General features: G+C 33.7%; 41 protein-coding genes (2 of these 41 cut by a window edge). 19 read left to right on the top strand and 22 right to left on the bottom strand.

Going from position 1 to position 57,671, the window contains the following annotated elements; translation table 11 throughout:
• Together E9099_RS05660 and E9099_RS05655 are read left to right on the top strand one after the other, a co-directional pair.
• Positions 1-316: the 3' portion of a hypothetical protein gene (locus E9099_RS05660; protein ID WP_136582725.1), read on the top strand. 410 nt of this gene lie to the left of the window's left edge; the window shows 316 of its 726 coding nt (coding positions 411-726); its start codon lies off the left edge, out of view; the stop codon is at positions 314-316.
• A 1-nt stretch (position 317) separates the two neighbouring features.
• On the top strand, positions 318-1,097 hold the full coding sequence (locus E9099_RS05655; RefSeq protein WP_136582724.1) for a nitrilase family protein: 780 nt from the start codon (positions 318-320) through the stop codon (positions 1,095-1,097).
• Here E9099_RS05655 and E9099_RS05650 read toward each other — a convergent pair.
• Positions 1,084-2,697, bottom strand: coding sequence for an Ig-like domain-containing protein (locus E9099_RS05650; RefSeq protein ID WP_136582723.1), 1,614 nt, complete (start codon positions 2,695-2,697; stop codon positions 1,084-1,086). The genes E9099_RS05655 and E9099_RS05650 overlap by 14 nt on opposite strands.
• 57 nt (positions 2,698-2,754) lie before the next feature.
• Positions 2,755-3,438, bottom strand: a complete 684-nt coding sequence (locus E9099_RS05645) for a ComF family protein (RefSeq protein ID WP_136582722.1) — start codon at positions 3,436-3,438, stop codon at positions 2,755-2,757.
• A gap of 160 nt (positions 3,439-3,598) precedes the next feature.
• Between E9099_RS05645 and E9099_RS05640 the strand changes: the two genes are divergently transcribed.
• From E9099_RS05640 to E9099_RS05625, 4 genes are all read left to right on the top strand, one after another.
• Positions 3,599-4,507: a hypothetical protein gene (locus E9099_RS05640; protein WP_136582721.1), complete on the top strand. Its 909-nt coding sequence runs from the start codon at positions 3,599-3,601 to the stop codon at positions 4,505-4,507.
• A gap of 157 nt (positions 4,508-4,664) precedes the next feature.
• Entirely contained in the window at positions 4,665-5,570 is a 906-nt protein-coding gene (locus tag E9099_RS05635) for a hypothetical protein (RefSeq protein ID WP_136582720.1), read from the top strand.
• Between the two features lie 113 nt (positions 5,571-5,683).
• A complete protein-coding gene (locus E9099_RS05630; RefSeq protein WP_136582719.1) occupies positions 5,684-6,241 on the top strand; it encodes a class I SAM-dependent methyltransferase in 558 nt (185 codons plus the stop codon).
• A gap of 48 nt (positions 6,242-6,289) precedes the next feature.
• A complete protein-coding gene (locus tag E9099_RS05625) occupies positions 6,290-7,831 on the top strand; it encodes a glycine--tRNA ligase (protein ID WP_136582718.1) in 1,542 nt (513 codons plus the stop codon).
• Between the two features lie 650 nt (positions 7,832-8,481).
• Here the strand turns inward: E9099_RS05625 and E9099_RS05620 are convergent.
• From E9099_RS05620 to E9099_RS05605, 4 genes are all read right to left on the bottom strand, one after another.
• Positions 8,482-9,627, bottom strand: a complete 1,146-nt coding sequence (locus tag E9099_RS05620) for an efflux RND transporter periplasmic adaptor subunit (protein WP_136582717.1) — start codon at positions 9,625-9,627, stop codon at positions 8,482-8,484.
• 4 nt (positions 9,628-9,631) lie between these two features.
• Positions 9,632-13,945 carry a CusA/CzcA family heavy metal efflux RND transporter gene (locus E9099_RS05615; RefSeq protein ID WP_136582716.1) on the bottom strand — a complete coding sequence of 1,438 codons (4,314 nt, stop codon included), beginning with the start codon at positions 13,943-13,945 and terminating at the stop codon, positions 9,632-9,634.
• A 66-nt stretch (positions 13,946-14,011) separates the two neighbouring features.
• Positions 14,012-14,401 (bottom strand): hypothetical protein, encoded by a 390-nt coding sequence (locus E9099_RS05610; protein ID WP_136582715.1) that lies wholly within the window; start codon positions 14,399-14,401, stop codon positions 14,012-14,014.
• 68 nt (positions 14,402-14,469) lie between these two features.
• Positions 14,470-17,913 (bottom strand): hypothetical protein, encoded by a 3,444-nt coding sequence (locus tag E9099_RS05605; RefSeq protein WP_136582714.1) that lies wholly within the window; start codon positions 17,911-17,913, stop codon positions 14,470-14,472.
• Positions 17,914-18,125: 212 nt separating this feature from the next.
• On the opposite strand from E9099_RS05605, the gene E9099_RS05600 reads away from it, so the two are divergent.
• From E9099_RS05600 to E9099_RS05575, 6 genes are all read left to right on the top strand, one after another.
• Positions 18,126-18,887, top strand: coding sequence for an exodeoxyribonuclease III (locus E9099_RS05600; RefSeq protein WP_136582713.1), 762 nt, complete (start codon positions 18,126-18,128; stop codon positions 18,885-18,887).
• Positions 18,888-18,908: 21 nt separating this feature from the next.
• Positions 18,909-19,862, top strand: coding sequence for a flagellar motor protein MotB (locus tag E9099_RS05595; protein WP_136582712.1), 954 nt, complete (start codon positions 18,909-18,911; stop codon positions 19,860-19,862).
• Positions 19,863-20,041: 179 nt separating this feature from the next.
• Positions 20,042-21,076, top strand: a complete 1,035-nt coding sequence (locus tag E9099_RS05590) for an aldo/keto reductase (RefSeq protein ID WP_136582711.1) — start codon at positions 20,042-20,044, stop codon at positions 21,074-21,076.
• 149 nt (positions 21,077-21,225) lie between these two features.
• Positions 21,226-25,245: a gliding motility-associated C-terminal domain-containing protein gene (locus E9099_RS05585; protein ID WP_136582710.1), complete on the top strand. Its 4,020-nt coding sequence runs from the start codon at positions 21,226-21,228 to the stop codon at positions 25,243-25,245.
• A 28-nt stretch (positions 25,246-25,273) separates the two neighbouring features.
• Positions 25,274-26,179, top strand: coding sequence for a type IX secretion system membrane protein PorP/SprF (locus tag E9099_RS05580; protein WP_136582709.1), 906 nt, complete (start codon positions 25,274-25,276; stop codon positions 26,177-26,179).
• Positions 26,180-26,200: 21 nt separating this feature from the next.
• Positions 26,201-28,105 (top strand): OmpA family protein, encoded by a 1,905-nt coding sequence (locus tag E9099_RS05575; protein ID WP_136582708.1) that lies wholly within the window; start codon positions 26,201-26,203, stop codon positions 28,103-28,105.
• A 401-nt stretch (positions 28,106-28,506) separates the two neighbouring features.
• On the opposite strand, the gene E9099_RS05570 is transcribed toward E9099_RS05575, so the two are convergent.
• Positions 28,507-30,054: an Rne/Rng family ribonuclease gene (locus E9099_RS05570; RefSeq protein WP_136582707.1), complete on the bottom strand. Its 1,548-nt coding sequence runs from the start codon at positions 30,052-30,054 to the stop codon at positions 28,507-28,509.
• Between the two features lie 344 nt (positions 30,055-30,398).
• Positions 30,399-30,689 carry an HU family DNA-binding protein gene (locus tag E9099_RS05565; RefSeq protein ID WP_055442767.1) on the bottom strand — a complete coding sequence of 97 codons (291 nt, stop codon included), beginning with the start codon at positions 30,687-30,689 and terminating at the stop codon, positions 30,399-30,401.
• Positions 30,690-30,826: 137 nt separating this feature from the next.
• On the opposite strand from E9099_RS05565, the gene mutY reads away from it, so the two are divergent.
• The 4 genes from mutY (at position 30,827) to gldD (ending at position 34,357) form a co-directional block, all read left to right on the top strand.
• A complete protein-coding gene (gene mutY / locus E9099_RS05560; RefSeq protein ID WP_136582706.1) occupies positions 30,827-31,867 on the top strand; it encodes an A/G-specific adenine glycosylase in 1,041 nt (346 codons plus the stop codon).
• Between the two features lie 92 nt (positions 31,868-31,959).
• A complete protein-coding gene (locus tag E9099_RS05555) occupies positions 31,960-32,409 on the top strand; it encodes a single-stranded DNA-binding protein (RefSeq protein WP_136582705.1) in 450 nt (149 codons plus the stop codon).
• Between the two features lie 9 nt (positions 32,410-32,418).
• Positions 32,419-33,723: a gliding motility-associated protein GldE gene (locus E9099_RS05550; protein WP_136582704.1), complete on the top strand. Its 1,305-nt coding sequence runs from the start codon at positions 32,419-32,421 to the stop codon at positions 33,721-33,723.
• Between the two features lie 46 nt (positions 33,724-33,769).
• The gene (gldD, locus tag E9099_RS05545) at positions 33,770-34,357 is read left to right on the top strand and encodes a gliding motility lipoprotein GldD (RefSeq protein ID WP_136582703.1); all 588 of its coding nucleotides are present in this window, start codon (positions 33,770-33,772) and stop codon (positions 34,355-34,357) included.
• A gap of 762 nt (positions 34,358-35,119) precedes the next feature.
• Here gldD and E9099_RS19610 read toward each other — a convergent pair.
• Positions 35,120-35,251, bottom strand: a complete 132-nt coding sequence (locus E9099_RS19610) for a hypothetical protein (protein ID WP_262710423.1) — start codon at positions 35,249-35,251, stop codon at positions 35,120-35,122.
• Between the two features lie 100 nt (positions 35,252-35,351).
• Positions 35,352-36,860, bottom strand: coding sequence for a right-handed parallel beta-helix repeat-containing protein (locus E9099_RS05540; protein ID WP_136582702.1), 1,509 nt, complete (start codon positions 36,858-36,860; stop codon positions 35,352-35,354).
• A 483-nt stretch (positions 36,861-37,343) separates the two neighbouring features.
• On the opposite strand from E9099_RS05540, the gene E9099_RS05535 reads away from it, so the two are divergent.
• The gene (locus tag E9099_RS05535) at positions 37,344-40,571 is read left to right on the top strand and encodes a two-component regulator propeller domain-containing protein (protein ID WP_136582701.1); all 3,228 of its coding nucleotides are present in this window, start codon (positions 37,344-37,346) and stop codon (positions 40,569-40,571) included.
• A gap of 783 nt (positions 40,572-41,354) precedes the next feature.
• On the opposite strand, the gene E9099_RS05530 is transcribed toward E9099_RS05535, so the two are convergent.
• The 5 genes from E9099_RS05530 to E9099_RS05510 form a co-directional block, all read right to left on the bottom strand.
• Complete coding sequence (locus E9099_RS05530; protein ID WP_136582700.1) at positions 41,355-42,455, bottom strand: PIN domain-containing protein; 1,101 nt, start codon at positions 42,453-42,455, stop codon at positions 41,355-41,357.
• A 758-nt stretch (positions 42,456-43,213) separates the two neighbouring features.
• Positions 43,214-43,645: a hypothetical protein gene (locus tag E9099_RS05525; RefSeq protein ID WP_136582699.1), complete on the bottom strand. Its 432-nt coding sequence runs from the start codon at positions 43,643-43,645 to the stop codon at positions 43,214-43,216.
• A 757-nt stretch (positions 43,646-44,402) separates the two neighbouring features.
• Complete coding sequence (locus tag E9099_RS05520) at positions 44,403-45,113, bottom strand: WG repeat-containing protein (protein ID WP_136582698.1); 711 nt, start codon at positions 45,111-45,113, stop codon at positions 44,403-44,405.
• Positions 45,114-45,860: 747 nt separating this feature from the next.
• Positions 45,861-46,268, bottom strand: a complete 408-nt coding sequence (locus E9099_RS05515; protein ID WP_136582697.1) for a hypothetical protein — start codon at positions 46,266-46,268, stop codon at positions 45,861-45,863.
• On the bottom strand, positions 46,268-47,131 hold the full coding sequence (locus tag E9099_RS05510) for a hypothetical protein (RefSeq protein WP_136582696.1): 864 nt from the start codon (positions 47,129-47,131) through the stop codon (positions 46,268-46,270). The genes E9099_RS05515 and E9099_RS05510 overlap by 1 nt, the downstream gene beginning before the upstream one ends.
• Positions 47,132-47,340: 209 nt before the next feature.
• On the opposite strand from E9099_RS05510, the gene E9099_RS05505 reads away from it, so the two are divergent.
• Positions 47,341-48,900 carry an IS1182 family transposase gene (locus E9099_RS05505; RefSeq protein WP_136581875.1) on the top strand — a complete coding sequence of 520 codons (1,560 nt, stop codon included), beginning with the start codon at positions 47,341-47,343 and terminating at the stop codon, positions 48,898-48,900.
• A 108-nt stretch (positions 48,901-49,008) separates the two neighbouring features.
• Here E9099_RS05505 and E9099_RS05500 read toward each other — a convergent pair whose 3' ends face one another.
• Both E9099_RS05500 and E9099_RS05495 read right to left on the bottom strand, forming a co-directional pair.
• Positions 49,009-49,740 (bottom strand): DUF6794 domain-containing protein, encoded by a 732-nt coding sequence (locus tag E9099_RS05500; protein ID WP_168800719.1) that lies wholly within the window; start codon positions 49,738-49,740, stop codon positions 49,009-49,011.
• A 221-nt stretch (positions 49,741-49,961) separates the two neighbouring features.
• A complete protein-coding gene (locus E9099_RS05495) occupies positions 49,962-50,960 on the bottom strand; it encodes a DUF2806 domain-containing protein (RefSeq protein ID WP_136582694.1) in 999 nt (332 codons plus the stop codon).
• A gap of 638 nt (positions 50,961-51,598) precedes the next feature.
• Between E9099_RS05495 and ltrA the strand changes: the two genes are divergently transcribed.
• Entirely contained in the window at positions 51,599-52,879 is a 1,281-nt protein-coding gene (ltrA, locus tag E9099_RS05490) for a group II intron reverse transcriptase/maturase (protein WP_136582693.1), read from the top strand.
• Positions 52,880-52,970: 91 nt separating this feature from the next.
• Here ltrA and E9099_RS05485 read toward each other — a convergent pair whose 3' ends face one another.
• The 5 genes from E9099_RS05485 to E9099_RS05465 form a co-directional block, all read right to left on the bottom strand.
• On the bottom strand, positions 52,971-53,966 hold the full coding sequence (locus tag E9099_RS05485; protein ID WP_136582692.1) for a hypothetical protein: 996 nt from the start codon (positions 53,964-53,966) through the stop codon (positions 52,971-52,973).
• A 198-nt stretch (positions 53,967-54,164) separates the two neighbouring features.
• A complete protein-coding gene (locus E9099_RS05480) occupies positions 54,165-55,568 on the bottom strand; it encodes a DNA cytosine methyltransferase (protein ID WP_136582691.1) in 1,404 nt (467 codons plus the stop codon).
• Positions 55,565-56,593: a restriction endonuclease gene (locus E9099_RS05475; RefSeq protein WP_136582690.1), complete on the bottom strand. Its 1,029-nt coding sequence runs from the start codon at positions 56,591-56,593 to the stop codon at positions 55,565-55,567. The genes E9099_RS05480 and E9099_RS05475 overlap by 4 nt, the downstream gene beginning before the upstream one ends.
• Positions 56,580-56,882 (bottom strand): helix-turn-helix domain-containing protein, encoded by a 303-nt coding sequence (locus E9099_RS05470; protein WP_136582689.1) that lies wholly within the window; start codon positions 56,880-56,882, stop codon positions 56,580-56,582. Before E9099_RS05470 ends, E9099_RS05475 begins: the two co-directional genes overlap by 14 nt.
• A gap of 207 nt (positions 56,883-57,089) precedes the next feature.
• Positions 57,090-57,671 carry the 3' end of a tyrosine-type recombinase/integrase gene (locus tag E9099_RS05465; RefSeq protein WP_136582688.1) on the bottom strand. 600 nt of this gene lie beyond the right edge of the window, so 582 of the gene's 1,182 nt are visible here — the last part of the coding sequence; its start codon lies off the right edge, out of view; it ends in the stop codon at positions 57,090-57,092.

The raw sequence follows: 57,671 nt of genomic DNA, 5'->3' as shown, positions 1-57,671 counted from the left end.
AAAGGAAGCAAAAGAGGCTGCTAAGCAAAAAGAAAAGGAAGCTAAGGAGAAAGAAAAAGAGGAGAAAGCTCAAGAAAAAGAACGTAAAGCCGAAGAAAAAGCTAAGGAGAAAGAAGAAAAAGCAATTGAGAAGAAGAAGAAGGCAACAAAGGATGTTGAAAAAGCGACTGAGAAACTAGAAAAAGACACTAAAAAGTTTGATAAGTTAAAAGGTAAAGGAGAACTGTCGCCTAATGACATCGAAGAATGGAATGAGAAACTTGAAAAATTAAAGGAAAAAGTGGTAGATTCTAAGGAAAAGTTAGGTAAGCTTTAATTTGAATACACTATTACATATTGCAATTATTCAGTCTAATTTGATTTGGGAAAATCCTGCTCAAAATAGGCTGAATTTTATGCAAAAAATCGAAGAACTAGATACTAATGTTGATCTTATCATATTACCAGAAATGTTTACTTCTGGTTTTACAATGTCTCCAGAGGTTGTGGCAGAAACAATGGATGGTATTACTATCCAATGGATGTTGTCATTGGCTAGTCGCAAAGCTACTGCAATTGTGGGTAGCTTGGTCATTAAAGAAAATGATAACTATTACAACCGTTTAGTTTTTGTACACCCCAATGGTGTTATAGATAGTTATAACAAACGTCATACATTTACCTTAGCAGGAGAAGATAAAGTTTATACAAAAGGCGAAGCGCAATTAATTGTAAATTATAAAGGGTTTAAAATTAAACCGCTTGTTTGTTACGATTTACGTTTTCCGGTTTGGTCTAGGTTAGCGGATAATTATGATATCTTGATATACGTTGCTAATTGGCCAACAAAACGTATTTTGGCTTGGGATACTTTGCTGCAAGCAAGAGCTATTGAAAATATGAGCTATTGCATTGGTGTAAACAGAGTAGGGTTAGATGCTAATAATTATCATTATCCCGGACACTCCACAGTGTATAGTGCTTTAGGTGAAAAACTAACAGATATAAAGCCTGATTTAGAAGGTGTTTTGTTAGTTACTCTAAGTAAATCACATATTGAAACGACTAGAAATAAGTTAAGATTTTTAGACGATAAAGACTTGTTTAGTCTAGAATAAAATCAATAATCACTTCCCATCCAGATCTTATCTCCTCAAGTTTTTTTGTATAACTTACACGTTCTGCTTGTGTTTGTTTAAGGAAGTTTCCAGGGTCATATTTTCCGTTTTTATTAGAGTCAAAAATAACTCTAACGTAATATTCTCCCGGTTTTAAATAATAAAAATCTATTGGTGCTGCTTTTGTAACATACTCTTCGTATTTGACATCTCCTGTTGTATTAACAAATTGCACAATTAAAGGGTATTCTGCATTCTTAATATTAACTCTAGCGTTACCAAGTCCTGATTCTTTTGCGGTTCTTAAATTATAGCTTAAAGTATCGTTGGCGGTGTTGAAAAAGTCAGTAACTGTATTTGGTAGTAACTGTACTTTATAAACATTGTCTTCTGTTTTATCAAAAACAACTTCTATAGTGTTCTGTAGTGTATCTAACTTAGTTGTAAACGCTACGCTTGTAGAGTCTTTGTCTAAGATATTCATTTTAGTTTTATCAAATGTAGTGATAGGAATATTTGCCGATATTTTTAAGGTTTCAAAGAAGTCAATAGTACTGCTTGGATTAGTCTTTAGTAATAACGAATCTCTCTTGTTGTCTTTGATTCTAACTGTAAACGTGTCAATAATAGTTTTATTTGTAACTTTAAATATTAACGAGTCTACCTCTAATTTTGGTTTGTAGTAATAATTTAAAGTATCTGTTTTTTCGTCCTTAAAATAACGGTAGTCATAATCTGAAGGGGCGTCAGATAATAAATCGATGGACATGCTTTTGTAATCGTCCCCCTGAAAACCAAAAGCTATTTTTTCTCCAGAAACTAACCTTGGTTTTTCTGCTTTGTAATCTACTGTTTCTTTAAATAATTTTAATTTGTAAAAAGCAGAAGTGTCGCTTGATACCGTTATAAAATCTTCGTAAAACCCTATTTTATCAGATTTTTGTTCAAACTTATTATTAGAGTTATTATCTTTTAAAGCAACAAGTTTATAAAGACCAGCTTTTAAATTTTCAATTTTAAAATTAGTGGTGCTATCTAAAGTGTTAGTAATGTATTTTGGATTTTCTTTATAGACAATAGAATCTGTATAAGTGGAGTCTGCTTCATATAAGTGCACCGAAATAAAAGGATCTGTTTGCCTTTTGATGGCATCCATTACGCTTCCTTTTACGGATAATGAATCGATATGGCTCCCTGTGGAAAAGACATATCTATAGTAAGGGTAAGGATTTTCTTCGTTGTTGTCTACAATGCTATTCCCAAAATTAATAGCGTAGGTCGTATTGGGTTGTAATGTGTCAGAAATTTTTATCGTCACATATTTGCTAGCTGTTCCTAAAGGTGTAATATCAGGAGTCTGCTTCATTGGCGGAGATATAACCAGCTGTTTGGTTAGGTCTTTGGTTTTAACATACTCATCAAAATAAATTCTAATCTCTTTACTATTAAAGTTTGTAGAATAGTTTTCTGGAATTGTTTTAAGAATAACAGGTGGCGTTATATCCTTCTCTCCCCCAGAAATATTTCCTCTATTTGCACAATTAATAAAAGTCAGTGCTAAAACACTATAAAAACAAAAATTTAAGAGACGGTTTTGCATATAATTTTGAATGAAGTTACAAATTAACAACATATTTATCTTTTAACGAAAAATGGGCTATGCTATTGCTATTGCGGCAACACTTATTTTTATATTTTTAGCTTTATTCAGTTCTAAAATACAGGCTTCTAATGTATTTCCAGTGGTGATAATATCATCGACCAAAAGGATATGTTTGTTTTCAAGCTTATGTAAGTGGGTTATAGAAAAGGTTTCGTTATTTAGTTGCCATCTTTCAAGTCTTGTTTTGCTGGCTTGAGACGAAGTACTAGTGGTTATTTTGGTAAGTAAATCTTCCGAGTATACAATATCTAAGGCTTTGGCTATATTTTGACCGAATTTAGTAACTTGATTGTAGCCTCTTTTTTTTAATTTTTTAGGATATAATGGCACAGGGATTACCAAGTCTACTGTTTTGTAGTCCTCGCAAGCGCTAAGTTCTTCGCCTAGCCATTGTCCGAAAAAGTCACTAACGGCTTCGTTTTGTCCGTATTTTAATTGGTGAAGCAAGTGTTGTACAATTCCTTTTTTTTCGAATCTTAATAACGCAGTAGCTGCTTCAATTTGTGCACGGCCATAAAAAATATTTTTTACGAACGGATCATTGTTTTTGTGAAAATTAGTTATTGGTAAAACATGTCTACAATCGGTACATAAAAAGACTTCGTTATCAGATAAGTGATTTTTACAAGCATTACAAACCTTGGGAAAAAATAGATTAATTAATGCTTCTAAGTTCATAAAAAAAAATAGTTTTACAGGTCTGTTTTGTTGGATTAGTAACCGATAATCCGTTTTAAAAGCATCATTATTAGCTTTGACCGAAATTTTAATCAAGTTATCGAAAATTTCTTACATATAGATTTATTAGTAATAGTTTTGTATCAAAATAATAAACTAAATGATTGTAAGATCCCAAGTCTATAGTCTAAGGTTCGTTATTGTTGTACTTTCAACATTAATATGTGCTTTAGGTTATTACAGTTACACTAATTATACTTCTTTAAACGAGTATCATGAATTCTTATTGAATGAGAATGCTTCAGTAGAAGCAGAGCTTAATCAAATGGTTTTGAATTATGACATGTTGCAAGTGGATAACAGGGATTTGCAGGCCAGGTTAGATGATTCTAAACTTAGAATTTCTCGTATTTTGGATTCTGTTAAATACTTAAAGCCAGATGTGTATCTTGTGGCGCATTATAAGAAACAATTAGAGGTTTTAAAGGACGAAAACAATAAAATATATCTTCTAGTAGAGGAGTTAAATGCAGAGAATGTGTTTTTGAAAGAGGAAGCTATTCGTGTTAATACAGAGCTAGATCAGACTATTTATGTTTCTAAATCTTTGAAGACCGAGAATTCTACATTGTCTAGAATTAATGATAAGTTTGAGCGTCAAATAAATAAGGCAAAAGCTTTAAGTGTTAAAAATGTGATGACGGAAGGTGTTAGACGTGTGACCAATAGTGGTAGAATTAAAAGTACACTAACGGCAAAACGCGCTAGAAAAATAAATGTGTGTTTTACAGTTCCAGAAAATAAATTTGCGGCTAAAGGAAAAAAAGAATTGTACATTCAAATTCTCGATCCATCTAATAATGTCGTGGGAGATAGAGGTGTTATTAATGTTGGAGAACAGTCTTTGATTTTTAGCGAGCAATTAGTCGTGGATTATGATAATGTTAGTTTGCAAGAATGTGTTTTTATAGAACCTTTGCCAGGTGAGCCTTTTCAAAAAGGAACCTATTTTGTGTCAATTTATCATGAAAACACGTTAATAGGTAAAACGACTATGGAACTTAAGTAAGGGTTTAGTCTCAGGGTTATATAACTAATTATAAGTGGATTGCTACAAGTGATTTTTTCTCTATTGTTTTAGTTAAACATTTTTTTTGCCTCTTTATCGATTATAAATACATTCTTAACTATTTATTCAATAGTTTTAGCATGAAATTAATTGAATAATGATTGTTATCCCGCATACTTACAACTATAGATTAATAATTGGTTCCTTGGTTGTCGCTTTTGTAGTCTTAGGCTCATATAGTTATATTAACTATGATAAGTTGGAAGATTATACGTCTTACGTTGCACAAGAAAAGAAACTTTTAGAGAATGAATTGTCAGAAATGATAACGCGTTATGATAAGGTTCAAGTTGATAGTGAATCGCTAAATATTAAGTTAGAGCAATCTAAATTTAAAATAGAACGCATTTTAGATTCGGTAAAAACATTACAACCAAGTACTGCTTTATTAGACTTGTATCGATCAAAAATCAAGCTTTTACAAAAAGAAAAGGAAGAGGTGTTAAGTCTGGTGTCTAAGCTTAAAAAAGAAAATGAACAGTTAGCTTTAAAAGCAAATAAAGTTGAACAAGATCTTGTAGGCGTTAAAAGTATTAGTAGCGCTTTAAAAGTAAAGAATAAAGGTTTAGCTTCTGTTAATAACACATTGTCTAAAAAAATAGAAGACGCTAGTCATCTAAAAATAGAAGCATTAAATGCAGAGGCAGTTAAGCGGATAACAAAAAAACGAATTGTAAGTACAAGTAAGTCGCATAAAGCAAACAAACTTCATGTAGAGTTTACTGTTTCTAAAAATAAGTTTGTAGAAGAAGGAGAAAAAGATATTTATATACAAATATTAAATCCCAATAATAATGTTATTGCAGATGAAGGAGTGGTTTCGTTTGGTAAACAATCTTTAATTTACAGTAAAAAAATTAAGTTAGACTATAAAAATGAGGATGTGGACCTTGACGCAATTATCATTACAGATGTAGACCAACCTTTAACTCAAGGTATTTATTTTGTAAATATTTTTTGTGACAACACTAGGCTCGGAACGACCTCAATAACACTTCAATAGCGTTATTTTTGTTGTAAATAATAACATTGTATGTGTATTGGTTTTATATTTGCTAATACGTGAATAAATAAATATCTTATATTCGTTTAAATTATCTCTAAAACGCTTTTTTTTTGAACAAAATTAATTTTTTAAAAGAATCACTAAAAACCTTAAAAACGTCTGGGACATTATTTCCTAGTTCTAGATTTTTAGCCTCAAAATTATTAAAAGAGATAGAATTTAGTACTGCTAAATTAATCGTTGAGTTTGGACCTGGAAATGGTGTAATTACAAAGGAAATCTTGAAAAGATTACAGCCAGATGCAACACTTATTACTTTCGAAATAAATGATGTTTTTTACAAAGCATTATTAAAAATAGAGGATTCTAGATTAATTGTTTCAAATCAATCTGCAGATAAGGTTCTGGACGTCATAAAGCAACATGGTTTTGAATCTACGGATTATATTGTTTCTAGCTTACCTTTAACTAATATTCCTAAACCAATTACAGAAGTTATACTGGATAGCGCCTTTAAATGTTTAAACTCCAAAGGTTATTTTTCTCAGTTTCAATATAGTTTAACCTACTATGCTGCTTTAAAAGAAAAGTTTAATGGTAATGTTGCTTTAGGATTCGAGCCTTTAAACGCTCCACCTGCTTTTGTTTATACTTGTCAAAAAGACTAATCGTTTTTTGGTTGTACACTTTTATTTATCGTTTATCTTTGTACTATTATGGCAAACAACGACGATCAATTTAAAAAAGTAATCTCTCACGCAAAGGAGTATGGTTACGTATTCCAAAGTAGCGAAATCTACGATGGACTTAGCGCAGTTTACGACTACGCTCAAAACGGAGCAGAATTAAAGAAAAACATACGCGACTACTGGTGGAAAGCAATGGTGCAAATGCATGATAATATTGTAGGTATTGATGCTGCAATATTTATGCATCCAACCACTTGGAAAGCCTCAGGACACGTCGATGCATTTAGTGATCCTTTAATTGATAATAAAGATTCTAAAAAGCGTTACAGAGCTGATGTTTTGGTGGAAGATTACTGCCTTAAAATAGAATCTAAAATAGATAAAGAGGTTGCTAAAGCTGCAAAACGTTTTGGTGAGTCTTTTAATAAAGAAGAATTTCTAGCAACTAACGGAAGGGTTTTAGGATATCAAGAAAAAATTGATACCATCTTAAAACGTTTAGGCAAATCTTTAGAAGCGGAAGATTTAGCGGATGTTAAAGCATTAATCGAAGAGTTAGAAATAGCTTGTCCTTTAAGCGGAAGCAGAAACTGGACGGATGTTAAGCAATTTAATCTAATGTTTGGTACCAAGCTTGGTGCGACAGCAGAGACTGCAATGGACTTGTATTTACGTCCAGAAACAGCACAAGGTATATTTGTAAACTTCTTGAATGTTCAAAAAACGGGAAGAATGAAAATTCCTTTCGGAATTGCACAAACAGGTAAAGCCTTTAGAAATGAAATTGTTGCAAGACAATTTATTTTTAGAATGCGTGAGTTTGAACAAATGGAAATGCAATTTTTTATCAAGCCAGGAACACAGCAAAAATGGTTCGAGCACTGGAAAGAAACAAGAATGAAATGGCATCTTTCTTTAGGAATGGGACAAGATAATTACCGTTTTCATGACCATGAAAAATTAGCGCATTATGCAGATGCAGCAACAGATATAGAATTTAAATTTCCTTTCGGATTTAAAGAATTAGAAGGAATACACTCACGTACAGATTTTGATTTAAAACAACATGAAGAGTTTTCTGGTAAAAAGCTTCAGTATTTTGATCACGAAGAAAATAAAAGTTACACACCGTATGTTTTAGAAACTTCTATTGGTTTAGATCGTATGTTTTTAGCAGTATTTTCTAATGCTTTAGTTGAAGAAGAATTAGATAACAATACAACAAGAACCGTTTTAAAATTACCCGCAGTTTTAGCTCCTGTAAAAGCAGCTGTTTTTCCTTTAGTGAAAAAGGATGGTTTACCAGAGGTGGCAAAAGAAATTGTTGAAGACTTGAAATGGGACTTTAATGTGTTTTATGACGAAAAAGATGCAGTTGGTAAGCGTTATAGACGTCAGGATGCTAATGGTACACCATTTTGTATTACAGTAGATCACCAAACGTTAGAAGATAAAACAGTTACTATTCGTCATAGAGATACAATGGATCAAAGACGTGTTGCTATTTCAGAGCTTAAAGAGATCATCAAAAAAGAAGTTGATGTTAAAGAGTGGTTAATGAAAATGTAACGACGCATTGCTTTTGAAGAAAAGGAATTAACAAATACCAAAAAGACCCAAACTTTCAAGTTTGGGTCTTTTTTTTTTCTTAGTATTAGTTGTGTTATCGGTAAAAAATGAACGTTAGATTAAACGTTCTTTATAAGTACAAAGCGTTCAAAATAAACACTGTGATTGAGGCTTCATGAGACAAGACGGCTATTCTAATATTAGTTAATCCAAGAATTGTAATAGTAACAACACTTAAGCTAATAAAAATATTGTCCTTTATAATACGTTTAGACGCTCTGCTTAATCCAATAGAAAAGGAGTTTTTCTATTTTATCAGACATTTACGCAACGTCTACAGTTTCTATAGCTGCTGCTCCATGAGGAAGTAAAGCCATTGCTGGAACCTTATGGACGTTATCTCCAATCATTGCAATTTTGCGTCCGCTGCTAATTAATTTTAAATAGCTTTGACTTTGTCTTCTGGTAATAAATGTCCTTTTGCCTCTGTTATACCTATTTATTTTGCAATAGTATCACCAACATTTTAATGCGCTTCTGTTGGCATAATCGTGCGTTTTAGACCTAGTAGCTCTAAGTACTTTTTAAAGTGCTGTCTGCTGTTTGTCCGTTGTTATTATGGTTTTACATAGTAGTTGTTTAAGTCTTAATTAATGATTATGCCCACCGGCACTCTCGTTTAATAGCATACTATTTCCTTTTACTAGAATTTGTTTATCTTTTAAAAGGCTAGCGTTTAAAATTTCAACAGTGTTTTCTGTTTGCTTTCCAAGCTCTAATTTAACTTTTTCTAAATGAAACTCGTCTCCATGTGCTTCTTCTAAAACTAAAACATAAAAGTCATTTCCAACCTCAATAATAGCTTCTTTAGGCAGTCCAATACTTTTGATGCTATTAATAATAATATCAGCATCAACAAACATTCCAACAATAAAGTTTTCTTTGTCATTGTCTACGTGTCCATGTACTTTTACACGTCTAGTTTGCTCGTCAATAGTGGTTCCTACCAAATGCACTTCTGCTTCAAAGGTTTTGTCCGAAGCTTCAGGAATTTTAAACAGGATTTTTTGATCTTTTTTAATTTGCATAATGTCTTTTTCGAAGACTGATAACTCTAAGTGAATATGGTCAATATCTACAATTTCCATGATAACATCGCTAGGCGAAACATAGGTTCCGTTACTAATATTAACCTTTGTAACATGACCAGAAATTGGGGCGTATAAATTTATAGTGGAAGAAATACGTCCTTGCTCCACGCTACTCGGATTGATATTTAGCATTTGTAATTTTTTACGCAGTCCATTATAATGTGCACGGTTACTTTTATACGCACTTTCAGCTTTTAAGTAGTTTTTTTCTGAAGTAATTTTTTCTTCAAACAATGTTTTTTGTCTGTTATATTCAGATTTTAAGTAATTTAATTGTTCTGAAACTTCTAAATAATTTTGCTGAATCTCAACAAATTCCGGATTTTTCAAGGTGACTAAAAGTTGTCCTTTTTTTACGCTATCTCCAATTAGCAATGGTGTTTTGGTAATATAGCCTCCACTAAAAGTAGAAATGCTTGATTTGTTGTGTGGTGGTACATCAATCATTCCGTTTACTTTTACGGTTTCGTTAAAATCGTATTCGTTTAATGTTCCAAAAGCCATTTTTTCACCTTCAAACTGTGCTTTTGTAATGGTTATGTCGTCATTGTGTGTTTCTGTTTCAGGAACTAGTTCTGTTGTTTTTTCTGAATTTCCGCAGGCTACTAAAACCAGTGAAAATAATAGGATATATATCTTGTTCATCTCTTTATAGTGTTAAATGATTGATGGTAATTACGGTTTGATTGTATTGGTTTAATTGCTCTAAATAGCTAAGCTGAATATCTTTCGCGGTTTCTAAACTTTGGATGTATTGAAAGAAATCAATTTCACCTTCTTTAAAAGTTCTATTTGCTGTTTTTATTATTTCTTCGGAAAGTGTTTGTCCTTGCGTTTCGTAATAATTAATAGCATCTTCATATTGTTGAAGCTTTGCCAGTAACGATTGATATTCTGCATTTATTTTAGCTTGATAATCTTGTTTTTGTTCTACAATAATGTCTTGTGCAATTTTTGAAGCTTTAATTTTTGAACGTTGACCGCCAAATAAAATAGGAATTTTAAGACCTAGTTGATAGCCTTTAATATTATCGTTTAGAGTACTGTTTGTACCTTGAAAGTATTCCGCATTTAAATCTGGAAGTAAACTTTGTTTTTCTAATTTAGTTTGTGCTTTTTGATAATTAATAGCCGCGTCAAAAACGGATAATCCTACATTTTGATTAGCAGATAATTGTTCTATTTCTAGCTTTTGAAGCAAACTGTCTTCAGTAGTAATAGAATCTACTTGGATCATTTTTTTAAGCTGTTCGTTATATAAGGTCACCTCTTGAAGGGATTGTTTATATTGTGTTTCCAACTGTTTCTGTTTGGACTGTGCTGTTATCATTTCCAGATAATTAGTTTCGCCTAACTCAAAACGACGCTTTGCTTTTTGTGCAAAATCGTGATATAAGCTATCTAAATACTTATAATTTTTGGCTTTGTTTTTAGCATAACTTAACTGGTAATAATTAGCGTACACTTGTTTTTTTAATTGCTGTATTTGTAAACTAAAATTAGCTTCTTGTAAACTTACTTTAGACTCGTTTACTTTCTTTTGAGCAAAATATACCGTTGGAAATTTAAAGTCTTGAGAGATACCAAAAACTTTAAGAGGCTCATTGTTTACTGCTAAATTACTTTCGTCATAATTATAATAAACGCTCGTTTTATCAAACGTAAAAGCTGAGCCAACTAGAGCGTTAGATTTGTCAGTTTTTAAGTTTTCAGCTTTTAAATTCGCATTATTTTCAATTGCTAATGCTATCGTTTGTTCAATGTTTAAGGGCTTGTTTTGTGCTTGAATATTAAAAGTAAAAAGCAAAATAAGTATTGTAGTTATTGATTTCTTACTGATTTTAAGCGCTTTTTTTTCTTCGTACCAAGCATATAAAACAGGTAATACAACTAAAGTTAGTAAAGTTGCAGTAAGCAAACCACCAATAACAACCGTTGCTAAAGGGCGTTGTACTTCTGCGCCAGCATTTGTAGAAATAGCCATAGGTAAAAAACCTAAAGCTGCAGCTGCTGCTGTAAGTAAAACGGGGCGTAAACGTTCTGTGGTTCCTTTTTTAATACGTTCGTTTATGTTACTAAAACCTTCTGCTTTAAGCGCTTTAAAATGCTCGATTAATACAATTCCGTTTAGTACGGCAATTCCAAATAATGCAATAAAGCCAACGCCTGCAGATATGCTAAAAGGTAAATCTCTAGCCCATAATAATAGTATACCACCAACTGCGGATAATGGAATTGCAGAATACACGATTAGTGCTTCTTTTACGGAGTTAAATGCAAAATAGAGTAGAATAAAAATTAAAACTAAAGCCAATGGAACGGCTAATAATAAGCGGTCTTTTGCACTTTGAAGGTTTTCAAATTGTCCGCCATACGTAATACTGTAACCAACAGGTAGCTTTAACTTACTGTCTATAATGTTTTGCACGTCATTTACTACAGATTGTAAATCTCTGTTTCTAACATTTACACCAACTACAATGCGACGTTTAGTATCATCTCTAGATATTTGGGCAGGGCCAGTTGTATAGGTTATTTCTGCTAATTCGTTAAGCGGAATTTTATTGCCGTTAGGGGTGTCGATGTATAGGTTTTCTAGACTTCCTATATCTTTTCTGTTGTTTTCTTTTAAACGTAGGACCAAGTCGAAACGTTTCTCGCCTTCAAAAACACTTCCAGCTGTTTTTCCAGCAAATCCCATAGAGATAACATCATTTAAATCTGATATATTAAGTCCATATCGTGCAATTTTAATTCTGTTGAATTTTACACTCATTTGAGGTAAGCCTTCTACTTTTTCAACCGAAAGATCTACAGCGCCTTCAACGTTTTCAATAAGTTCTTTGATTTCATTTGCTTTGCTTGCTAATATCGATAAGTCATCACCAAAAATTTTAATGGCTACATCTGCACGAACTCCAGTAACAAGCTCGTTAAATCGCATTTCTATAGGTTGTGTAAATTCAACTTCCATGCCTGGAATTATGGTTAGAGCTTCTTTAAATTTATCTGCTAACGCGTCTTTGTTTTTAGCAGAAGTCCATTCGTTTTTAGGCTTAAGCTTTATAATTACATCGCTTTGCTCCATGGACATGGGGTCTGTTGGTACTTCTGCAGCTCCAATCCTACTGACTACTTGGTCTACTTCAGGAAAGTTGTCTAGTAGGATTTGTTCTATTCTAGTAGTGATTTCTATGGTTTTGCCTAGTGACGTTCCTGTTTTTAAAACCGGTTGAATAACAAAATCACCTTCATCTAAAGTGGGTATAAATTCGCCACCCATTCTACTAAAAACATAAATACTAGAGGTTAGTAATAATGCTGATAATACAACAACTATTCTTTTATTAGACAATGCCCAATTAATAATAGGTTGGTAGCCTTTATTTAAAAAAGCCATTAATCTAACCGAAATGTTTTTTGCAGACTGTGTACTAGGTTTTAAAAACAAGGATGAGACTACGGGAACATAGGTTAAGCATAAAATCATGGCGCCAATTAAAGCAAAGCTGAACGTCATTGCCATAGGCTTAAACATTTTTCCTTCAATACCACTTAAAGACAGAATTGGAATAAACACGATTAAGATTATTAATTGACCAAAAATCGCTGAATTCATCATTTTTGATGCGCTTTTTAGTGTTATTTGGTCAATTTCTGCTTGTTTTTCGGTTTTATTAATTTCAGAAAGATGCGATGCTTTGGACATGATTTGAAACGCAATAAACTCGACAATAATAACTGCGCCATCAATGATAATTCCAAAATCGATAGCGCCTAAACTCATTAAGTTAGCATCGACACCAAATTGACGCATCAATATAATGGCAAACATTAAGCTTAACGGGATAACAGAAGCTACGACCAAACCAGAGCGCCAATTACCAAGTAGTAAGACGACCACGAAAATAACGATTAGCGATCCCAGTATTAGGTTTTCGGCAACGGTGAATGTTGTTTTTGCAATCAGTTCGCTTCGTTCTAAAAAGCCATTTATATACACACCTTCTGGTAATGTGCTCTGTATGGATGCGACACGTTTTTTAACAGTATCAATAACTTCTTTAGAGTTGCCATCTTTAAGCATCATGATTTGTCCTAATACTTTTTCGCCTTCACCATTTCCTGTAATGGCTCCAAAACGTGTGGCGCTTCCAAAGCCAACAGTAGCCACGTCTTTTATGTATATTGGTGAGCCATCATTTTTAACAACACTATTTTCTATATCTTCTAGTGAGCCAACTAGACCTTCGCCACGAATAAAAAAAGCTTTGTCATTTTTTTCAATATAACCACCACCAGAAACACTGTTGTTTTTTTCTAAAGCTTCGTAAATTTCTGCAATAGAAATGTTCATGGCAGTAAGCTTGTTGGGATTTATAGCAACCTCATATTGCTTTAAAAATCCGCCCCAAGTATTCACTTCAACTACGCCAGGAATTCCGGACAATTGACGCTTTACAATCCAATCTTGGATGGTACGTAGATCCATTGTGCTGTATTGGTCTTTGTAGCCCGGTTTGACATCTAATATGTATTGGTAAATCTCGCCCAACCCAGTGGTTATAGGTCCCATTTCGGGTGTGCCAAAACCTTCTGGGATTTGTTCGGAAGCCGATTTAATTTTTTCGGCAATAAGCTGTCTAGGTAAAAAGGTTCCCATGTCGTCATTAAAAACGATGGTTACCACAGACAGTCCAAACTTTGAAACAGAACGAATCTCTTCTACTCCAGGTAAATTAGCCATTTCTAACTCTACAGGATAGGTTATAAATTGCTCTACATCTTGCGTAGATAAGTTTTGCGATGTTGTAATAACCTGTACTTGGTTATTGGTAATATCTGGCACTGCGCCAATTGGTATTTTAGTTAACGAAAAAAGACCAAAGCCTATAATAAAGGCTGTAAATAGAAATATGATCAGCTTATTTTTTAAGCTGAATCTTATGATGTTTTCTAACATAATTCATAAAAATTAAGAAATAATAAATACCTGTTTGAAGTAAACAGGGTTAAGATCTAAATCGAATTATGCGTGCTTGGGCGGCTGAAAAATAGAAGTTTTTTCAGAGTCTGTTATAGTTTCGTTGTAGTGAAAGTTAAAAGGGATTTCAATAAATTCGTACTGGTTAAGTTCAAAATTATTTGCAATACTTATAAAAGAGGTGTTGATGTGCGTACACATGTGATGATTATCCTTAAACGGAAGGTCTTTGTGTTCTTTATGATCATTATCATGCGTATCTCTAGCATCTCCATAATGTTCTGCTAAAAACTGAAAAAACGTATCACCATACATTTCTTCATGAAATTCGGCATGTTCTAACAACACACTAAAGTTAGAAATATCTTCCAAGTTTATGTTGAAACTCTGAATGAGAATCAAAAGTGAATAGGTGATGGCTAAAATTTTGCTCATAATTATATACAAATTTACACAATTAGAAGTGTCAATAGGTAACAAAGGTTACAAAGGTTACAAATGTCTTAAAAATAAGCTTTTAGTTGCACATTTCCGGTGTGGATCGTCTTGCTGGTTTCGGTCTTACGTCCAAAATACGTTAGGTTTAAATCTAAAAATTTGGTTAGTTTCTTTTGTGCTAATAAGGTCCAAGTAAAGTTTTTTCCGGGTTGTAACCCTTCTAACATTTGGAAAGCAACTGGACTGTTAGCGTTACCTTCAAAGTTGTTGTTAAAGACATTAAATTCGCCAGAAATGGCACCAACTTGTGCATTATCCTTCGGGGAAAACGCAAAAGACAGACCGTATTTTTGTTGTTTTAAGCTCTCTAGATTGTTGATGGTATTGTCTTTGTTTGTAAATTGGTAAAAGACATCAAACTGCACATTGTCGTTTAATAAATAAGATAATTTAGGATTGAATTTATTAGAGTCAATATCAAAGTTTTTACTGCTGAAGTTTTCACTGTTGCTAAATTGTTGTTCCAAGGCAGAAGTAACAGTTACTAACCAACTATTTTTAATTTTATGGATAAAATTTAACTGATGACTTTTAAGATTGTTCTCTATAAATCCGAAGCTTAGCGTGTTTTCGCTACTATTCCATAAATAGGTGTAGGATGTGGTGTAGCGCTGTTTTCCGCGATTAAAAAACAAGACATTTCTAAAATTAAGTGTTAGTCCTAGTTGGTTGTCTTCGCCCTGCTTAAATGGATTTAAGTCAAAATCTGCATCATCACGTATAATTTTTCGATCTATTAAATAGCTACTTTGATTATAAAATTTAGACAGTATTTTTTTAGTTTTGTTTTTAGAACTGACCCAATCAATAGGGTTTAAGGTTAGTGATTGGCTTAATCTATTTTGGTGGGTTTTAATATAAACTTGATTGGGTAAAAGTACTCTAATATATTCTCCTTGATCTTGGAATTGTGCTATTTCAAACTCTTCAAGTTCTTGTATTCCGTTTTCATTATAATCAATCCATGTATAAGTCCCTTGGCCAGGTTCGACTTGCACATAGGTAAAGTCTTGTTGCGGTAAGGTTCCAGAATTCGTTTCAAAAGCAGTGTTCCAAAGGATTCCATTTTTTAAAAAACGTTGATTAAAAAGTAAGCGCGAGTTTAAGGAGTTTTCATTATCCTTGTCTTCGTCTTTGTTTTTTAGCGTTCGGTAATTGACGTATAGGGATAAATTTGTTTTTTCATTTTTAAGGAGTCGTGAATCTAAGTAATAGGTGTTGGAGTTGTTGACGCGGTCAAGTGTTCCGTTGCGTAAACTGTCATTTACACGATATTTGTATCCAACTTCAGCATAAATATTACTGCTGTCTCCAATACCAGTAAAAACTTCGTAATCAGTAAAGCGTTGTGTTAAGTCTGTAAATTGCTGTGTTTGGTTAATGCGTTCTTTGTTTTCTTCAGCAGAAACACCAGCTCCTATCCATTGTTTTTTTAATTTGTACACGGCTTTATTATACGTTCTGAAAAACTTCGAGGAGTTGTCGCTTCCTTCGGCTTTTAATATATTAGTGTTAGTTGATAATCGTAAATTACCAATGTTAATATTTGCTAAGACGTTGTGTTTGCTTCCTGAAAAGTTTTCGGAATAATCTAAGTGCTGGAAACTATAATTAATATAGCCTTTTTTATGATGAAAACTTTGCAGGCCAACCGACACTAATGTTTGGTCGCCAAAGTTTGTGTTTAATAGGTTAGAATCGGTTTGACTTAAATTCCAATCACGGTTAAACTCAGGCACATATAAACGTTGTATAGTTTTAAAGTTTTGTTGAATATAATCGGCATCTAGAACAACGTTTAAATTCCATAAACTGTCATTCTTGATTATATTTTGTTCGACGTTAAGCTTTCCTGCAAATCCAGTGTTGTTGGTGTCGTCAATGTTTGAAAATAAGTTAAGATCGTTTTTACTAGCTGCCAATTCAAAACCAACAGTAGTTTTTTTAGTTGGTTTGTAAGCACCGTTTAGTGTCGCTATTTGTAATAGTGTAGGTGCGACTAATTGCACAATAGGGGCATAGTTACCTTGTTTAATTCCAGATATTGGAGCTGTGTATTGGTAAATATTATTTATAGCATTGGTTGATGATAAAGTGTAATCACCTTGATTATCTCCAACTAATGTAAAAGTGACACCAAATAAGGTGTCTTCAGGATTATTAGAAAACACATAAATGTCTTCTCCATTAAAAAGTTCTTTTTTATATAAGATACGGTTTTCATTAAAGGTTTCTGGCACCTCGGAAGATGTTACCATTTGTTGCATGTCATCTCCTGCGGTACTTAAAATTGAGACTTGGTCTTCAGATAGGTTTTGCTGTAGTGGGTTGTTTTTTGAATCGTTTTCAGAATAGACGGTGACACCCAGTTTTAGTTTTTCGCTTTCATGACTTGCGCCACCATAAGCTACAATTCGAGAGTAGTTTCTTTCTGAGTATTGAAAGTCTATACTGATTCTCATCTCTGAAGTAACTGGGTAGGTCGGGTTGAATATAATTTCGCCAGCATTATAATCGATAATATAATCTTCATTTTCGCCTCGTTTTAAAGTAACGCCATTTACATAAACGGTTTCACTTCCAGATACAATTAATACAAATAACTCTCCGTTGGGGCCTTGTAATTTATAAGGGCCTTGATTACCTTCTTGCGCTGTAAATTGATAGTTAGTAAATTGACCACGTACTAAGGCGCCTGATGCAAATACATTAGTTTGTTGGTCCTCGTCGCCAAACTGGGCCTTTACTTGTAAGCCTTGCACGCGTTTAGAGAAAGAAGCAAAATAAGACTGGTCGTTAACTAGGTCTATATCTCCAGCACGTATGGCCCAATCGTCAGAAAATAGTTCTAAAAACACCTGGTCAAATTCATCTAGCCTTTGCGAGTATCCTGTTTCTTGTAATGGGATATTAGCATCTTGTATACTAGCGCGAAGGGTTACCTTATCGTTTAATTTACCGGTAATTTGTAGATCGAGTTCGCTATTTAAAACTGAGTTTTGATTGTTTCCAATGGTGACCCCACGACTAATACTTCCTGAAGTTGTTAATCCATCAAAAGGTGTGTATGTTTTATTGGTATTAGGTTGTGTAAGTTTAACCAGTTTGTTAATATTATCTGTATTTTCTACAATCACACTTTTATCAAATTGTGTGTAGGTTCTAGTTAAAAACTCAGGATAATTCTGATAGTTAATAATTATGGAATCGGTTGCTATAGGTTTTATAAAGGTAAGTATGGATTTACCAAAATCAACAGTGTAATAGCTAGAGTCTATTATTGCACCGGTCGTAGTTTCAATTTTAAAACCAGTAGTATTAATACTGACGCTGTCAATTTGGATGGTTTTGTTGGTTGCAACAGTCTTTCGGTTTAACCCGTTAGTCTGTTCTTGCGCAAACGCAAAAATTCCGAAGAAAAATAAAAAACAGGTAATGGTTAGTTTCATCTATATCTATAACACTGTTATTACTATATTATTTTGTTAATATTTTTTCAGTAAAAGTGAAGTAATTTATCTTGTAAAAGTAAAGCATTATTTAATTTAGCCGAAACAAATATTAAAAGCATGAAACAAGCTTTCTAAAAAGTTTGTCTTCTAAAAAAGATGTAGTCATTAGCTAACAACATTTGATCGATTAAAACAATTAACAAACACACATGAAAATTATCTCGTATAACGTCAACGGAATTAGAGCAGCAATCAATAAAGGGTTTATAGAATGGCTGCAAAGTGCAGATCCAGATGTGATTTGTTTGCAAGAGATTAAAGCAATGGAAGAGCAGTTGGATTTGGACTTGTTTAAAGACGCAGGTTACCATTATAATTATTGGTTTAGTGCACAGAAAAAAGGATATAGTGGTGTTGCTGTTTTGTGTAAAACAGAACCTAATCATGTAGAATATGGTACAGGAATTGAATCTATGGATTTTGAAGGTCGTAATATACGTGTCGATTATGATGATTTGTCAGTTATGAGCATGTATTTGCCTTCGGGGACTAATGCGGCACGACTAGAGCATAAGTTTGATTATATGGATTTAATCCAAAAGTATTTGAATAAGTTAACGGATACTTTGCCAAATTTAGTGGTTTGTGGCGATTACAATATTTGTCACGAAGCAATAGATATACATAATCCAAAAATGAAGGGGGTTTCAGGATTTTTACCAGAAGAGCGCGAGTGGCTAGGTGCTTTTATAGACTCTGGATTTGTAGATTCGTTTAGGTATCTAAATCCGGAGCGTCAAGAATATTCGTGGTGGAGTTATCGTGCAAATTCTAGAGCTAATAATAAAGGTTGGCGTTTGGATTATGCCATGGTTAGTCAGCCATTACAACAAAATATAAAAAGAGCAGTTATACTACCAGAAGCTAAGCATAGTGACCATTGTCCTATTTTAGTAGAAATCAAATCATAATCCCAAATAGTAATTTATAAAATGAAAAACAGAATAACAGTAATCCTATTAGTACTTATTGCAACCAGTTGTGTGTCGCCAAAAGTGTACAAAGAGTTAGAGAGTAAATACGCGACTTTAAAACAGGAGAATAGGTCTTTAAAAGATGAAAACAGTGAGTTGTTAAAAACTAAAAATAAAGCAGCGAATGACTTAGCGGAATTACAAGCAGAGTATGACGAAGCTTTAAAGCGTCGTGATCAGTTAGAGTCTGATTACACCGTGACTAAAAGTAAATACGATACCCTAAAAGCATCTTATGAGGCATTGGATGCTAATAGTAGTTCTGCCATTGCTGCAAACACGCAAAAAAATAGAGAGTTGTTAGCACAATTAGAAACTAAAGAGGAAGCATTAGCGACGGAAAATGCAAGATTAGAGCAGCTTAAAAAAGAATTAGAATCGCGTTCGCAACGTGTTGCAGATTTAGAAAGTATTATTGCGTCTAAAGAAGCAGAAATGATTGCGCTTAAAGATGCAATATCAAGTGCATTAACAGATTTTGAAGGTAAAGGATTAACCATTGAACAGCGTAACGGAAAAGTATATGTTTCTATGGAAAATAAATTATTGTTCGAATCTGGTAGTTGGGCAGTCGGAACACAAGGTCGTAAAGCGGTTAAACAGTTAGGGACCGTGTTAGGTGATAACCCAGAAATAGCAGTCTTAATAGAAGGGCATACGGATGATGCGCCCTATTCGCCACGAGGTAATATTAGCAATAACTGGGATTTGTCGACAAAACGAGCGACTGCAATCGTAACCATTTTGCAAGAAAACGGAAATATAAAAGCTGATAATTTGACAGCTGCTGGACGTGGAGAATTTGCCCCAATTGCACCAAACACAACAGCAGAAGGTAAGGCTAAAAACCGTCGTATAGAAGTTATATTAACTCCAAAATTAGACAAAATAACAAACCTTTTAAATAATTAAGAAGGGCGTTACCGCAAGGGTCGGGCTATCAGTTATATCTTTTTTTGCCATTTATGGCAGCAAAAAAAGGATGCCACTACTATCCCTAACGCAAACCTTAATACACATTAGACCTTTAGTTACTAATAATAACTAAAGGTCTTTTTTATATTTGTTGAATATCCTAAATTTTCAAATCGATGAAATACACAACATTACCAAACACAGATATTAAAGTTAGTAAAATTTGCTTGGGTACCATGACTTTTGGTAACCAAAATACGGAAGCAGAAGGGCATGCGCAGTTAGACTATGCGGTAGAGCAAGGTGTTAATTTTATTGATACAGCAGAATTGTATCCCGTACCAGCAACAGCAGAAACGTCAGGTAGAACAAGTGAAATTATTGGGACGTGGTTAAAACATCAAAAACGGGAAAATCTTGTTGTCGCTTCAAAAATTGCGGGAACAGGAGATTATACGGCACATATACGTACGACGGGATTTACAGCAGGCTCTATTAAAGAGGCAGTTGATCTAGAATTAAAAAGACTTCAAACGGACTATATAGATCTGTATCAATTGCATTGGCCAGAGCGAGAAACCAACACTTTTGGTGTTAGAGATTATAATCATAACCCGAATGATCCGTGGACAGATAATTTTAGAGAAGTACTAGAGGCTTTAGATCAAGTTAAAAAAGAAGGTAAAATTAGGCAAGTTGGTTTATCGAATGAAAAAGCATGGGGAACGATGCGTTATCTAGAAGAGTCCAAAAATAATAACTTGCCAAGACCAGTAACTGTCCAAAATGCATATTCGCTTTTAAACCGTGTTTTTGAAGGAGATATGGCTGAGGTGTCAATAAGAGAAAATATTGGATTATTAGTTTATTCTCCTATGGCATTTGGCGTGCTATCAGGGAAATACATAAAAGGTATAGAGGGAGAAAAGGCACGTTTACACCTGTTTCCAAGATTTGCTAGATACAGTAGTATGCAGTCTACAGAGGCTACAAGACGGTATTTAGAATTAGCAGAAGCGAATAATATGACACTCGCTCAAATGTCGCTTTCTTTTGTCAATCAGCGTGTTTTTGTGACTAGTAATATTATTGGGGCAACGACCTTAAAACAGTTAAAAGAGAATATTGATTCTATAAATTTAACATTAAAGGGTGATTTAATTCAAGAAATAGATAAAATACATGCAGTAATTCCAAATCCTGCACCTTGATGATTGTAAGGTTTTACTGTTAATTCATTGTCAAATTAGTGTTATTTAACGATGAATATTGCGTTTAATCTATAATAGTGTTTTTAACAGTTTTTAAACAGCGTTTTTTTTTAGTTTAGGTCTCTAATTAACTAACGACTTCTTAAAAAATGAAAAAAACTACGTTCATTTTAGCTGTGCTACTATTGTTTATAGGCTGGCAAGCTAATTCACAAATTACAACTTATCCTTATACGGAAGACTTCGAAGCTGGAGATGGAGGATGGATAGCTGACAACACCGTGGCAGGGACATGGGCACTTGGTTTACCGGCAGATGCTGTAATTAATAGTGCGGCTTCAGGTGCTAATTCATGGATGACTAATTTAGCAGGAAATTACAATACTTCAGAAAATTCAAGTGTAACAAGTCCTGTATTTGACTTATCCTCACTAACAGCGCCAACAGTATCATTTAGTATATGGTGGGAATCAGAGTTTAGTTGGGATGGAACAGTTTTTCAAAGTTCTATAGATAATGGGGTGACTTGGCAAAATGTAGGAGCACTTGGTGACCCTGATAACTGGTACAATGATAATACAATTAGTGGTAGTCCAGGTGGGCAGTCCGTAGGTTGGACAGGGCGTGACGGTTCTGGATCAGATGGATGGGTTACTGCAAGTCATGTGTTGATAGGTTTAGCAGGAGAGACTAATGTTATTTTTAGATTTGCATTTGGATCTGACACATCCGGACAAGATGATGGGTTTGCTTTTGATGATGTTTCCATTTTTAATACAAGCTGCGCTAGTCCTTCGGGATTAGAAGCTAATGGAATAACAGCAAATTCAGTCGATTTGTCTTGGATTGAAGGAGGTGTAGAGTCAGTATGGGAAGTGGTAATACAGCCAATTGGGACAGGGGTTCCTGTAGGTGCAGGAGCACCAGCAATGACTAACGCTCCTTATGTTGATAATACACTTACACCAGCAACAGATTATGAGTTTTATGTTAGGGCTGATTGTGGAACAGAATTTAGTTCTTGGGCAGGGCCGGTTACGTTTTCTACAGCGTGTGCTGTTTTTGTGCCAGATTATTTAGAGGATTTTGCTGCTATTCCAGCAAATTGTTGGGATGTAGCCAGTAACGGTGATGTAATTACAGGGCCAGAAGGTATTGGAGCAAGTAGTTGGGCTGCTGATGAATTTCTTAACATGGGGACTGGTGATGGAGCATATAAAATAAATTTATACTTTAATAATGTTAGTGATTGGATTTTAAGTCCTCAAATTGATTTGACAGGAGTTCCTTATCAGGTTGAGTTTGATTTTGGTATAAGGGAATATGGTAGTTCAGATACTGCCGGTGTTTTAGGTTCTGACGATACAATTGAGTTACTAATATCAATAGATAATGGTGTTACTTGGACTGTTTTGGAAACTATTGACTCTTCAAGCGTTGTTCCTGAATCTGGAACACATATTGTACAGAACTTAAGTGTATATTCTGGAGCAATTGCGCAATTTGCAATCAGAGCATCAGATGGAATAGTTAATGATCCAGAAGATAATGATATTTTTATTGATAATTTTCAAGTGCGTGCAATCCCGTCTTGTCCAGAGCCAATAGGATTAGTCATTGATGCAGTGACAGAAACTTCTGCGGATATTTCTTGGAATGCTGGAGGTGTTGAAACAGAATGGAATTATGTATTTCAATTGGCAGGAACAGGAGCGCCAACATCAGGAGCAACTGTTAGTACTACAGCTATGTCGGAAACAGGGCTGGATCCTGCAACAGACTACGAGGTGTATGTTCAATCAATTTGTACTACAGGTACTAGTGAATGGGTTGGGCCTTTTAGTTTTTCAACATTACTACAGTTTGATTTTACTTTAGATTGTCCTACGGGTGGACCACAAACACTTGATTATTGTTACGGTGATAATGATACTAATGTTTTTACATTTAGTTCAATAGATGGTACCCCTCTTAATTTGACAATTAACGCAGGGCAAGTTGAAAATAACTATGATGAGGTTGTTATATTAGATTCCGACGGAGTTACTAATTTAAATACAGCATACCCTTACGGCTCATCGGGACAATTAGCAGGTCTAACTTTTCAATCTACAGGAGATACTATTTCTTTTGCTGTTACTTCAGATTTTTCTGGTAGTTGTCAAAGTAATTCAACATACACTTCAATCAACTTAACTGTTACTTGTGCAACTTGTATTAATCCAGCAGCAACATATGTCGTTGTTGATGATTGTGCAAATGGTGAGCAATTTTTAGTAGATGTAGATATTGCATCTTTAGGGGATGCTACTTCTGTCGTTATAGAAGATAATCAAGGTACTGCACCAGTAAGCGTTAGCGCTATAGGTGTCGAGCAATTTGGACCATACCCTTTTAATACGGATGTTGTTTTTACGGTAACTAATGAGTTGGATTCTAGTTGTGTTATAACAAGTAGGCCAATTGCTTTAGCAGCATGTCCTCCTGATAATGATGATCCATGTGATGCAACAGTAGCGATAGTAAACAATGATGAAGCATGTGTTGATGTTAATTCAGGGACTTTATTAGAAGCAACAGATTCAGGGTTACCTGGAGAGTCATGTGGTACAGGTGTCGATGATGATGTGTGGTTTCAATTTGTTGCAACAGGAGAACAACACATAATACAAATTGAATATGTAGGTGGTTTTTTGAGTATCGATCATGCGGTTTATGAGCAAGGTGCAGATTGTAATGATTTAACACAATTATATTGTACTGATGAAGAATTTAGTTTAACACCAGTATTAACAGTGGGTAATACGTATTTTATTAGAATATTTTCTTCTGGAACAACTCCAACAGCTATAAATTTTGATTTATGTATACAAACATTAGAAGCTCCTACTTTTTGCTCGGAGGCTTTGCCTATTTGTGCAGATTTGGCAGAACCGTTTTCTAACGTGTCAGATGGTTCTGTATCACCAGTATATATAGATTATGGTTGTTTAAGTACGCAGCCAAATCCATTATGGAATACCATTAATACCGATTTAGCAGGTGATTATTCGTTTACTTTAGAACAAACCTCTTTAGCAGGAGCGTTAATTGATGTTGATTTTATTGTGTGGGGGCCATTTGCTTCACAGGACGGAGGATGTTACGAGTTATTGCCAGAAAATATAGCGGACTGTAGTTATTCTTCAGTTTCAACAGAAACTGTAGAGTTAATTGATGCGCCTGCTGATAGTGTTTATATTATTTTGATTACGAATTTTGATGGTGATGATGGGACATATACCTTTACTCAAGATAGTGGACCAGTTAACGGTATTAATTGTGACGTTGTTTGTGAGGTTGCTTTAGATTATGACGGCATTGCAATAGAACAAGGTGTCTCTGCTCCAGAAGGATCAAGTGACACGATTAATTTATGTGGATATGATGCTGTTACATTAACGGCTACTACGGCATATGCTGTGGACAGTATTGAATGGTATGTTAATGATATTTATCAGGATGGCGAAAATTCTTCAACTTTGGTGGCAACCGAACCTGGAACTTACCAGGTAATTGTTGGTGGAGGGATTTGCAATGACTTTACACTATCTTTATTAACCACTATCAATTTTTATGAATCCGCTACAGCTGATCAAGCATTAGATATGGAATCTTGTGAAGATGCTTCAGGACATGGGGAATTTGATTTAGAGTCTCAAACGGCAACCATACTTGGTGCTCAAAGCTCTAGTGATTTTGTAGTTACTTATTATTCTACCTTGTCAGATGCTCAAGCTGGTACTGCAGCGTTAACATCTCCTTATGTAGGAGTAGATGGAACGACTATTTATGTTAGAGTAGAGCATGTTAATGCAGTTGGCTCTAATTCTGGTTGTGCATCGACTAATACAAGCTTTAATTTAATTTTAGAGTCTTGTGTTTTTCCACAGGGTATTTCGCCAAATGGAGATCGAGTTAACGATAGTTTTGACTTAAGTAATTTTGATGTTCAAAATATAGAGATTTTTAATCGTAATGGTCGTTTAGTGTATTCTAAAGCCAATTATACTAACGAGTGGGAAGGACAATCCGATAATGGAGATATGCTTCCTGTTGGAACATATTACTATGTTGTTAAATATAATGGAACGGAAGAAAAAGCCGCTTGGGTATACATAAATAGATAAACTAACTAGAAAACCAATAAGATAACAGATGAAAAAATTAGTATATATCGTATTCCTAGTGTTTATAGGTGTACAAGCCCAACAAGATCCGCAATACACACAATACATGTATAACATGAATGTGGTAAACCCGGCTTATGCTGGATCGACAGAAGGTGTTTCCATAGGAGCGCTTTACAGAAGTCAGTGGGTTGGTTTAGAAGGAGCACCAACTACAGGGACGCTAGCCATACATTCTCCGGTAGGGAAAAATGTAGGTTTAGGTTTGTCTTTAATTAGTGATGAAATAGGACCTGTAACAGAGACAAATGCTTACGTTGATTTCTCTTACACTATACCAGTAGGAGTAACAACTAAATTGGCCTTTGGTATAAAAGCAGGAGCCACGTTCCATGATATTGGATTAAGAGGGATAGAATTAATAGATCCTACGGATCAATTGTTTTCGGAGAATATAAATGAAACAACACCAAATATAGGGGCAGGTTTATATTTTTATAAGCCAAGTAAATTTTATATCTCGGCTTCTATGCCTAATATCTTAAGTTCAGTGCATTTGGATGATAATGGTACTAAAATAGGATCAGAGACGCAACACTTTTTTGGAGCAGCAGGATATGTATTTGACCTATCAGAAAACTTTAAGCTAAAGCCACATGCTTTAGCTAAAGTAGCATTTGATGCGCCAGTAAGTTTTGATGTTAATTTAAATTTATTTATGTATGATTTTGTTGAGGTAGGAGCAGGGTACCGTATAGACGATTCTTTTAGTGGTATGATTAACTTTTTAGTTGCACCAAATTTAAGAATTGGTTATGCGTATGACACAATCCAATCTCAGTTAGATGTGGTTACTAATTCTTCTCATGAGATTTTTATCAATTTTGATATCAATTTACCAAGTAAAGTTTCACGTTCACCACGTTATTTCTAATCCATTAAGCTAACCAATACAATGAAAAAAATACAATTATTTATTATAACACTTGTAACCTTGAGTAGCTTTAATATGACTGCTCAAAACGACAATACTAAAAGTGCTGATAAGCATTTTGAGAAACTAGAATTTGTAGAAGCAGCTAAAGCTTATACTAAGTTAGTGGAAAAAGGAGAAGCAGATGCATATGTTTATGAGCGTCTTGCTGAAGCTAATTATAACACCTTCAATACTGTTGAAGCTGAAAAATGGTTTGCAAAAGCTTTAGAAACGAATGCAAATGCAGACATGCTGTTTAAGTATTCTGAAATGCTAAAGGCTAACGGAAAATACGATGCTTCAAATGCAGAGATGGCGACTTTTACTTCTACATATCCTACTGACGGAAGGGCTATTGCTTTTAAAGCAAATCCAAATTATTTAGATGATATCTTGAAGTCAGAAGAAAAATTTACTGTTGAAAATTTAGATTTTAATACACCAGCTTCAGATTTTGGAGGAACTTTAAAAGATGGTAAATTATATTTTACTTCTGCTAGAAATGATTCAAGACGTACTTATGGGTGGAATGATCAACCGTATTTAGATGTTTACGAATTAGCGGTCACTGAAGATGGTAGTCTTTCTGAAGCGAACTTAATTAACGGGAAAATTAATACAAAGTATCATGAAGGGATTGTATCTATTACGCCTGATGGTAATACAATGTATTTTTCACGAGAGAGTTTTTTCGAAAACATGTACGAAAAGTCAGAAAGTGGAAATGTCAAAATAAGTGTATTACAATTGTTTAAAGCAACAAAAAATGAAGGAACTTGGGGTGATATTGAAGCTTTAAATATTAATACAAACACCTATTCTGTGAAAAATCCATCAGTAAGTAAAGATGGAAGTACATTGTATTTTGCATCAGACATGCCTGGAGGATTTGGTTTGTATGATATCTATAAGGCAAGTATAGAGTCTAATGGTATGTTAGGGACTCCAGAAAATTTAGGAACTAAAATAAATACTTCAGGGCAAGAGATGTTCCCGTTTGCAGGAGATGATGCTTATTTGTATTTTTCTTCTAACGGTCATTTAGGACTTGGTAATTTAGATGTGTTTTATGCAGAATATTCTGGAGGTCGTATATTAAAAAATATTGGAGCGCCTATAAATAGTAAGGCTGATGATTTTGCTTTTGCTATATATGAAGATAAAAAGGGATACGTTTCTTCTAACCGTGCTGGTGGAAAAGGTAGTGATGATATTTATGCTATTAAGGAAATTAAGCCTTTATGTGATGTAAATATGATTGTAAGCGTTGAAAATGAAGAAACAGGCGAGAAAGTAGGTAATGCGTCGGTAACACTTTATGATGTTAAAGGAAGCGTGCTTGCTACACAAGCAACAAACGCAGATGGTATTGTTACATTTAAAACAGATTGTGGTATTGAAACGAGCTTAAAAGTAACAAAAGAAGAATTTGAAGATAAAGCTGTAACGGTTAATGCTACACAAGAGGAAAGCAAAGCTGTAAGTGTTAATTTAACACCAATTAAGAAAATTATTGTTGCAGACAAAGTGGTTTTAGATCCAATATACTTTGAGTTTAATAAGTCTGATATTACGGAACAAGGCGCATCAGAGTTGGATAGATTAGTGTCGGTAATGACTAAATATCCAGAAATGGTTATTTATGCAACTTCACACACAGATAGTAGAGGTAAAGCTGATTATAATATGAGTTTATCAGATAAAAGAGCTAAGTCTACTGTAGCTTATGTTGTTTCTAAAGGTATCGCTGTAAGTAGAATTACAGGTGAAGGAAAAGGTGAGACAGTGCCTTTATCTGACTGCGGTGCAAGTTGTACTGAAGAACAATATCAATTAAATAGACGTTCTGAGTTTACTATTGTAAGCGGAGGACCAGGTAATTAGTAAACAACCATTTAACCAATAACCAAACTGTTAACCAAGAAAGCCACATCATATTGATGTGGCTTTTTTTTGGGGGTTATATACATTAAGAGTGAAATTAATAGGGAGCAATTATGAAGTAAGAATAATATATAGTTTTATTTTATAATACTTTATGGAGGTTTAAGAGTGGCCTTGATGTATAGTTGTTTTGTGCGTTAAGGATAGTAGTGGCATCCTTTTTAAACCGTTAAATTTTATTATTGTGGATAATTAAAGGCTTAATGTTGTCCGTTTTATGGCTGATAGAAACCATGTTTAAAAAGATATAACGGATAGCCTGACCCTTTGGGTAACGCCCTTATAATTGTTAATTATTGAGCATAAAAAAACCTCACTAAATAAATAGTGAGGTTTTTTTGTTATTTAATTCGTTTACCATTTTGATCATTAAAATGATATTCAAGGTATGTGTAAGCATCTCTTGGTTGTATCTTTACCCATTTTTTGTGTTCAAAAAACCATTTTGAACGAATCGATGGAAAGCCTTTTGTTAAGAAGGCTGCTATAAAAGGATGTGTGTTTAAAGTCACCTTTTTGTAGTCTTTTTTTAATAGTTGTTCTAAGTCATGAGTTATTTTAGGCACTATATTAATTGGTGCTTCGACTTCTTCTCCCTTAAAACCGTTAGGATTATCCTCTCTGGTTTTAATGTTCATTTCTGGTCGTACTCTTTGACGTGTTATTTGAATCAATCCAAACTTACTAGGAGGTAATATTTTGTGTTTGGCACGATCATCTTTCATCTCATCACGAAGATGATTAAAAAGTTTTTTCCTGTGTTCTGCAGTATTTAAATCTATAAAATCTACTACAATAATTCCACCCATATCACGAAGTCTTAATTGTCGTGCAACTTCTGTTGCAGAGATTAAGTTAACTTCTAATGCGGTGTCTTCTTGAGAGTTAGCTTTATTAGATCTATTACCACTATTTACATCTACGACGTGTAGTGCTTCTGTATGTTCTATAACAAGGTATGCACCTTTAGACATAGAAACAGTTTTGCCAAAAGCGGTCTTGATTTGTCTTTCTATTCCAAATTTTTCAAATATTGGAATGGTAGACGACTGATGTAATTTAACGATTGATTCTTTTTTTGGTGCAATTTGTTGCACATAGTCTTTTACTTGTACATATAAGGCGTCATCATCTACATGAATTCCGGTAAAGGAGTCATTAAATATATCTCTTAACATAGAAGAGGCTTTATTTAATTCGCCCAAAACTTTGGTAGGATGATTTGCTTTATATAATTTTTTACACATTGCGGTCCAACGACCAAGCAAGTTTTGTAAATCGGTATCTAGTTCGGCTACTTTTTTGCCTTCTGCTACAGTACGTACAATAACTCCAAAACCTGGGGGAGTTATACTCCTTACCAAGCGTTTTAAGCGCTCTTTTTCTTCTTTGCTTTCTATCTTTTGAGAGATTGAAATGCGGTCAGAAAAAGGCACTAAAACAATATATCTACCAGCTATGGAAAGCTCAGAGCTTATCCTTGGGCCTTTTGTAGATATAGGTTCTTTTACTATTTGTACTAAAATAGACTGATTTGATTTTAAGACATCACTAATTTTTCCGTCTTTATCAATATCTTTTTCAAATGGGTAATTTTTTAAAGAAAAATCTTTTAGTTTACCTGTGCTTACACTTTTTGTGAATTTTAAAAGGGAAGACATTTTAGGGCCTAAATCGTGATAATGCAAAAACGCATCTTTCTCGTAACCAACATTAACAAATGCGGCATTTAGGCCTGGAACAGCTTTTCTTACTTTGGCAATAAACACATCACCAACTGCAAAGTTGTTCCCGTCTTCTTCTTTATGTAATTCAATTAATTTTCCATCTTTTAATAAGGCAAAATCAACAGCTTCTGGACTAGATCTAATAATTAATTCTTTATCCATTTAGGTTAATTTTTATCCATACAATAAAGTATAGATGGATTATACATTGTATTTTAACTTATAAAAAGTTAAAATATTTCACAGGATTTTTTAAATCCGGCAGAGTTTAATAATTACGCAAGGTTGTACGTATTATAGATAAACTCAATTTTCAAAGAACGATAATTTTTTAAACCAAAAAAGTAGTTTTTTAAAACTACTTTTTTGAATTACTTTTTCTTCTTGTGACGGTTAGCGCGTCTACGTTTTTTACGCTTATGCGTAGCAACCTTGTGTCTTTTACGTTTTTTACCACTTGGCATACGGTGAATGTTTTTAAATTAATAATTCGGTTATAATATTGTTTACTTTACGTCTACGTTAGTTTTTACACCCTCTACAAAAACTTTTGCAGGTTTAAACGCTGGGATATTGTGAGCAGGGATCTTGATAGTCGTATTTTTTGAAATATTTCTTCCTGTCTTTTCTGCTCTTGTTTTAATAATGAAGCTACCAAAACCTCTAAGGTATACATTGTCGCCTCCTTCTAAAGATGTTTTAACCTCTTCCATAAAAGTCTCTACAGTTGCCTGCACATCTCCTTTTTCAATTCCTAGTTTTTCAGAAATCTTTGCTACTAAATCAGCTTTAGTCATTTTCTTTTCTTATTTGCGTTATTAATTTTTCTAAGGGTTGGCAAATATAGTCATTTATTATTCAATATTTCAAACCTAATTCATTAAAATTTAATGTGATAAACTTTACTTTTGCTTTTCTTACTTTTTTCTCATAAATGAATGTCTCAAAACAACTAATTAATTGGTACACAGATAATAAACGGGATCTGCCTTGGCGCAACACCACAAACCCTTATTTTATTTGGCTTTCCGAAATCATATTACAACAAACACAAGTGGTTCAGGGACTACCATATTACCATGCTTTTACCACTAATTTCCCTACTGTTTTTGATTTAGCTAATGCAGAAGAGCAGGAGGTGTTAAAATTATGGCAAGGACTAGGATATTACTCTAGAGCTAGAAATTTACATACTTCGGCTAAATATATAGTCAATGCGTTAGAAGGACAATTTCCAAATACTTTTGACGAGATTCTGAAGTTAAAAGGTGTTGGCGATTATACAGCAAGTGCAATTGCTTCTATTTGTTTTAATCAAGTCACGGCAGTTGTAGATGGTAATGTGTATAGAGCTTTGTCTAGGATTTACGGAATTGATACACCTATTAATACTGGAAAAGGATTTAAAGTGTTTAAAGCTTTAGCGCAACAATTAATAGATGTAAAACAACCTGCAACTTTTAATCAGGCTATAATGGAGTTTGGTGCACGCTTATGTAAACCTAAAAATCCAGATTGTACTATATGTCCGTTTAATACTAAATGTGTTGCTTTACAAAAGGATAGTGTAAGTCATTTACCAGTCAAGCTGAAAAACGTAAAGGTTACCAAAAAGTATTTTAATTTTATAGTAGTATGTGCTCAAGATCAAAAAACGATTTTGGAGCAACGTCAAGGTCCGGGTATTTGGCAAAATTTATATCAATTTCCGTTAGTCGAAACTTTAAAAGAAGCAACACATACTATGATTGAAAAAGAAATTGAGTCACTTTCAGTTTTAAAAGGGAAGTCTTTTGATTTGTCATTATATAATGACAAGGTAATTGTGCATAAACTTTCTCATCAACATTTATATACTAAATTTTGGATTGTAACTAATACGGACCATATATTAGACGGGATTCCTATTGAAGATATAAAAGAGTATCCAGTACCGAAATTAATTGGAGATTTTATAGAAAAATTTAATTTTTAAACAAGAAAGGTCAGTGCTTCAATATTTTTTATTAAATTTATTTACATTGACGCTTAAAGCTGTAATTTTGTAGCAGTAATAAATCAATATTTATGTCAGGAACACTTAATAAAGTAATGCTAATTGGGCATTTAGGAGATGAAGTAAAGATGCACTATTTTGAAGGTGGTGGTTGTGTTGGTCGTTTTCCATTGGCAACTAACGAGACTTATACTAGTAAGCAAACTAACGAGCGTGTTACCAATACAGATTGGCATAATATAGTAGTCCGTAATAAAGCGGCTGAAATTTGTGAAAAGTACTTAACTAAAGGAGATAAGGTCTATGTCGAAGGACGTATAAAAAACAGAAAATGGCAAGATGACTCCGGTAACGAGCGTTATAGTACAGAGATACAAGTGTCAGATTTTAGATTTTTAAGTACCAAACGTGACCCAGAAGCGGCACCTCCAGAAGGAACAACGCAACAACAAGCAAAATCAAACACAGAAAAACCTGTGACGCGTAAACCAATATCTAGTGATGATGATCTCCCGTTTTAATAACTAATTATGGACCCTGAACCCTCGAGTTTTATAGCTTTAATAATTTCCGACAATATTAATGTTGCACTTGGTTTTGTGCTTTTAATTGTGCTTTTAATATGCTCTGCCATGATATCCGGAGCGGAAGTGGCCTTGTTCTCACTATCTAAGTCAGATTTAGAAGACGAAGCATTACAGAGCAAAAAGCAAATACAGATCATCACAAAATTACTAATCAGGCCAAAAAAATTATTAGCAACAATCTTGGTCGCAAATAATTTTATTAACATAGGGATTGTAATATTATTTGCCTTTTTAGGTAATTATATATTTGCAGGTGTTGCTTCTGTTGTAGTTAAATTTGTATTGGAAGTGGTGGTTATCACCTTTTTAATTTTATTGTTTGGAGAGATTTTACCCAAAATTTATGCCAGTCGTAATAATTTGAAATTCGCAACATTTATGGCATTTCCATTAGGGGTCTTAGATATCTTATTTTCGCCTTTAAGTTTGCCTATGCGAAGTATTACTTTGGGAATACACCGTAAATTGGGTAAACAAAAATCTAATATTAGTGTCGATCAATTGTCTCAAGCTTTGGAGTTAACTAGCGAGCATGATACCACTAAAGAAGAACAAAAAATACTGCAAGGTATCGTTAGCTTTGGTAATACAGATACTAAGCAAGTTATGCAGCCGCGTATTGACGTATTTGCATTAAATGTAGAACAACCCTATAGTGATATTATACCCGAAATTATTGATAACGGTTATTCTAGAATTCCGGTATATAAGGATAATATGGATAATATTATAGGTGTTCTTTATGTTAAAGATTTACTACCTTTTATAGATAAAAAGACTTTTGATTGGACCACTTTATTGCGGGAACCATTTTTTGTTCCAGAAAATAAAAAGTTGGATGATTTGATGTCAGAGTTTCAAGAGAAGAAAGTACACTTAGCAATGGTAGTGGACGAGTATGGAGGGACTTCTGGCTTAGTATCTCTAGAAGATATTATTGAAGAGATTGTAGGAGATATTAGTGACGAATTTGATGACGAAGATCTAGTATACTCCAAACTAGATGATAAAAATTATGCTTTTGAAGGTAAAACAGCATTAAAGGATTTTTATAAAATTATAAAGATTGCGGATGATAGTGTTTTTGAAGATTATAAAGGTGAAGCTGAAACCCTTGCTGGTTTTATTTTAGAAAATTCTGGAGGCTTTCCAAAACGAAATAGTAAAATAAATTTCGGAAAATACGTTTTTACTATAGAGGCTTTGGATAAAAAACGAATCAAACGCGTCAAAGTTACATTGCCTTAAACCTAAAACTAAATAGGCGCAATAAGTGCGTCTAAGTGTCTTTTTTATGAAAAATATAATAGTACTGCTTATAACTTTTATTACGCTAACCAGTTGCGGTAACGATCCTGTGCCAAAACCAAATGCCTATTTGCGATTAGAATATCCAAAAGCACAATATAAAGCGTACAATCAAAACTTACCTTTTACTTTTGATAGAAATTTACAAAGCGACACCATACGCTTTAAGCCGTTAAAAGATGATGTGGAAAGTTTTGGATTAAATATAGAATACAAAAAACTGAAAGGAACAATCTACTTAACTTATAAGGCTATTGATGGCGAAGCGCGTTTAACTCAATACCTTAAAAATGCACAAAATTTTACGCAAGAACACACTAAAAAAGCAGATGCCATTACCGAAGATATTTGGGAGAATCCAGAAAATAATGTTTACGGAATGTTTTATGAGGTAGGAGGTAATGCCGCATCACAATCTCAATTTTACATTACGGATAGCATTAATCACTTTTTAACGGGGTCTTTGTATTTTTATGCAAAACCTAATTATGATTCTATTTTACCGGCAGCAAACTACTTGCAAAAAGATATTAAACGTATTATGGAAAGTGTCCAGTGGCAACAGAGAAAGTAAATGCAAAAATCTGTTTGTTTAGTTATCTACAAAGATTTATAGATCATGCCATTTAAAATTATAATATTAAGTAAGGGCATGCTTTTGTGTCGCACGTATTTATGGTGATAAGCTTTTAATATACTGTTTGATTTTGAGATTAATTTATTAATACATCGTATTATAGTCTTCTTCTTCTTCTTCTTCTTCTTCTTCTTCTTCTTCTTTTTAAAAAGGAGGTTTGTACTTTGAAGGTGTTAGATTCATTAGAGATTGCTATTTATAGTTTTATGAAGGTTATAGGTGTAGAAAAGATATAATCGACTTTTACGGTGTATTACTTACACAAAATTAACGCCTATAATCTTGATTTTTGTACGTTAAAAGAGATGTCATTCCACTTTAATGTTGTGTTGTAATCAATACTTTTGTCTTCAGTAAAGTATAGATGATCTATCATCCATGTATTAAATTGGGCATTAATTGTTAATATCTCAATTTCTACAGAATAATATATCCGTGCATTATATGCTGATAACGCTTTAAATTGATCTTGTTTTTAAAAAAAAAATCTTTAGCTTTAACTATTGGCAGGATATTGATTTTTTCTAAAATATTACAGTCATTTTTTTTCCAAGTTTCGATAGTAGAAGAGTTTCCATTTTCTGTATAGGAAACAAGTAGTAAAGAGTTGTCAATTTGAGTTGAGAGAAACAACGTCGCTTTATAAAATGGATGTTTGCATGAAATGACAAGCTTTTCATTAGTATTTAAAGCTATTTTTCAATTAATAGATTCTCCAGTATGAGATAAATTATCTAATTCTTCAAGCGAAATCCCTTCCGTAGTATTGTCAAAAAGAGTTATTGGAGCAATAGCAATAAAGTCTAATAGTGTGTTTTGTCCATGAGACATTATAATTTATTAACGGCACTATGATAAAAACGGAATTTTTAACATTCTATCTCTGTGTAATATGACAATTTAATCCTGATTATTCTAGTCGTTTAGGATGTTATTTTTTTACCACTTTAGTTGTCAACGTTCTTCCTTTTGATAATATTTTTAATAGATAAGTGCCTGGTGATAATTCTGATAAATCAATCGTTGATTCTGGTGTTATTGTTTTTATATAACGTCCTGTTATATCATATACGGTGATGCGATCTAAATTTTTAATATCAGTATGTAATATGCCATTAGTTGGATTAGGGTAAACGAGAATAGCTTCAGCTAGGAGTGCATCGTTGTTGATAGAAAGTGTTGTGCCCAATTCAAAAGCGCCTATATCATAACCTACTCCCATTGGTCTTGAAGCGCCATTAATATCATCCGTAACGATTGTGCTTACTAGGTTGGTGCCCGCATCAATCGCTTGAGAGTCTGCTAGTAGATTAAAATTATTTGATGATGGGTTAACAAATATTGAGTTTATGGGATCGGCCAATAGTGAGTTGGTGTCAAGACCTAGTGCTTGCCATGCGGCTAGGCTAATTGCAGATCCATCCCCATTATCACTCATTTTATCATTAAGGATATTGTTGTCGCTAGTAAACATGGCAGTATCATTTAGAGCAATACAGCCTCTCCAGGCATGTTGATTAATGATAATGTTATTATAAATTTCGGTATTGATGTTTGCGCCATTTTGCACAAGTATTCCCCATCGTCCATCAGAAGGAACGATAATTGTATTATTATAAATTTTAGCACCGTTGGTCGCAATCGCGCCATCTTGTTGAAAAAGTGCAATACCTTGCGCTGAGTGGTTATTGTAAATAAGGTTGTTATAGATTGTTGGGTTTTGTAATCCATCCATGTTTATTCCAGCAGACCTATTGTTATCATGGATAAGGTTACCATAGATTAAAGCATCACTAATTATACCGTCGCCTCCAGCTGAAGCGTCTCCATTTAAATGGATTCCAGTGTTATTATTACCATAACATTCGTTAAACCTAATTATGGGTCTGTCAGAGCTATTGGATACATAAATTCCGTGCTCATCGATTGAGTTGGTACAAACATTATATTCAATTAAAATATCGTCGGTAAATCCAGTAAATATACCTCGTTCAGCATTATTATCACAAGCACAATTTCTAACAGTACAATTATTAGAAACCACCACTCGTATACCGTTACCATTTCCAGGCATATCATTTACAATAAAGTTATCAATTATAACGTAGTCAGCGTTTTCGATGTTAATCCCATCATTTCTGATTGGGCCACTTTGGTTTATTAAGACATTGTCTCCTAATCCTATAAAAATAATAGGACTTGCTGCTGTACCATTTACGTTTCTTAAATCAAAACCAACATAAGTACCGTCTTCTACAAATACAGTGTCTCCTGCGATTACAAGGTCTGCAGCATGTTGAAGTGTTAAAAACGCATTACCCAAACTTAAGCCTGTATCTGAATCAGCGCCAGAATTTGAAACATAATAGTTGGTGGCGTTTAAACCAAAACTTGATAGTACAATTAAAAGAAAGGATAAATAGCATTTAGATATGTTCATTTTGTTTTGTTTTTTAGGATTTGAAAAGAAATACAGGTACAGATTAAAATTTAGTTTTTACTTATAATTTATAACCTTTATTTTGTTTATTATGGCCTAAATATAAATGTAATATCATTCGGTTGTATGAGATAGTGTGTTTTTTTTCTGTATTTGTTGTTATGGTTGATGCCCCATTCTGCATAAAGACTGTGTGATTTTAAACATAATGGACAAACAGAATCTTCCCTACTGACCAAGCCTATACTAATCAGGCCCTCAAAACAAGTTGTAAAAAGAACCTGTAATCCTTAGGGAGGTAAAAGGTTGCGTTTGTGTTTTTATCATAAAACACTAAATCGGAACTATAAGTAAACAGGCTAAATAAAATGTAGCAGCAGTCCTATTTCAGGACACAGCAATTACGATACAGTTCTTAAAATAATTTTTACTGTTTATTTTGTTAATATTTCACTACTTTGGTAAAGTAAAAACAATTGATAAATGCAGCATCCCTTAGCTAGACTTTTTTTTTTCTCAATATTCTATTTATTTATAATACCAAACCTTTATCCTCAGTCAAATGCTCGGTATTTAGAAAAAATAGGGACCGACAATGGTCTATCTTCTAATTACCCCAATATTGTTATTCAGGATTCAAAAGGGTTTATTTGGATAGGTACTAACAATGGATTGAATCGATATGATGGGTATCAATCTAAAGTGTTCAAATATGATGCTAATAATAGCAATACAATTTCAGATAATTTAATCACTAGTCTATTAGAGGACTCTCATGGAAATATTTGGATTGGAACAAGCGGTGGTGGATTAAACCTTTACAACACAACTACAGGTGTTATAACTCGGTTTAAACATAAAAAAAAAGATTTAACTTCAATCAGTAATGATGTAATACTCCAGATTTACGAAGATAGTCAGTCAAGGTTTTGGGTGGGCACAAAAAACGGTTTGAATTTACTGGATCGCTCTACAATGACTTTTAAAAGTTGGTTGCAACCTAATAAATGTCAAACCTGTAAATACTCCATAAAAAGTATCGTGGAGGACAATAAAGGAAACCTTTGGATCGGAGATGAGTTTTATGGTCTTTATTACTTTACTCCTGCAAGTGCTAAATTTACCAAACCACATTTAAAATACTCAGGTGAGCATCGATTACCCTCTAATTTTATACATGATCTAGTTTTTTATAAAGGAATACTATGGGTTGGTACAGACAATGGCGTAATTCTATTAAATACATTGACAGAAGCTTATGAAAAAATAGCATTAGACAACAACAACGATAGACGTTTTATAGAGGATGTTTACATATGGAATCTTTACAAGGATAATCAGGGAGGTATCTGGTTATGCACAAACGGTAATGGCTTAATACATTATAGATTAGACACAAAAAAGATATCTGTTTATAAGTCTGATGAGAATTCCGATTATAAAATCGGTAATAATTTAGTACAAGATGTACTTGTTGATAAGTCAAAAAACATTTGGATAGCGACTAGAGGAGATGGGATGAACAAGTTTAATTTAAAAAATCTGGTCTTTAAACATTGGGAAAATGACGAAAAAAACACCAACTCGTTAGTCAATAACGACGTAAGAGCAATGCTACAAGATGCAGACGGTACCATATGGATAGGAACCAGTAATGGCCTGAGTCGATTTAACCCTACTTCCAATTTATATAAAAATTACATAAAAGACTTTAATTACAAAGCAGATGCTAAAAAGCCTAAAATCAGGGCAATTTACCGTTCCAAAAATAATGATTTATGGGTAGGTACTCAGGGTGGCGCACTTTATCGTTATAATCAAAAACAAGATCGCTTTATGCTAGCAAAGGATTTTTTAAATAATCCTTTAGCCAATAAAATAAGACATATTGAGATTATTTACGAACCCGAAGTTGGTACTTTATGGTTAGGCACCATAGGGACAGGCATCCTATCATACAATACCGTTACAACCAAATTTAAAACCGTATATCCAAAAAACGATAAAAACAAAACCTTACTTAATTTATACGTAAACTGTGTATTAAGAGAGTCAGAATCAGAAGTATGGATTGGTAGTAATAGAGGGTTGATTCTTCTTAATACGGATACGTTTAAATTTAAATTATGGGAGTATAAAGAAGGTTGTGGTAATTGTATTATTGGTAATAAAATCCGTTCTCTGTTCCGTGATAGTGATAATAAAATATGGATTGGTACCAGAAGTGGCTTAGCGATATTTGATCCCAAATCTGAAAAATTTGAAAAATATGGAATAAATGATGGCCCTCCTAGTGATATTATATATGGCATCCTATCGGGCAGTGACGGTAATATTTGGCTAACAACTCCTAATGGGCTGTCCCGAATTAATCCACTTAGTATGCAATTCAAAAATATTGCAATACCCGGAAATAATATTCTAGATATGGGAGGTCATTCTCAAGGAATAAATGGGGCTTTATTAGTCGGCGGGACCACTGGATTCACGATGTTTAATCCAAATGATATGAAAACTAATACATATCCTCCTGAAGTTGTATTTACTGATATAAAGATAAACAATCAATCGACTTCATTTGATCAAAATATTTCAGAATTAAACGAGATAGATTTAGAGTACAATCAAAACAATTTAACCTTTGAATTTTCAGCATTAGAATTTACTAATTCTAAAATGAATAAATACCAATACAATTTAGAAGGATTTAATGACGAATGGATTCAGCATGGTAGTAAACATGATCTAACGTTTACAAATCTAGACCCAAAAACATACGTTTTAAAAATAAAAGGCTCCAATGATGAGGGTGTTTGGAATGAAAAAGAAACAGCATTAACGATTAACATAAAACCGCCTTGGTGGAAAACACTATGGTTTAGAATACTTAGCATTTTAATAGTAATTGGGTCTATTTTTAGCATCTATTCTTTACGGGTAAAAGGATTGAAAATCAGAGAGGCAAAACTACAAAAAGAAGTCTCCAAACAAACAAAAGAATTAGTAGAGAATAACAATGAATTGGAAGAATTGCATAGAGAAAAAGACGGAATCCTAGGTATTATTGCTCATGACCTTCGTGGCCCTCTCAATAACATTTATGGTCTTAGTCAATTATTAGAAGATAATGAAAATTTAGATGAAGAACAAAAAACATATATTGAGTATATTAATGAATCTGTCAAAACCGGTAATAGCTTAATTACGGATTTACTTTTTATGAGTGATGTAAATCATCCAGAAAAAAGAATTGAATCTGAAGATTTCAATCTTTCTGAATTTATAGAAGAATGGGAGAAAGGTTACATCTTTAGGTTAAAAGAAAAAGAGCAAACCCTTAGAAAACACATTAGTAAAGAATCATTAATAATTCATACGGACAAAAAATTGATAGCTCGTATTTTTGATAACTTAATGACCAACGCTATTAAGTTTTCAAACAAAGGAAGTGCAATTGATTTATCCGTAAACTCTAGCAATGGTCTAATAGCCATATCTTTCAAAGACTCTGGACCAGGGATATCTGAAGCTGATCAAAAATTAGTATTTAAAATGTTTCAAAAACTCTCTGCACGACCAACTGATGGGGAAAGCTCCCACGGATTAGGCTTAGCAATAGTTAAAACACTAATTGGAAAGCTAGGAGGGTCAATTGAAATTGAAAGTGAATTGGGACAGGGAACCGAGTTTATTATTTATTTACCTGAATAAAAAACCATTAATGCCAACGTGATTGTAAAAGATTAGTTGCGTTATTTAAGTACTAAAGTTAGCAAATAAATCACAGATAGAAAGTCTGTAAGGACTTTTGTAAGTAAGCTAAAACCAGCCATTAATTATACACGGTGTGTGTGCCCAGCATGGGCATCTTTTAATTTACCTAAAGGTAAATAATTAATCTAGAGGGTGCAAGTCCCTTATGCGCAGGAGTAATCCTTCGGCTACGCTCAGGACAGGCTTATTGAACCATTAGTAAGTCGCAAGGGAGGTAATCGCGAGGTTACATCTGAAGGCTATTTGTGATTGATTAATGAGCAAATACCACTACAGAAGGCGGTACTGACCCTTCGTCTACGCTCAGCATAAACTAAACAGAAATCGTATACAGAGGCATAGTTATTCGGGTAAGCAAGCACACCTTTGTAACGCCCAAACAGTAACAAAAGGGTAACTATGTAGATACGGCAGTGATTGAGTGAAAGAGGATGCCATTACCTGGGGAGGTCTCCAAAGTTACGAGTTGACTATATGGAGAAGTCAGCAGAAGTCATAGTACTTACAGGAAACGAGTTGAGGCAATACCTCCGACGGTCTCACAAGTAAGGAAGGACTGAACGTAATTCTCTTCAAAATTCGCATAGGAGCACTAGTGGTAGCCTATGCCTAAATTAGAAGATAGTGCCAAGGGTGAAAAGAGCTTTGGCGTGATGATTTACGAACCGCCGTATACGAGACCCGTATGTACGGTGGTGTGAGAGGCGCACTCCGGCTATTTTAGTCGGAGCCGTCTACTCGATTGTGTGCTGCCTTCATTCTTCTGAAATTAGCATCTTCAGGGAAAAAATCATAAAATTCAGTCTTTTCTATTTTTTGTTCCGTTTCATTAAATTCTAATCCAAAATGAAAAAGTATCCAATCGTCAAAAATTGGGCGACCATCTTTGTCAAATGAATTTGGATAAAAATCTTTCTTATTATCCACGTTATTTAGATACTCACTTAATTTCTCTAAATCTTTCTCTGGTTCAAACACCATCTTTACTTTGACGTTTACGTGAACAATTACTTTTATTATGCCTGTTTTAGTTTCCTTATGAGCGTAATATTCTTCAATTTCCAATTGCTGTATCTCAAATTCTTCCAATTTGAAATTTTTTCGAGAATGATAATAATATTTGCTTATGTGGCTCGGAATCGAGTTTTTGTCTTTTTTTAATTCCTTTTTAATTGTTGAAATTGGAATTGATTTTGTTATTAATTCTTTATTTAGATTTTCCGATTTGAAGCCATAAATACTTAAAAAACTAGCAATTGAATCGAAAATTTTTAAATTTTCAATTTTTCTTTTTACTCTTATTTTTTCAAAAAACTTATTTTCTTTAAAGATTTTATCGTTCGAAATTAGCGCTACCTGTTCGTCAGAGTATTTTTCTCCAATCTCCATTGTATTCGACCAAATAATAAAATCTCTAGTATTGTCTTTTTTAATCTCTTGTTTGTTTTCTATTAAAAATTCCAACAATTCATTTTCAGATAGAAATGGATTTAAAAATGGGCGTAATCTATTTTCGGTTAATTTGTTTTCAATAAACTCTAATTGTTCTTTGGCATAATTATTCAAGTTTGGTTTTAAGGCTTTACCGAACTTTTCTAATTTGAATAATTTTGAATAAGATTGCTCAATTTCATTGAGATTTTTTTGAATAATTTCTCTTTTGTAATAGTCTAAATATTCAAGTAAGACTGCATTAGGAATTATTATTTCGGATGCTGAAGAGTAGCAATATTCTTGCAAACTGATATAATCAATTTTATCAAAAAAATTTGGTCCTAATCCGCGAAGGATATTTGTATCTAAAACTATTACGTTTATCATTTTTCAGGTTGCACACAACGTTTATGTATAAGAATAGTTGCGGGTTTGTATGCGAGGATTTTCCGAAGGAAAATCAGACGTTACAAACACGCAACGACCTTTGGTTAAGCACTAAACCGCAATTATTTTTATACGATGTGTGTGCCCAGCATGGGCATCTTTTATTTACCTAAAGGTAGATAATTAATCTAGAGGGTGCAAGTCCCTTATGCGCAGGAGTAACGTCTTGAAGCATTAGTAAGTCGCAAGGGTGAAAACCGTGAGGTTTTATCTGAAGGAAGCGAGACTACAAAACTCGGTACTGACGAACAGAAATCGTATACAGAGGCATAGTTATTCGGGTAAGCAAGCACATCATTGTAACGCCCAAACAGTAACAAAAGGGTAATTATGTAGATACGGCAGTGATTGAGTGAAAGAGGATGCCATTACCTGGGGAGGTCTCCAAAGTTACGAGTTGACTATATGGAGAAGTCAGCAGAAGTCATAGTACTTACAGGAAACGAGTTGAGGCAATACCTCAGAAGGTCTCACAAGTAAGGAAGGACTGAACGCAATTCTCTTCAAAATTCGCATAGGAGCACTAGTGGTAGCCTATGCCTAAATTAGAAGATAGTGTCAAGGGTGAAAAGAGCTTTGGCGTGATGATTTACGAACCGCCGTATATGTTCCTGAGTGCTATTGCTGGTAGCAATAGAGACGAAAGGACCAACGCAGTTACTTATGTACTGTGGTGTGAGAGGCGCACTCCGGCTATTTTAGTCGGAGCCGTCTACTCGATTAGCAAATGGCGTTTTATCAGATGGTAAATTCAGTTTTCCTAAAATACTATTCAATTCAATAAGCGAGTTCTCGTCAATCAATTCCGTATTGATTTTTAATTCCTTCGTTTCTGTTTTCAAAGTATAATCTCCAGCAAACTTTTTAATCCAATTAATTTCGTTCAGGTTTATTTTTTTTCCGAAACCATAAAGTCCGTTTTTCCGAATAGTTCCGTTTTCAACTGTCAGGTATTGATTTGTCAAATCGTATAAATAATGTCCGACATATAAAATTCCTATAACCAAATATCCATAATCAGACCAACGCAAATTGTCATCTTCCAGAACATTAAAAGTTCCGAGTCCAATCCAAACTATTCCGAGTATTAGATTCGCAATTAATCTTTTTTTCTTAAATTTTATTTTCATAAAGATTGGTTTTTCGCTTTTTGCTAACGGCTTCGTGTATGGTTAGTTGCGTTGGCTAGCAACTAAATTAGTAAAAGAAAACGAACCAGAGGAAAATCCGTAGGATTTTCCGAGTACACACAGAACCAGCAATTAAATATACACGTTGTGTGTGCCCAGCATGGGCATCTTTTATTTACCTAAAGGTAGATAATTAATCTAGAGGGTGCAAGTCCCTTATGCGCAGGAGTAACGTCTTGAAGCATTAGTAAGTCTCAAGGGTGAAAACCGTGAGGTTTTATCTGAAGGAAGCGAGACTACAAAACTCGGTACTGACGAACAGAAATCGTATACAGAGGCATAGTTATTCGGGTAAGCAAGCACATCATTGTAACGCCCAAACAGTAACAAAAGGGTAATTATGTAGATACGGCAGTGATTGAGTGAAAGAGGATGCCATTACCTGGGGAGGTCTCCAAAGTTACGAGTTGACTATATGGAGAAGTCAGCAGAAGTCATAGTACTTACAGGAAACGAGTTGAGGCAATACCTCAGAAGGTCTCACAAGTAAGGAAGGACTGAACGTAATTCTCTTCAAAATTCGCATAGGAGCACTAGTGGTAGCCTATGCCTAAATTAGAAGATAGTGTCAAGGGTGAAAAGAGCTTTGGCGTGATGATTTACGAACCGCCGTATACGAGACCCGTATGTACGGTGGTGTGAGAGGCGCACTCCGGCTATTTTAGTCGGAGCCGTCTACTCGATTACCTCACGTTTTTTATTCCGTTGGGTTAATTTTCTTTCCGTTTTTATTCAGATAATATACTCCACCCATAAAGTGTGGTCCACCATAGAATTCAATTAAATCTCCTTGAAAACCCATATAACTATGCATTTCGATTTCGATTAAAATTTTTCCGTTTTCGTCAATGAGCGCATCAAAGAAATAATCATTTGCAAATTCAAATTCAAATTCCACTTTGTTTATTCTTACAGCGCAAACTCCGTTTTGAAATTTATCTATCTTATAAAATTTAGGTTCAATTATTACTTTGTTTTGTTCGTCTTTAAAACCTAATAGTTGATTTTTTTGGAAAGGAAAGAACTTATCAGATTTGAATTCTGTCATACCTTTTGTTTTCGAACTACTATATTTAAGCGAGTTGAAAGTTTTTTTTGTTCTTGAATCTTTAATTTTTCCTAATGTGTCAATAACAATCCACTTATAACTTCCTTCAATGATTTCTTTTGAAACTTTACAAATACCTCCATCGAAGTCATTTACAAATATGTATTCTGGCTTTATTTTAATATTTCCATTTTTGTCCATAAAACCATACTTGTTGTTTTCGGATTGAAATTTATAAAGACCGTTTCCTTGTGCGTAGATAAGACCCGAAATTAAAATTAGCAATATTGTTATTGTTGTTCTCAATATTTTTTCAAATGTGTGGTAACGTTGTTGTATATGGTTTGTTGCGTGTTTCAAGCAACTAATTTAGTAAATAATTACCAACCAAGAAAGTCCGCGAGGACTTTCGTAAGTAGGCGAGAAGCCAGCAATAAATTATATACGGTGTGTGTGCCCAGCATGGGCATCTTTTATTTACCTAAAGGTAGATAATTAATCTAGAGGGTGCAAGTCCCTTATGCGCAGGAGTAACGTCTTGAAGCATTAGTAAGTCGCAAGGGTGAAAACCGTGAGGTTTTATCTGAAGGAAGCGAGACTACAAAACTCGGTACTGACGAACAGAAATCGTATACAGAGGCATAGTTATTCGGGTAAGCAAGCACATCATTGTAACGCCCAAACAGTAACAAAAGGGTAATTATGTAGATACGGCAGTGATTGAGTGAAAGAGGATGCCATTACCTGGGGAGGTCTCCAAAGTTACGAGTTGACTATATGGAGAAGTCAGCAGAAGTCATAGTACTTACAGGAAACGAGTTGAGGCAATACCTCAGAAGGTCTCACAAGTAAGGAAGGACTGAACGTAATTCTCTTCAAAATTCGCATAGGAGCACTAGTGGTAGCCTATGCCTAAATTAGAAGATAGTGTCAAGGGTGAAAAGAGCTTTGGCGTGATGATTTACGAACCGCCGTATATGTTCCTGAGTGCTATTGCTGGTAGCAATAGAGACGAAAGGACCAACGCAGTTACTTATGTACGGTGGTGTGAGAGGCGCACTCCGGCTATTTTAGTCGGAGCCGTCTACTCGATTGTGCATAGTGTTTTTATTCGTCTAACATTTTTTGTCCAATAGAACCAACTATAAAAAAGACAAAACAGCTTATTAAAAATATAATAAATTGAGCAATGTACATTCCAAAATGTATTTCGGTATTAATTAAGTTTAAAATCAATATTATTACAGAAGGTACCAAACCAAAGATAATTATTAATGAAATAATTAAAGCAACAAATTGCCACCTTACTTGTTCATTTGTATTAGAAATACCTGATGAAAATTTCACAACGGATTGTCCAAATAATATTATTGCTATTACTGACCATTCTGTATTATAAAAAATTGATTGAAAGTCATTTTGAAATAGTCGAACCATCACTAAAATAACAATGGGTAACAATGTAAATAGAAATTCAGATGATAGAATATATGTTATAGTTTTGTCTACTTTCATTAATTGTTATGAATTACGTCTAATACTTTAATGATTTCTAACTTATCTGATATCAAATAACCATTTGTATTATATTTCGAGGTTTGTTTAACTTTTACTTTTAATGAATCTCCAGGAACTACTATTATTTTTCCTGAATGAAATTTTTCTAACCATTCTAAATGAGAAATTTTTATAGAAGCTGATTTATTTCCGTGTTTGAAAGACCAAGCAGAATCTCCTAAGAAGTCTGGTTTTTTTATTAAATATATCATTTCTGTTTCATTCACTATTTCATTTTCAGTTAGTGCGTTTTCAACAGCATCAATATCAATTTTTTCTGTTCCGGATTTAATATTCTTTATTTCTCTATTTTCAGATTTCAATTCAAAAGACTCTTTTTCGTTAAGCTCTTCTGTAGATTCATTAATTTTATTTATAGTTTTTGCTAATTTTAGAATATCGTGTTCCGCATAATTAAAAGAATCTGCTAATGATTTTTCTTCAGCAATTTTTTTTAAGTTATTAGCTAATTCTTTAAGGTCTTCAACAGATGATTTTTTCTCTGAAATGAACTTTAAAGTTTCAGCGCGAGATTCCTCAATGTATTCTTCAATTTCTTCATTCTCTGGTGAGTTATCAATTTTACTATCTTCATTAATTGTCAAAGCACTCCAAAATCTACCAATTATTGAACCTTTTTCAATATCATCTAAAACTATTTTAGATTTTACAGAACTATTAACCGTTTCCGCTATCAAATGGTCTAAATTATTTACACCATCAATCATTTCAGTAAAAGCTCTAAAAAGTCTACTTGGATTTTCAGTTTCTCTTTTAAAATCTAACCTAATTTCGTATTTATTATTTAATTCTTTTTTCATTTAGGTTTTTTGGTCTGAGTGAGACATTATGCACAACGTGTTTGTGTATGATTTCGTTGCGTGTTTCAGCAACTAAATTAGTAAACTAAAACGAACCAGAGGAAATTCCGAAGGAATTTCCAAGTAGGCTAGAACTAGCAATGAATTATACACGGTGTGCCTGTTGCACAACGTGTTGTTAAAGATATAGAAATTTCGTATATTTAGTTATGCAAGGCACAAAAATATATCAGGAGAAATTATTCAACAATTTCCAGTTGAGTCGTCGGGTTCCCCAAGACAATTTTTATAGACGATTATCAGAAATTTTAGACTTAGAATTTCTACGGAATCAAACAAAAATCTATTACGGAAACTGTGGACAAAAAAGTTTAGATCCCGTGGTGTTTTTCAAATTCTGTTTAGTGGGGTATTTAGAGAATATCACTAGCGACAGAAAACTGGTATTACATTGTAGTCTTCGACTGGATATTCTTTATTTTCTTGGCTATGATATCGATGAAGAATTACCATGGCATTCTACGTTAAGTAGAACACATCAACTGTATCCAGAGTCAGTTTTTGAAAGTCTATTTACTCATGTTTTCAAAATGTGCGTAGACATGCAAATGGTAAGTGGCCACACCCAAGTTATAGACGCCGCACCTGTAAAAGCAAATGCTTCGATGGATAGCTTAGAACTTAAAGTGCCAGAAGAAGATCTAGAAGCTCATTTACACGCCGTACGACATATAAGCAATAGAGATAAAGCAGTGCCACTTCGATCAGCCAAAGTTAATAAAGCCCCAAAATCGCAACAAGAATTATCAGCAAGCCGTCAGGAATTACAAGCGATAAAAAGCCGAAACAAAAAATGGTCAAAAGATCAAAACCATCGTCCTGGAGCAGGAAATAAAGGCTCGCGTTATACTAGTAATAAAACGCATTACAGTCCAACCGATCCCGATGCTCGTATAAGTGTAAAACCAGGAAAAGCAAGAAAACTAAACTATTCAAGTCAGCTCACGGTAGATGCCGCACATCATGTAATAAGTGACATCAAGGCCTATCATGCCGATGGCAAAGACAGTCAGCATTTACCAGATATTGTATTGCGAGTAAAAAGACGCTTATGGCAATCTGGTCTTACCATAGACAACTGTCTCGCGGATACCGGTTACAGTAGTGGCGAGAATTATGCTTTTTTAGAAAAGCAGGATATTACCAGTTACATTCCGCCACACGGCACCTTTAAAGGAGGACCAGATGAATTTATTTATAATGAAAAAGAAGATCACTACACCTGCCCTCAAGGTAAGATTATCCCCTTTAAAAAGGTGTTTTACGAAAAGAAGAGCAACACCAAAAAGAAGGCCTATAGAGGTTCAAAAAAACTTTGTATAGATTGCCCAATACGAAGCGCTTGCTTAAGCAAAACGGCACAAGAAAAGTCATTTTCCGTAACGTATTACCGCGCAGAATACATGCGGAATATAGTACGAGTTGATAGTAAAAAAGGAAGCTATATGAAAGGAAAACGACAAAGCACGGTAGAGCCTGTTTTTGGTACACTAACTCAGTTTTTAGGCATGGGAAAAGTAAATACCCTTGGGATTAAACAAGCTAATAAGTGTATGCATCTATCCGCAACAGCCTATAATCTTAAAAAGTATTTAAAATATATGAAAAACCTGCCAGAAAGTATAGCGGGACTACTTGCTTTTATTAAAAGCATCAAAAACCACCTAATAAGCCTTCGAATGCAATGTTTTAAGCCACTTGCATTTTAGAGAAAATACGGAGAGTCAAAATTAAAAACAGCTTAAAATCAAAGATTTTAAGCTGTTTTTATGTTTTTTAAGGGGTTGTGCAACGGTTACCGGTGTTGGCAGTAGTTTTTATTCTATTTTCCAAGCCGTTGATAATCCGACTTTAAATTTATCTCCAACATTAACTTCTTCCATCATAATTCTTGTGTCCAAGTGATTTTTACTTAATATTTTAAACGTAAAAAATACATTAGTTTCGCTGTTAATGAAATATTTATCGGTTATTATTCCTGTAATAGAAAGGTCAATTAATTCATCGAATTCCCATTCTAAATTTCCATTTGAACAAGGGTAGTCTATAACACTATTATTCTCATTAACTGGCATTTTGATACTTAAAGTGTCTCCAACTTTGTATTTACGATAAAGTTCGACTGCTTTTAATTTCTGATTCTTGTTACACTCACTTATTGGCTTCCAATATTCCACTTTTTTGTCTACTTGTACTTGTAATTCTATATCTTGTTTATTCAGATATCTGTGGTACGAAGTCAAAATTATAGAAGACATATCGTCATAATGATGAATTTCTATAGAATGAAAGAAATTTGTTAAATTTTCGGACTGTTCGTGATGTCTCAATAAATTATTTCTTAAGTATCTTCCTATTCCGTGATGGTAATTCCTTGGCGTTGTAGAATCGATTTCCGTAATGTTTTTAAAAATTTCTATTTCTTTAGAATCCCAATTTTCATCAAGATATTCAAATGAGAATTTCAGTTCTTTCGGAATATCTTCTTGTCCATTGCAAAAGTGTGATGAAAATGACAGAATTATGATTAATAAAAATCTTATGTTCATATGGCTTTGCGTTTTTCTCAAATTACTGCCAACGTCTCGGCTATGGTTAGTTCGGGAATTAAAAGCAGTTAACTTTCGGACTTGCACTTAGCCAAATTTTTAATTTTATCTTTATTTCAATAGTCACGCAAAATTGAAAATTTTGCGGACTTAATTCAAGGCACTTCACTTTGGGTTAAGCACCAAAATCCGAATTAATTATAGCCATTGTTGGCGTGTCGTTATTCTTCTTTTTTATATTTCACCCAAGGTTCTGTATGTTGAATTTGTCCATTGTTTTTTGACAAAATAAACGCATATTCTGTATCTATTTTCACGGTTTCTAATGATAAACAAAATTCTTTCAAATAATCATCATTCACAGTGGGAGTTATTAATTTCAACAATTCAACACCAATTTTTGAAAACCTCAATATAGAAATTCGGTGCTCAGGTGTATTTGCTTTTTTCGATGTCTTGATAATTTTATTTCCAGATTCAAAATAAAGAATAGAGTCATTGTCTTGTTTGCTTAATCGTCTAGAAATATTTGTTTCAGCTTGTATAATTCCTATTTCAGTAAGTAATAATTGGTCTTCAAATGAAAATCCATAATTAGCTAAAGAATCTTCATTTTTTCCTTTGAATAAAAATGGACTATTCCAAGAGCTAATTACAAAATTAGCTGCTTTTGTAAATACTTGGGCTTCTATTTTTGTTAGATTCCTGATTAACTCCAACGTTCTTAAAGAGAATGAGTTGGGCTGCTTAATTTCTCCTGCTAAAATTCGTCCCCATAAATCTTGCATTTCATCATTTGAAACATCTTCAGCATAGTTGAAAAACCTTGTTGTCCAATCTTCATCAACTGGTTCTTCCGAAACATTTGTTTCTGCTTCTAAATTTTTAACTGCATTTTGTGTGATGTTTTCAATGTTCTTTTGTCTTTTCTGTTCCTTATATTCAATTCTATTTTTAGTGCGTTCTTCAATTGCTAATTCATTCTTAATAGACTCAGAATCAAGTGACATTAAGCTTAGTTTTTCTTCTGAATATCCAATTTCTTTGAGGTTTCCGTGATTATCCTTGATGGCATCAGAAATAGCTTTTATTTCATATGCTTTTGCATCAGCTGTTTTTCTAATTAGATAAGGCTTTGATAATGCTCCTAATCCTTGAGAAACTACTTCGATTAGTTTTTTGAGAGGTTCACTAAGTCCTGCTAAATCTTTTATTTCCATATTTTTTTTTTAATGCACGCCAACGTTGTTGTATATGGTTTGTTGCGTGTTTTAAGCAACTAATTTAGTAAATAATTACCGACCAAGAAAGTCCGCGAGGACTTTCGTAAGTAGGCGAGAAGCTAGCTATAAATTATATACTGTGTGTGTGCCCAGCATGGGCATCTTTTAATTTACCTAAAGGTAAATAATTAATCTAGAGGGTGCAAGTCCCTTATGCGCAGGAGTAACGTCTTGAAGCATTAGTAAGTCGCAAGGGTGGTAACCGCGAGGTTACATCTGAAGGAAGCGGAACTACAAAACTCGGTACTGACGAACAGAAATCGTATACAGAGGCATAGTTATTCGGGTAAGCAAGCACATCATTGTAACGCCCAAACAGTACCAAAAGGGTAATTATGTAGATACGGCAGTGATTGAGTGAAAGAAGATGCCATTACCTGGGGAGGTCTCCAAAGTTACGAGTTGACTATTTGGAGAAGTCAGCAGAAGTCATAGTACTTACAGGACACGAGTTGGGAAACCCCCATAGGTCTCACAAGTAAGGAAGGACTGAACATTAAATTACGTTGTCATTCGATTAGGATGCTTAGCTAGCCTAGTTTTAGAGCAACAGGAGTACACGTATTATTAACCCTATGATTGAAAATGTATTATCAGCACCAAACCTTTATAAAGCAACACGACAAGTGGAGCGCAATAAAGGTGCGAGCGGTGTAGATGGTATGAAAACAACGAAGCTTTCTAAATATATATTAGAAAACCGTTCAATACTACTATCCACTATTCGAGAAAACCGCTATACTCCAAAACCAATATTAGGGGTAAGCATTCCAAAAGGACAAGGTAAAACTAGACTTTTAGGAATACCCACGGTAGTAGATAGATGGCTACAACAGGCGGTAAGTCAGCAATTAATGGTTCATTTTGAGTATGATTTTGAACCTGTTAGTTACGGCTTCCGCCCACAAAAGAACATCCAAAAAGCAGTACTGCAGGCTCAAACGTATATCAATTCAGGTTACCAAGATATTGTAGATATTGATTTAAAAGGATTCTTTGATCAAGTAGACCACTGTATTTTACTACAACTTATTTACCACAAGGTAAAATGTCCAACCACCTTACGGTTAATCCGAAAATGGCTAAGAGTTCCCATTTTAATAAATGGAAGACTCAAAAAGCGCAGAAAAGGAATCCCGCAAGGCAGTCCAATAAGTCCCTTATTATCTAATATTATGTTAGATGTATTGGACAAAGAAATGAAAAGTATGGGCTTGCGTTATGTGCGATATGCTGATGATTTTAGTGTTTACGCTAAAAGTAAAAGCGAGGCGAAACAAATAGGAAACAAACTGTTTGTCTTTTTAAGAGACAGACTTAAATTACCTATAAATAAAGCCAAAAGTGGCCTGCGTAGACCTGTAAATTTTGAGTTACTCGGACATGGTTTTGTGCCCATTTATAAAAAGGGAGTGAAAGGACAATATGCATTAGTGGTAGCTAAGAACAGTTGGGCAAAGTTTAAACGTAATCTAAAAAGTATCACCAAGAAAACCAAACCGATGTCGTTGTTAGAACGTCTTGAACGGCTTAACCAAGTCTGCCGAGGCTGGATGACTAATTATCGCTTAACAAACATCTATGCAAAAAGTAAAAAGCTAGATGAATGGTTAAGAAATCGATTACGCTATTGTATTTGGCACGATTGGAAGAAACTAGAACGTAAGCGTAAAAACTTGATTCAATTAGGTATAGAGGCAGGGCAAGCTTATGCTTGGAGTAGAACAAGAATGGGAGGTTGGGCAGTAGCTCAAAGTCCTATTTTAAAGACTACTATCACAACTTCTAGGCTTAAACGAAAAGGGTATAAACCTTTGTTAGATTATATTAATAATACGCAAACTTCAATTTGGTGAACCGCCGTATACGAGACCCGTACGTGCGGTGGTGTGAGAGGCGCACTCCGGCTATTTTAGTCGGAGCCGTCTACTCGATTAGCTGTAGTTTTTATTCCACTTTGTAACGAACAATGACTTCATTATCCAAAACGACATTAGTAGACCAAATAAATTCAGCACCTTTTCCACTAAATTTTTCTATGAAGTTCATATATGCTTTTTTATTATTTACTCCTATTTCATCTTCAGTATATGTGGTCGCATTTGGCCATTGGCTGTCATTGAAAGTAACGTCAAAACTATTTTCTGGAATTTTCCAATGAATACCGTAAAATGCTGTTCCATTATCAACTCCATCTGTACTGCAATTTGAAGAGATTCTTTTTTCTCCAATTTCACTTAAACAACTTAAATCACTAATAGGTGCAGTATAAAAAGTTTGTGCTTTCCATTTGCTATTTGTAATAGTCCCATCACTAAAGCTGGCTATAAAACCTCCATCTCCAGGATGAAAATCTTTTCCTCTATTATTTTCTGAACCTAAACCTAAATGTTCTTCCCAATCTATTAGTTTTACTGCAATTGTATAAGGTTTTTTTACTTTGAATTTTACAATGTTTGAATTAAATGGTGTAAAAGGTACTGGGTCAACTGCTATTAATTTTCCGTTAATGTAAAGTTCAAAATAATTATCCGCAAAAAGATAGCCTGTAATGATTTCTCCGTCCGAATCTATCTCAAAGACAGGAACGGAATTCATATCTATTTCTGAAAGATTATTTGGTGTTATAGAGTTACATTCATTATATAAATCAGAAGCTTTGGTCGATTCGTTGAAATGATTAATTCCGGGAACTGTCCAACTATTTCCTAAATCATCTTTTATTTCTCCAACTCCTGAAATTCTGCTACCTCCTCGATTACAAGAAATAAGACTTTTAATTTGTGTTTCCGCTAATCCTTGGGTTACGTTTCCTGTTCCATTGTAAATTTTTTCGTTAGTTGTTTCTTTAGGAATTGATTCATTAGTTGATGATTTTGCGTTTTTTTCCTTACAACTGATTATCGTAATTAATAGAAATAGAAATAAAATGTTATTTTTCATTATATGAGTTTTTTTAAATTACAGCTAACGTTTAGTATAAAACACGTAGGGCAGAGGATAAGCACTGACTTTCGGTTTTAACACTTAGCAAAATATAAATATTTTGCTTTATTTTTCGTTTAAATGCCAAATTTTATATTTAGCGGACTTTGTAAATAAGCACAGGACTTTGGATTTAACACAAAAGCCCTATGTTTTTTATACATTGTTAGGTGCTGGCTTTTTTTTCTCCATAAACTTGCTAGCGTTGGCAAAGGCATACTCTTTTGCAATTTTGGTTTGTGTGGTGGCTTCAGCGAATTGTAAAAGTGTATGGCTTTTAGCGTTGGCTTTTCTTTCTAATATTCCTTTATTATTCTCTAACAAATCATTTGTCAAAGCTTCAATTACTGGAACACTAACTGCATTTCCCATTTGTTTGTATACAGCATTGTCATTTTCTAAAAGCTTATAAGATTCAGGAAAACCTTGAAGTCTTGCACATTCTCTTGTAGTTAATCTTCTAGCCTTTCCATTTTGAACTATTCCTAAACGATTAGTATCTGAAGCCGTTAGAGTTATGGAAATACTATTTGGGTCAAGGAATTTAAAAACTTCAAATGACATATTTCCACAAACAGGATTATATTTATTGTCATAATTACTTAAGTAGCCTTTATCAAGTAATAATTCTGTTACTTCTTTGAAATTATCTTTTTTATAAAAGGTTTTAATTTGTTCTTGTGTTAACGCTTTACCATCTTGATGAGTTCCAAATATTTTTTTTCTTCTATTCGCAATAAGAAGGTTCATAAAATTTATTTCGTCTTTATTACATTTTCCTTTTATTCCAAGTTCCCAAGAATGTAATGAATTTCCATTTCTTGTATCTATTAGTCTGTATCCATTTAATTTAGACAAATCTTTACCAATAACAGATTTTAATTGTTTAGTAAATTCTTTCGAACAATAATATTTTTTATGTGGATTTGGTTCTAATAAATCTGAAATAACTTTGTTACTCACAATAGTTTCAAATAGGCTTTGCTGACCATTTCTAGCTTTGAAATTATGAGAATCAACAGCACCTGTGTCTGAATTAAGTTTTATTTGAAAAGGTTGTTCTAAAACTCCAACAATATATATTCTTACTCTGTTTTGAGGTACGTTAAAATTACTAGTATTCATTAATCGATACTCAACGTTATAACCAATAGCTTCTAAAGAATTGATTATAGTTTTAAAAGTTCTTCCTTTATCGTGCGTTGTAAGTCCTCTAACATTTTCAAGTATGAAACCTTTGGGCTTATACTTTTTTAAAAGTCTTTCAACGTCAAAGAATAGAGTTCCTCTTGTGTCTCCAAATCCTCTTTGTTTTCCTGCATAAGAAAATGATTGACAAGGAAAACCAGCAAGCATAAAATCAAAATTAGGTAGAGTTTCTACTTTTGTTATATCAGAATATGGATTGTGTCCAAAATTCAACTCGTAAGATTTACAAGCGTTTTTGTCTATTTCAGACGAATAAACGCATTCTGTTTCAATTTCGTGTTTTTTACAAGCTTGTTCAAAACCAAGTCTAATTCCTCCAGTTCCTGCGAATAAATCTATAAATTTTATCATTTTAGTTCTTTTTTAATCCAATTTGATAAAACTTTAAACTCTACTTGAGTATATGCAACAGTACAATCGCTATGAGTACAAATAGTAGATAAGGCAGAAGAACGTTGGAAGTTTCCTGCTCCGTCTAAAACATATCCGATTTTATATCCATCGTTATGCATTAAGTTAAAGCGGTCTGCTGCTTGACCTGCTTTCCTTTCAATTGTGCTATTAGTTGTTACTTGAAAACTAACTTCAATTCCAACTAGCTTTTTTCTTTTTGATACGACAATGTCAAATGGCATTCCTCCTTTTTTATCATATCCAGAAAGGTGAATTGTTCCATTACTTGTAATTTCATAACCTTTTCCTAAATCGTTATTTAGGAAATCAACAATTTCGGATTGTGCAAGTTGACCTAGACTGTTTGCTGTCGCTCCACCTGTTATTCTACTTACAAGAATATATCTTTGTTTTACGAAGTTTTTTAATTCGACTTCATTACCAAGCAACGTTCCAATTTCACAACTGTCAAGACCACCTTGTTCTGCAAGATCAGAGGTTGAAGCAAAAAGAAGTATTGCGATTAAATCTTTGGTCATTGAGTCTAGTTCTCTTTCTGTAGAAAGCGAATCTCCATCAATTCCGAATTTTTTGTTACTCAGACCTTTAATAGGGAAAGTTTCAAATATGTATTTGTATTTCTTTGCTTTCCAAACAAAATCAAAGAAGTAGTTCTCTTCTTTATCCTTTGGGAAAATATCAGTAAAAGACCTACCTAACCTTTGGATTGGTTCTCCACCATAATCAGATAATACTACCAGATGTTTTAAAAATAAGTTACCTGGAAATTTAGCAACTTTGATAAGTTCAAATACCTGAAGAGGCTCCTTTTTGCTTAAGCTAATAATATTAAGGAAATCGTCTTGTGTTTCTAACAATAATGGTAGAACATTTGCCAAAGCATTTTTTTCTTTCAATTTTTCTGGCCACCATAAGGCTGCTTGTTTTTCAAGCTCTTCAATTGTTCTATTATATTTTGGCATATGTCTTATTATAATTTATTTGTTCTTCTGCAACACGTAAAGCTTCTAGTCCTGTTTCTTCATATTTAACAATGTCATAGATTTTTGTTGCAATCCAAAGTGCTTCAAGTTCTCTTAAAGGATATTTAAAAATACTACTCAATGTCTTTAAATGTTCTCTTTTAATAATTTTCTGGTCACGTTCAATTTTACTCAAATATCCATCTCCAACTTCAAGTTTCGAAGCTAATTCTCTTTGAAGCATTTGATTGCGTTCCCTTAATTCTTTAATTTTTTGTCCTAATGTCATTGTATCAATTATTGACTTGACTTAATTTGGTCAAATGTAATGTTATTTTTCAGAAATCTATAATTTAAGCGTTGGGAAATTTTAGCTCTTTTGTTTTTTAAAGCGAAGGAAATATGTGTTGGCAAAAAACGAAAGTGCTAAAATATGCGGTGGTTTTTTCAGCTTGCACCTAACTAGTTATATGGTGACTAAAGTACTAAATATCCCCTAATTATTACGGGATATGTGGAACTTTTGTTCCTGATTTTGGTTTTTCCTTAATAATTCTACAGCATTATCTAACGGGCTTTTTATATCTAATAAATCTTTTCTGGCTACATGAGTGTAGATCATGGTAGTTTCGGGTCTGCTATGTCCTAATAATTCTTGTATATGGCGTAAACCTACACCTTGCTCTAGTAAGTGTGTGGCATAGCTGTGTCTTAATGTGTGAGGTGTTACAATGTAGTTGATTTTGGCAAGTTTGCTTGATTTGTGTAAAAATTTACGAACACTGCTAGCTGTGTATTTTCCTCTTTTTGGACCTTCTATTAAATAGAGTTTTGGTTTATAGGTCACCAAGTAGTTTTCTAATAACGGGAGTATGCTTTTTGCTATACTCACAAATCGATCCTTGCGTCCTTTGGCGTCTTTGATTAATATTTGATGTCTTTGGATGTGTAAGTGTTCTATTTTTAAATTTATTAGTTCGCTTATCCTCAATCCTCCCGAATATAAAATGGCTAGGATTATACGGTGTTTTATGTTTTTTGTGTTTTGTAATAATAGTATCATTTCTTGATAGGATAA

The sequence above is a fragment of the Psychroserpens sp. NJDZ02 genome (assembly GCF_004843725.1).
GTDB lineage: Bacteria > Bacteroidota > Bacteroidia > Flavobacteriales > Flavobacteriaceae > Olleya.
This window is presented reverse-complemented; position numbering and strand designations above follow the sequence as displayed.

What these genes read in the sequence shown, in the direction of transcription:
- E9099_RS05650 (WP_136582723.1), bottom strand. Translation starts at nt 2,697, where the DNA reads ATGCAAAACCGTCTCTTAAATTTTTGTTTTTATAGTGTTTTAGCACTG.
- E9099_RS05645 (WP_136582722.1), bottom strand. Translation starts at nt 3,438, where the DNA reads ATGAACTTAGAAGCATTAATTAATCTATTTTTTCCCAAGGTTTGTAAT.
- E9099_RS05640 (WP_136582721.1), top strand. Translation starts at nt 3,599, where the DNA reads ATGATTGTAAGATCCCAAGTCTATAGTCTAAGGTTCGTTATTGTTGTA.
- E9099_RS05635 (WP_136582720.1), top strand. Translation starts at nt 4,665, where the DNA reads ATGATTGTTATCCCGCATACTTACAACTATAGATTAATAATTGGTTCC.
- E9099_RS05625 (WP_136582718.1), top strand. Translation starts at nt 6,290, where the DNA reads ATGGCAAACAACGACGATCAATTTAAAAAAGTAATCTCTCACGCAAAG.
- E9099_RS05620 (WP_136582717.1), bottom strand. Translation starts at nt 9,627, where the DNA reads ATGAACAAGATATATATCCTATTATTTTCACTGGTTTTAGTAGCCTGC.
- E9099_RS05615 (WP_136582716.1), bottom strand. Translation starts at nt 13,945, where the DNA reads ATGTTAGAAAACATCATAAGATTCAGCTTAAAAAATAAGCTGATCATA.
- E9099_RS05610 (WP_136582715.1), bottom strand. Translation starts at nt 14,401, where the DNA reads ATGAGCAAAATTTTAGCCATCACCTATTCACTTTTGATTCTCATTCAG.
- E9099_RS05605 (WP_136582714.1), bottom strand. Translation starts at nt 17,913, where the DNA reads ATGAAACTAACCATTACCTGTTTTTTATTTTTCTTCGGAATTTTTGCG.
- E9099_RS05600 (WP_136582713.1), top strand. Translation starts at nt 18,126, where the DNA reads ATGAAAATTATCTCGTATAACGTCAACGGAATTAGAGCAGCAATCAAT.
- E9099_RS05595 (WP_136582712.1), top strand. Translation starts at nt 18,909, where the DNA reads ATGAAAAACAGAATAACAGTAATCCTATTAGTACTTATTGCAACCAGT.
- E9099_RS05590 (WP_136582711.1), top strand. Translation starts at nt 20,042, where the DNA reads ATGAAATACACAACATTACCAAACACAGATATTAAAGTTAGTAAAATT.
- E9099_RS05585 (WP_136582710.1), top strand. Translation starts at nt 21,226, where the DNA reads ATGAAAAAAACTACGTTCATTTTAGCTGTGCTACTATTGTTTATAGGC.
- E9099_RS05580 (WP_136582709.1), top strand. Translation starts at nt 25,274, where the DNA reads ATGAAAAAATTAGTATATATCGTATTCCTAGTGTTTATAGGTGTACAA.
- E9099_RS05575 (WP_136582708.1), top strand. Translation starts at nt 26,201, where the DNA reads ATGAAAAAAATACAATTATTTATTATAACACTTGTAACCTTGAGTAGC.
- E9099_RS05570 (WP_136582707.1), bottom strand. Translation starts at nt 30,054, where the DNA reads ATGGATAAAGAATTAATTATTAGATCTAGTCCAGAAGCTGTTGATTTT.
- E9099_RS05565 (WP_055442767.1), bottom strand. Translation starts at nt 30,689, where the DNA reads ATGACTAAAGCTGATTTAGTAGCAAAGATTTCTGAAAAACTAGGAATT.
- mutY (WP_136582706.1), top strand. Translation starts at nt 30,827, where the DNA reads ATGAATGTCTCAAAACAACTAATTAATTGGTACACAGATAATAAACGG.
- E9099_RS05555 (WP_136582705.1), top strand. Translation starts at nt 31,960, where the DNA reads ATGTCAGGAACACTTAATAAAGTAATGCTAATTGGGCATTTAGGAGAT.
- E9099_RS05550 (WP_136582704.1), top strand. Translation starts at nt 32,419, where the DNA reads ATGGACCCTGAACCCTCGAGTTTTATAGCTTTAATAATTTCCGACAAT.
- gldD (WP_136582703.1), top strand. Translation starts at nt 33,770, where the DNA reads ATGAAAAATATAATAGTACTGCTTATAACTTTTATTACGCTAACCAGT.
- E9099_RS19610 (WP_262710423.1), bottom strand. Translation starts at nt 35,251, where the DNA reads ATGTCTCATGGACAAAACACACTATTAGACTTTATTGCTATTGCTCCA.
- E9099_RS05540 (WP_136582702.1), bottom strand. Translation starts at nt 36,860, where the DNA reads ATGAACATATCTAAATGCTATTTATCCTTTCTTTTAATTGTACTATCA.
- E9099_RS05535 (WP_136582701.1), top strand. Translation starts at nt 37,344, where the DNA reads ATGCAGCATCCCTTAGCTAGACTTTTTTTTTTCTCAATATTCTATTTA.
- E9099_RS05530 (WP_136582700.1), bottom strand. Translation starts at nt 42,455, where the DNA reads ATGATAAACGTAATAGTTTTAGATACAAATATCCTTCGCGGATTAGGA.
- E9099_RS05525 (WP_136582699.1), bottom strand. Translation starts at nt 43,645, where the DNA reads ATGAAAATAAAATTTAAGAAAAAAAGATTAATTGCGAATCTAATACTC.
- E9099_RS05515 (WP_136582697.1), bottom strand. Translation starts at nt 46,268, where the DNA reads ATGAAAGTAGACAAAACTATAACATATATTCTATCATCTGAATTTCTA.
- E9099_RS05510 (WP_136582696.1), bottom strand. Translation starts at nt 47,131, where the DNA reads ATGAAAAAAGAATTAAATAATAAATACGAAATTAGGTTAGATTTTAAA.
- E9099_RS05505 (WP_136581875.1), top strand. Translation starts at nt 47,341, where the DNA reads ATGCAAGGCACAAAAATATATCAGGAGAAATTATTCAACAATTTCCAG.
- E9099_RS05500 (WP_168800719.1), bottom strand. Translation starts at nt 49,740, where the DNA reads ATGAACATAAGATTTTTATTAATCATAATTCTGTCATTTTCATCACAC.
- E9099_RS05495 (WP_136582694.1), bottom strand. Translation starts at nt 50,960, where the DNA reads ATGGAAATAAAAGATTTAGCAGGACTTAGTGAACCTCTCAAAAAACTA.
- ltrA (WP_136582693.1), top strand. Translation starts at nt 51,599, where the DNA reads ATGATTGAAAATGTATTATCAGCACCAAACCTTTATAAAGCAACACGA.
- E9099_RS05485 (WP_136582692.1), bottom strand. Translation starts at nt 53,966, where the DNA reads ATGAAAAATAACATTTTATTTCTATTTCTATTAATTACGATAATCAGT.
- E9099_RS05480 (WP_136582691.1), bottom strand. Translation starts at nt 55,568, where the DNA reads ATGATAAAATTTATAGATTTATTCGCAGGAACTGGAGGAATTAGACTT.
- E9099_RS05475 (WP_136582690.1), bottom strand. Translation starts at nt 56,593, where the DNA reads ATGCCAAAATATAATAGAACAATTGAAGAGCTTGAAAAACAAGCAGCC.
- E9099_RS05470 (WP_136582689.1), bottom strand. Translation starts at nt 56,882, where the DNA reads ATGACATTAGGACAAAAAATTAAAGAATTAAGGGAACGCAATCAAATG.